General features: G+C 64.9%; 51 protein-coding genes and 1 pseudogene (1 of these 52 cut by a window edge). 24 read left to right on the top strand and 28 right to left on the bottom strand.

Annotation, left to right across the window (positions count from 1 at the left end):
- Positions 1-385 precede the first annotated feature (385 nt).
- The gene (locus I6F35_RS05105) at positions 386-1,207 is read left to right on the top strand and encodes an AraC family transcriptional regulator (protein ID WP_225116566.1); all 822 of its coding nucleotides are present in this window, start codon (positions 386-388) and stop codon (positions 1,205-1,207) included.
- Positions 1,208-1,223: 16 nt separating this feature from the next.
- Here I6F35_RS05105 and I6F35_RS05110 read toward each other — a convergent pair whose 3' ends face one another.
- Positions 1,224-1,571: a hypothetical protein gene (locus I6F35_RS05110; RefSeq protein WP_225116567.1), complete on the bottom strand. Its 348-nt coding sequence runs from the start codon at positions 1,569-1,571 to the stop codon at positions 1,224-1,226.
- 229 nt (positions 1,572-1,800) lie between these two features.
- On the opposite strand from I6F35_RS05110, the gene I6F35_RS05115 reads away from it, so the two are divergent.
- From I6F35_RS05115 to I6F35_RS05150, 8 genes and pseudogenes are all read left to right on the top strand, one after another.
- The gene (locus I6F35_RS05115; RefSeq protein WP_225116568.1) at positions 1,801-3,003 is read left to right on the top strand and encodes an MHYT domain-containing protein; all 1,203 of its coding nucleotides are present in this window, start codon (positions 1,801-1,803) and stop codon (positions 3,001-3,003) included.
- A 174-nt stretch (positions 3,004-3,177) separates the two neighbouring features.
- Positions 3,178-4,041 carry a xanthine dehydrogenase family protein subunit M gene (locus tag I6F35_RS05120; protein ID WP_225116569.1) on the top strand — a complete coding sequence of 288 codons (864 nt, stop codon included), beginning with the start codon at positions 3,178-3,180 and terminating at the stop codon, positions 4,039-4,041.
- 13 nt (positions 4,042-4,054) lie between these two features.
- Positions 4,055-4,555, top strand: coding sequence for a (2Fe-2S)-binding protein (locus I6F35_RS05125; protein WP_225116570.1), 501 nt, complete (start codon positions 4,055-4,057; stop codon positions 4,553-4,555).
- The gene (locus I6F35_RS05130; RefSeq protein ID WP_225116571.1) at positions 4,552-6,972 is read left to right on the top strand and encodes an aerobic carbon-monoxide dehydrogenase large subunit; all 2,421 of its coding nucleotides are present in this window, start codon (positions 4,552-4,554) and stop codon (positions 6,970-6,972) included. The genes I6F35_RS05125 and I6F35_RS05130 overlap by 4 nt, the downstream gene beginning before the upstream one ends.
- On the top strand, positions 6,973-7,845 hold the full coding sequence (locus I6F35_RS05135; protein ID WP_225116572.1) for a MoxR family ATPase: 873 nt from the start codon (positions 6,973-6,975) through the stop codon (positions 7,843-7,845).
- The gene (locus tag I6F35_RS05140; RefSeq protein ID WP_225116573.1) at positions 7,842-9,050 is read left to right on the top strand and encodes a VWA domain-containing protein; all 1,209 of its coding nucleotides are present in this window, start codon (positions 7,842-7,844) and stop codon (positions 9,048-9,050) included. The genes I6F35_RS05135 and I6F35_RS05140 overlap by 4 nt, the downstream gene beginning before the upstream one ends.
- A gap of 75 nt (positions 9,051-9,125) precedes the next feature.
- Positions 9,126-9,953 (top strand): XdhC/CoxI family protein, encoded by an 828-nt coding sequence (locus tag I6F35_RS05145; protein WP_225116574.1) that lies wholly within the window; start codon positions 9,126-9,128, stop codon positions 9,951-9,953.
- Positions 9,954-9,971: 18 nt separating this feature from the next.
- Positions 9,972-10,076, top strand: a pseudogene (locus tag I6F35_RS05150) (SRPBCC domain-containing protein); the annotation flags it as partial.
- A 752-nt stretch (positions 10,077-10,828) separates the two neighbouring features.
- Here I6F35_RS05150 and I6F35_RS05155 read toward each other — a convergent pair.
- The 3 genes from I6F35_RS05155 to I6F35_RS05165 all read right to left on the bottom strand — a co-directional run bounded on the left by I6F35_RS05155 (position 10,829) and on the right by I6F35_RS05165 (position 15,979).
- The gene (locus I6F35_RS05155) at positions 10,829-11,812 is read right to left on the bottom strand and encodes an alpha/beta hydrolase (protein ID WP_225116575.1); all 984 of its coding nucleotides are present in this window, start codon (positions 11,810-11,812) and stop codon (positions 10,829-10,831) included.
- Between the two features lie 151 nt (positions 11,813-11,963).
- Complete coding sequence (locus tag I6F35_RS05160; RefSeq protein WP_225116576.1) at positions 11,964-12,980, bottom strand: AraC family transcriptional regulator; 1,017 nt, start codon at positions 12,978-12,980, stop codon at positions 11,964-11,966.
- Between the two features lie 197 nt (positions 12,981-13,177).
- On the bottom strand, positions 13,178-15,979 hold the full coding sequence (locus I6F35_RS05165) for a LuxR family transcriptional regulator (protein WP_225116577.1): 2,802 nt from the start codon (positions 15,977-15,979) through the stop codon (positions 13,178-13,180).
- Positions 15,980-16,177: 198 nt separating this feature from the next.
- On the opposite strand from I6F35_RS05165, the gene I6F35_RS05170 reads away from it, so the two are divergent.
- Positions 16,178-16,426 carry a hypothetical protein gene (locus I6F35_RS05170; protein WP_225116578.1) on the top strand — a complete coding sequence of 83 codons (249 nt, stop codon included), beginning with the start codon at positions 16,178-16,180 and terminating at the stop codon, positions 16,424-16,426.
- Here I6F35_RS05170 and I6F35_RS05175 read toward each other — a convergent pair whose 3' ends face one another.
- The 23 genes from I6F35_RS05175 to I6F35_RS05285 all read right to left on the bottom strand — a co-directional run bounded on the left by I6F35_RS05175 (position 16,427) and on the right by I6F35_RS05285 (position 40,949).
- Positions 16,427-17,053 carry an NAD(P)H-dependent oxidoreductase gene (locus tag I6F35_RS05175; protein WP_225116579.1) on the bottom strand — a complete coding sequence of 209 codons (627 nt, stop codon included), beginning with the start codon at positions 17,051-17,053 and terminating at the stop codon, positions 16,427-16,429. It abuts the gene before it with no gap.
- Positions 17,054-17,066: 13 nt separating this feature from the next.
- The gene (locus I6F35_RS05180; RefSeq protein ID WP_225116580.1) at positions 17,067-18,638 is read right to left on the bottom strand and encodes an isochorismatase family protein; all 1,572 of its coding nucleotides are present in this window, start codon (positions 18,636-18,638) and stop codon (positions 17,067-17,069) included.
- 19 nt (positions 18,639-18,657) lie between these two features.
- Positions 18,658-19,506, bottom strand: coding sequence for an MBL fold metallo-hydrolase (locus I6F35_RS05185; RefSeq protein ID WP_225116581.1), 849 nt, complete (start codon positions 19,504-19,506; stop codon positions 18,658-18,660).
- Positions 19,507-19,564: 58 nt separating this feature from the next.
- Entirely contained in the window at positions 19,565-20,455 is an 891-nt protein-coding gene (locus tag I6F35_RS05190) for an amidohydrolase family protein (protein ID WP_225116582.1), read from the bottom strand.
- On the bottom strand, positions 20,452-21,570 hold the full coding sequence (locus I6F35_RS05195; protein ID WP_225116583.1) for a VWA domain-containing protein: 1,119 nt from the start codon (positions 21,568-21,570) through the stop codon (positions 20,452-20,454). The genes I6F35_RS05190 and I6F35_RS05195 overlap by 4 nt, the downstream gene beginning before the upstream one ends.
- Positions 21,567-22,448, bottom strand: a complete 882-nt coding sequence (locus I6F35_RS05200; protein WP_225116584.1) for a MoxR family ATPase — start codon at positions 22,446-22,448, stop codon at positions 21,567-21,569. The genes I6F35_RS05195 and I6F35_RS05200 overlap by 4 nt, the downstream gene beginning before the upstream one ends.
- A gap of 10 nt (positions 22,449-22,458) precedes the next feature.
- A complete protein-coding gene (locus tag I6F35_RS05205) occupies positions 22,459-23,481 on the bottom strand; it encodes a molybdopterin cofactor-binding domain-containing protein (RefSeq protein ID WP_225116585.1) in 1,023 nt (340 codons plus the stop codon).
- Positions 23,482-23,483: 2 nt separating this feature from the next.
- Positions 23,484-25,058 carry a molybdopterin cofactor-binding domain-containing protein gene (locus tag I6F35_RS05210; protein WP_225116586.1) on the bottom strand — a complete coding sequence of 525 codons (1,575 nt, stop codon included), beginning with the start codon at positions 25,056-25,058 and terminating at the stop codon, positions 23,484-23,486.
- Between the two features lie 11 nt (positions 25,059-25,069).
- Positions 25,070-25,549 (bottom strand): (2Fe-2S)-binding protein, encoded by a 480-nt coding sequence (locus tag I6F35_RS05215; protein WP_225116587.1) that lies wholly within the window; start codon positions 25,547-25,549, stop codon positions 25,070-25,072.
- 19 nt (positions 25,550-25,568) lie between these two features.
- Positions 25,569-26,387, bottom strand: coding sequence for an FAD binding domain-containing protein (locus I6F35_RS05220; protein ID WP_225116588.1), 819 nt, complete (start codon positions 26,385-26,387; stop codon positions 25,569-25,571).
- Between the two features lie 16 nt (positions 26,388-26,403).
- Entirely contained in the window at positions 26,404-26,847 is a 444-nt protein-coding gene (locus I6F35_RS05225) for an SRPBCC family protein (protein WP_225116589.1), read from the bottom strand.
- Between the two features lies 1 nt (position 26,848).
- Positions 26,849-27,286 carry an SRPBCC family protein gene (locus tag I6F35_RS05230; protein WP_225116590.1) on the bottom strand — a complete coding sequence of 146 codons (438 nt, stop codon included), beginning with the start codon at positions 27,284-27,286 and terminating at the stop codon, positions 26,849-26,851.
- Between the two features lie 9 nt (positions 27,287-27,295).
- Complete coding sequence (locus I6F35_RS05235) at positions 27,296-30,178, bottom strand: flotillin family protein (protein ID WP_225116591.1); 2,883 nt, start codon at positions 30,176-30,178, stop codon at positions 27,296-27,298.
- 61 nt (positions 30,179-30,239) lie between these two features.
- Positions 30,240-31,133: a phosphoenolpyruvate hydrolase family protein gene (locus I6F35_RS05240; RefSeq protein WP_225116592.1), complete on the bottom strand. Its 894-nt coding sequence runs from the start codon at positions 31,131-31,133 to the stop codon at positions 30,240-30,242.
- A gap of 3 nt (positions 31,134-31,136) precedes the next feature.
- Positions 31,137-33,356, bottom strand: a complete 2,220-nt coding sequence (locus I6F35_RS05245) for an ABC transporter permease (protein ID WP_225116593.1) — start codon at positions 33,354-33,356, stop codon at positions 31,137-31,139.
- Entirely contained in the window at positions 33,349-34,131 is a 783-nt protein-coding gene (locus tag I6F35_RS05250) for an ABC transporter ATP-binding protein (RefSeq protein ID WP_225116594.1), read from the bottom strand. The genes I6F35_RS05245 and I6F35_RS05250 overlap by 8 nt, the downstream gene beginning before the upstream one ends.
- Positions 34,124-35,194, bottom strand: coding sequence for a branched-chain amino acid ABC transporter permease (locus I6F35_RS05255; protein WP_225116595.1), 1,071 nt, complete (start codon positions 35,192-35,194; stop codon positions 34,124-34,126). Before I6F35_RS05255 ends, I6F35_RS05250 begins: the two co-directional genes overlap by 8 nt.
- A 1-nt stretch (position 35,195) precedes the next feature.
- Positions 35,196-36,206 carry a branched-chain amino acid ABC transporter permease gene (locus I6F35_RS05260; protein ID WP_225116596.1) on the bottom strand — a complete coding sequence of 337 codons (1,011 nt, stop codon included), beginning with the start codon at positions 36,204-36,206 and terminating at the stop codon, positions 35,196-35,198.
- Positions 36,207-36,485: 279 nt separating this feature from the next.
- Positions 36,486-37,313 carry an AraC family transcriptional regulator gene (locus I6F35_RS05265; RefSeq protein ID WP_225116597.1) on the bottom strand — a complete coding sequence of 276 codons (828 nt, stop codon included), beginning with the start codon at positions 37,311-37,313 and terminating at the stop codon, positions 36,486-36,488.
- A 125-nt stretch (positions 37,314-37,438) separates the two neighbouring features.
- Complete coding sequence (locus tag I6F35_RS05270; RefSeq protein ID WP_225116598.1) at positions 37,439-38,689, bottom strand: ABC transporter substrate-binding protein; 1,251 nt, start codon at positions 38,687-38,689, stop codon at positions 37,439-37,441.
- A 188-nt stretch (positions 38,690-38,877) separates the two neighbouring features.
- Entirely contained in the window at positions 38,878-39,885 is a 1,008-nt protein-coding gene (locus I6F35_RS05275; protein ID WP_225116599.1) for a GTP-binding protein, read from the bottom strand.
- A complete protein-coding gene (locus I6F35_RS05280) occupies positions 39,878-40,201 on the bottom strand; it encodes a hypothetical protein (RefSeq protein WP_225116600.1) in 324 nt (107 codons plus the stop codon). Before I6F35_RS05280 ends, I6F35_RS05275 begins: the two co-directional genes overlap by 8 nt.
- Complete coding sequence (locus tag I6F35_RS05285) at positions 40,194-40,949, bottom strand: GntR family transcriptional regulator (protein WP_225116601.1); 756 nt, start codon at positions 40,947-40,949, stop codon at positions 40,194-40,196. Before I6F35_RS05285 ends, I6F35_RS05280 begins: the two co-directional genes overlap by 8 nt.
- A gap of 71 nt (positions 40,950-41,020) precedes the next feature.
- On the opposite strand from I6F35_RS05285, the gene I6F35_RS05290 reads away from it, so the two are divergent.
- From I6F35_RS05290 to I6F35_RS05320, 7 genes are read left to right on the top strand one after another with little or no spacing between them, the layout of a single operon-like run.
- Positions 41,021-41,893: a branched-chain amino acid ABC transporter permease gene (locus I6F35_RS05290; protein ID WP_225116602.1), complete on the top strand. Its 873-nt coding sequence runs from the start codon at positions 41,021-41,023 to the stop codon at positions 41,891-41,893.
- Positions 41,890-42,879, top strand: coding sequence for a branched-chain amino acid ABC transporter permease (locus I6F35_RS05295; RefSeq protein WP_225116603.1), 990 nt, complete (start codon positions 41,890-41,892; stop codon positions 42,877-42,879). Before I6F35_RS05290 ends, I6F35_RS05295 begins: the two co-directional genes overlap by 4 nt.
- The gene (locus I6F35_RS05300; protein WP_225116604.1) at positions 42,866-43,618 is read left to right on the top strand and encodes an ABC transporter ATP-binding protein; all 753 of its coding nucleotides are present in this window, start codon (positions 42,866-42,868) and stop codon (positions 43,616-43,618) included. Before I6F35_RS05295 ends, I6F35_RS05300 begins: the two co-directional genes overlap by 14 nt.
- On the top strand, positions 43,615-44,331 hold the full coding sequence (locus I6F35_RS05305; RefSeq protein ID WP_225116605.1) for an ABC transporter ATP-binding protein: 717 nt from the start codon (positions 43,615-43,617) through the stop codon (positions 44,329-44,331). The genes I6F35_RS05300 and I6F35_RS05305 overlap by 4 nt, the downstream gene beginning before the upstream one ends.
- A gap of 18 nt (positions 44,332-44,349) precedes the next feature.
- Positions 44,350-45,756: a dihydroorotase family protein gene (locus I6F35_RS05310; protein WP_225116606.1), complete on the top strand. Its 1,407-nt coding sequence runs from the start codon at positions 44,350-44,352 to the stop codon at positions 45,754-45,756.
- Positions 45,757-45,775: 19 nt separating this feature from the next.
- Positions 45,776-46,978, top strand: coding sequence for an amino acid ABC transporter substrate-binding protein (locus tag I6F35_RS05315; protein WP_225116607.1), 1,203 nt, complete (start codon positions 45,776-45,778; stop codon positions 46,976-46,978).
- On the top strand, positions 46,975-47,970 hold the full coding sequence (locus I6F35_RS05320; protein ID WP_225116608.1) for an amidohydrolase family protein: 996 nt from the start codon (positions 46,975-46,977) through the stop codon (positions 47,968-47,970). The genes I6F35_RS05315 and I6F35_RS05320 overlap by 4 nt, the downstream gene beginning before the upstream one ends.
- 95 nt (positions 47,971-48,065) lie before the next feature.
- Here the strand turns inward: I6F35_RS05320 and katG are convergent, their stop codons facing one another.
- A complete protein-coding gene (katG, locus tag I6F35_RS05325; protein WP_225116609.1) occupies positions 48,066-50,237 on the bottom strand; it encodes a catalase/peroxidase HPI in 2,172 nt (723 codons plus the stop codon).
- A gap of 106 nt (positions 50,238-50,343) precedes the next feature.
- On the opposite strand from katG, the gene I6F35_RS05330 reads away from it, so the two are divergent.
- From I6F35_RS05330 to I6F35_RS05360, 7 genes are all read left to right on the top strand, one after another.
- On the top strand, positions 50,344-51,282 hold the full coding sequence (locus tag I6F35_RS05330; RefSeq protein WP_225116610.1) for a hydrogen peroxide-inducible genes activator: 939 nt from the start codon (positions 50,344-50,346) through the stop codon (positions 51,280-51,282).
- A gap of 42 nt (positions 51,283-51,324) precedes the next feature.
- Positions 51,325-52,266, top strand: coding sequence for a LysR family transcriptional regulator (locus I6F35_RS05335; protein WP_225116611.1), 942 nt, complete (start codon positions 51,325-51,327; stop codon positions 52,264-52,266).
- Positions 52,267-52,403: 137 nt separating this feature from the next.
- On the top strand, positions 52,404-53,708 hold the full coding sequence (locus I6F35_RS05340; protein ID WP_225116612.1) for an MFS transporter: 1,305 nt from the start codon (positions 52,404-52,406) through the stop codon (positions 53,706-53,708).
- Positions 53,709-53,829: 121 nt separating this feature from the next.
- The gene (locus I6F35_RS05345) at positions 53,830-54,621 is read left to right on the top strand and encodes an SDR family NAD(P)-dependent oxidoreductase (protein ID WP_225116613.1); all 792 of its coding nucleotides are present in this window, start codon (positions 53,830-53,832) and stop codon (positions 54,619-54,621) included.
- Positions 54,622-54,644: 23 nt separating this feature from the next.
- Positions 54,645-55,406, top strand: a complete 762-nt coding sequence (locus I6F35_RS05350; RefSeq protein ID WP_225116614.1) for a glucose 1-dehydrogenase — start codon at positions 54,645-54,647, stop codon at positions 55,404-55,406.
- Between the two features lie 215 nt (positions 55,407-55,621).
- Entirely contained in the window at positions 55,622-56,467 is an 846-nt protein-coding gene (locus I6F35_RS05355) for an alpha/beta hydrolase (protein ID WP_225116615.1), read from the top strand.
- Positions 56,464-57,671, top strand: partial view of an NAD(P)/FAD-dependent oxidoreductase gene (locus I6F35_RS05360; protein ID WP_225116616.1) — the 5' portion only. Its footprint extends 799 nt past the window's final position; the window shows 1,208 of its 2,007 coding nt (coding positions 1-1,208); the start codon lies at positions 56,464-56,466; its stop codon lies off the right edge, out of view. The genes I6F35_RS05355 and I6F35_RS05360 overlap by 4 nt, the downstream gene beginning before the upstream one ends.

The raw sequence follows: 57,671 nt of genomic DNA on the forward strand, positions 1-57,671 counted from the left end.
CAGGCGGCAAGTGCGGCAAGCAAGGACAGTCCTGACCTGCGTGAAAGCTGGTCTCGCCTTGATCGAAGCGGACCTGTCATGGGGCGGCTCTCCGGAGGTTAAGCTCTCCGAAAAGTTACTTCGCGGCCTCCGTGACGGTATTTCAAGAACGCACGCCTCACCGCCCGGCGCACGCAGCAGATACCAAGGTATGACGTCCCTAGCCCACAATATACGTCTGCGAAAACGCCCGTAGGATGGAGCGCGCGGTGGTGCCCGATATTCTCCAACGCACGCGTCGGAATGTGGCCACTCCGCGGAGATGCTCAAGGAAGAGTGATCCTCGATTGGTAACGTGAAGCGGCCTTCCGGCGTACGGTCACCATGGCGATAGAGAGATGGTACCATGCCGCAGATTCAGCTTCGACGAGATGACAACGCTCACTTCAACGATCATCTGCCGGTTCACGCGACTGTCCATGAAAGATCGTCATCGCCAGCCGCAATGTCGCTGCCCAGCCATCCTGCCGTCGATGACAGCATGGCGTTTGCCTTTCAACGCCTGCACCTCGTGCTCGCGATTGCAGCGCAGGGTTATGCGGAGGGGAATGCCGCCGAGCGCGATGCGCTGCTGAACGCCGCCAACAGCCTCGACGTCTTCCGGCACAAGGCTGCGATCGAACGGCTGAAGGATCCCGTCATCAAATGCCTGTCTGATGCGCTGACGGAAGCCAGGCAGGCCTACGACCGTCATGCCGGAATTCGCGCCGATGCGTTGCGGCTTGCCGTGGCCATCAGGCTGCTTGGCTTGCAGGCCGGGAACGGCTCGTCCATGGACGATGGATCTGTTTTCACTGCCCCCGCCGAGCAGCCGGTCGGGGGATTGCAGAAATGGCGCCTCAGGCGCGTTGCCGAATATGTCGAGAGCCATCTATCGAAGAAGATCACGCTGTCGGATCTGGCCGCCGTCGCGGGATTGAGCCGGATGCATTTCGCTTCGCAATTCCGGATCGCGACCGGCCTTCGGCCGCATGAATATCTACTGCGACAGCGCATCCGCCGTGCCGACGAACTGCTCCGACACACGACGATGACGATCGTCGAGGTTGCCCTGAGCGTCGGATTCCAGACCCAGGCGCATTTCACCACGGTGTTCAAGCGGATCGCCGGAAGCACTCCGGCCCAGTGGCGCAACACCCACTACGTCATCGGCCAGGGTTCCCAATAACGCTGCCTGCAACTGCTCATCGCGCCGCGAGCGCGCGTCTGGCCCTGTCCAGTTGGGCATTGCATTGGGCGACATCACCTGCGCGGTCGGCAGCGCGGGCAAGGTCGAGCGCGTTGAGGACGCGTTGGAGACGTCGCCCATATTTGCCTTCGGTGGCCGCGATCGATCGCGGCGTCGGCTGGTAATTCCGCGTCGCGTTGAGACTCTCCTTCTGCCAACCCCCGGCGCCGGCGCGTTTCTCGATGGCGGCATCGGCCTGGGCCTGAACGCGCGCGATCGAGTCCTCGCAAGGGCCCGCATGGCTCGGCGGAATCGTCAGCAGCAGGATGAGGATGGCGGCCCCGAACGGCGTGACCTTTTCCATGGGTTCGTCTCCCTTGCGTGTGGTCAACTGTCACCTGGTCCAATGACAGTGCCCGCGACCGACGTCTTTCGCAATTGAACGTGCACGCGCAACCACAAGCTTTTTCGAGATAACACCGCCTTTGCGAAGGGAACAAGGCGCTGCGCAGCGGTAGACTGTCTCTAAATGTCTGGTTATGTAAGGACGCTAGGGAGGGGCCAGCCCGTGGAGACGGGCGGCCGAGACGATGATGTTCGAAGGACACGATCCCTATCTCGTCGCGCTGTCGGTGGCGATCGCGATCCTGGGTGGATATACGGGCTTCAGCCTGGCGGCGCGGATTCGCGGCACGCCGGGTGGCAGCAACCGCATCCTGCTCGCGGGCGCCGCCGCGTTTCTGGCCTTCGGTATCTGGACCATGCATTTCGTCGGCATGCTGGCGGCGCCGCTGCCGCCCGACACCGTCTATCTGGTGCTGCCCACGATCATCTCCTTTCTGATCTGCGCGCTGGTGGTCGGCATCTCCCTGTTCTTCGTCAGCATCGGCGAGCCCTCGCTCAAGCGCGTGATCTCGTCCGCCGTGCTGCTCGGCGCGGGCATCGCCAGCATGCATTACGTCGGCATCCATGGCCTGTCCGGCCATTTCGCGATCGAGCATGACGGCGTGTTCGTCCTGCTGTCGGTCGTCGTGGCGATGGTGACGGCCTATGGCGGGCTGCGCGCCTTCCTTGCGCAGCAGGCGGGCTTTCGGCTGGTCGCCAGCTCGATTGCCTTCGGCGTCGCCGTCTCCGGCATGCATTACACGGCCATGGCCGGGATGCATTTCGTGCCGCTTGCGGCCGGGGTGCACCAGCATCTCGGCGGCGGACTTGCTGCGTCGCAACAGATTCTGTCGATCATCGTGGCCGTCCTCTCGTTCGTGATCGCGGCCGGATTCCTGTTGTCGCTGGTGCCGGACCCGCGACGACAGAGTCTGGTGCCGGCAATCGCCGGCGATCTGGCGCCGTCTGCCGACGTGCTCGTGCCTGAACCCATCGCGACCGTTGCTGCACCGCGAATGAGCATGGCACCGCTCGGCGGCGTCGGCCGGCCGCCCCGTCCGGCGCCCGCGCCGCGGCTGCCGGTGGAAGGCGCCGATGGCACACACTTTATAGATATCGCCGACGTGCGCAGCGTCAGGGCCGATGCTCATTACACGCGGGTTCACGACGGAACCCGGGAGCGGATGTGTCCGTGGTCGATCTCCGAGGCTGAAGCGCAGCTCGATCCAGCTCTGTTCATGCGCGTGCACCGCAGCCATATCGTCGCTATCCCCCACGTCGCCTTGGTGCGGAAGGAGGGAGATGGGGCGGTCATCGAGCTCGACGGCATCTCGCCGCATCGCGTCCCCGTCAGCCGCGCCAAGATCGCCGAGGTCAAGGCGCGACTCGGTCTCAGCCGTCGTCATGCCTAGGCCCTGCAGCCGGCCATAGGTCGGAGCGGTTGACGCAATTCGTGCTCCGCCATCCGCATTTCGTGCGAAAAACCCCATTCCGTGCCCGAACGATTGCGGTCGGGAAAAACCGGAGAGACCGTCCCGCCAACGTCCACGCGCCCGACCGGCGCCAAAGGACGATTGGAGGAAACGATGATCCCGGGACCTTTCAGCTATCACCGGCCGGCGAGCCTGGCCGACGCGGTCAAATTGCTGGCCGATCTGGGCGACGATGCCCGGCCGCTGGCCGGCGGGCACAGCCTGGTACCGATGATGAAGCTCCGGCTCGCCACGCCGGCTCATCTCGTCGATCTTCACGGCGTCGACGATCTCAAGGGCATCCGCCGCGACGGCAACACGATCGTGATCGGCGCGATGACGACCCAGCACGAGCTGCTGGCGTCCGGCGAAATCCGGCAAAGCTTGCCGATCCTGCAGGAGACGGCCGCGCTGATCGCCGATCCGCAGGTGCGCTACTGCGGCACGATCGGCGGCAATGTCGCCAACGGCGATCCCGGCAACGACATGCCGGCGCTGATGATGGTCCTCGGCGCGAATTTCCGGCTGAGCGGACTGGGCGGTGAGCGCGATGTTCCGGCAAGCGAATTCTACCAGGGGGCCTATTTCACCGCGCTCGAGCCCGGCGAAATCCTGACGTCGATCTCCATTCCGGTGCCGCCGGCCGGTCACGGCTATGCCTATGAGAAGCTGAAGCGCAAGGTTGGCGATTATGCCACCGCAGCCGCGGCTGTCGTGCTGAGCATGGCGGCTGGCAAGGTCGCGACCTGCGCGATTGGGCTGACCAATCTGCACGAGACGCCGCTGCTCGCGACGGACGCTGCCAATGCCGTGATCGGCACCAGTCTCGAGGCGGCCACCTTGAAGCAAGCCGCGGCCGCCGCGGAAGCGATCATGGCGCCAGCGGCGGACGCCCGAGGTCCAGTCGAATACCGCAAGCATGTCGGCGGCATCATGGTGATGCGGGCGTTGCAGCGCGCTGCTGGCCGCGCAGCGTAGAGGGAGGGGACAGATGGCAAAGACACGCGTGACCATGAAGGTCAACGGCGCCGAGGTCGAAGGCCTGGTCGAGCCGCGCACGCTGCTCGTGCACTTCATCCGCGAGAACCTGCAGCTGACCGGCACCCATGTCGGCTGCGAGACCACCCATTGCGGCGCCTGCACCGTCGATCTCGACGGCATGTCGGTGAAGAGCTGCACGGTGTTCGCCGTGCAGGCCGACGGCTCCGAGATCACCACCATCGAAGGCATGGCCAATCCCGACGGTTCGCTGTCGGCGCTGCAGGAAGGTTTCCGCATGATGCACGGGTTGCAGTGCGGCTTCTGCACGCCCGGCATGATCATGCGCGCGCACCGGCTGCTGCAGGAGAACTCCTCGCCGACCGAGCAGGAAATCCGGATCGGCATGTCGGGCAATCTCTGCCGCTGCACCGGGTACCAGAACATCGTTCGGGCGATCCAATACGCCGCCGCCAAGCTCAACAATGTCGAATTCAAGGAGGCCGCGGAATGAACGACATGACTCCCACGCGGGAACAACGCACCGCCGCCCTCGAAGGCATGGGCTGCAAGCGCAAGCGCGTCGAGGATATTCGCTTCACGCAAGGCAAGGGCAACTATGTCGACGACGTCAAGCTGCCGGGCATGCTGCATGGCGATTTCGTCCGCTCGCCGCATGCGCATGCGCGCGTCAAGTCGATCAAGACCGAAGAGGCGCTGAAGGTGCCGGGCGTGCTGGCGGTCATCACCGCCGAGACGCTGAAGACCGTCAATCTCGCCTGGATGCCGACGCTCGCCGGCGATGTGCAGATGGTGCTGGCCGACGGCAAGGTGCTGTTCCAGAACCAGGAGGTAGCGTTTGTGATCGCGACCGATCGCTACGCCGCCGACGACGGCCTCAACAAGGTCGAGGTCGAATACGAACAGCTCGCCCCGCTGGTCGATCCGTTCAAGGCGATGGACCAGGATGCGCCTGTGCTGCGCGAGGACCTCGCCGGCAAGACCACCGGCGCGCATGGACCGCGCAAGCACCATAACCACATCTTCGAGTGGACGGTCGGCGACAAGGATCTCACCGATACGGCCTTCCGCAAGGCCGAGGTCACGATCAAGGAGATGATCTCCTATCACCGCACCCATCCGTCGCCACTGGAGACGTGCCAGTGCGTCTGCTCCTTCGACAAGGTCAAGGGCGAGCTGACGATCTGGGGCACCTTCCAGGCGCCGCACGTGATCCGCACCGTGGTGTCGCTGATCGCCAAACTGCCGGAGCAGAAGATCCACGTGATCGCGCCCGACATCGGCGGTGGCTTCGGCAACAAGGTCGGCGCCTATCCCGGCTATATCTGCGCCGCAGTGGCCTCCATCGTCACCGGCAAGCCGGTGAAGTGGGTCGAGGACCGGATCGAGAATCTGACCGCGACTTCGTTTGCGCGCGACTATCACATGACGACCGAGATTGCGGCGACCAGGGAGGGCAAGGTCACCGGCCTTCGCGTCCATGTGCTCGCCGATCATGGCGCCTTCGATGCCTGCGCCGATCCGTCGAAATGGCCGGCGGGCTTCTTCAACATCGTCACCGGCTCCTACGATTTCCCGACCGCGCATCTGACGGTCGACGGTGTCTATACCAACAAGGCGCCGGGCGGCGTCGCCTATCGCTGCTCCTTCCGCGTCACTGAGGCTGCCTATTGCATCGAGCGTGCGATGGATATCCTGGCGCAAAAGCTCGGCATGGACCCGGCGGAGCTGCGGCTGAAGAATTTCATCAAGCCCGAGCAGTTCCCGTATCACTCCGCGCTTGGCTGGGAATATGATTCCGGCGATTACCACACCGCCATGCGCAAGATGATGGAGGTGACGGATTACGCCGCACTCCGCAAGGAGCAGGCTTCGAGGCGCGCGGCCTTCAAGCGCGGCGAGACCCGCGAGATCATGGGGCTCGGCGTGTCCTTCTTCACCGAGATCGTCGGCGCTGGCCCATCGAAGAATTGCGACATCCTGGGCATCGCAATGTTCGACTCCTGCGAGATCCGCATGCATCCGACCGGTGCGGGCATCGCGCGGATGGGCACCAAGAGCCAGGGCCAGGGCCACGAGACCACCTGGGCCCAGATCATCGCGACCGAGATCGGCATTCCCGCCGACAACATCATGGTCGAGGAGGGCAACACCGACACCGCGCCCTACGGGCTCGGCACCTACGGCTCGCGCTCGACGCCGGTGGCGGGCGCCGCGATTGCGATGGCCGCGCGGAAAATCAAGGCGAAGGCGCAGATGATCGCGGCCTACAAGCTCGAAGTCCACGAGGATGATCTCGAATGGGACATCGACGGCTTCCGCGTCAAGGGCCTGCCGGAGAAGTTCATGTCGATGAAGGACATCTGCTGGGCGGCGTACAATTCGGTGCCGCCTGGCATGGAGCCGGGGCTGGAGGCGGTGAGCTATTACGATCCGCCCAACATGACCTATCCGTTCGGCGCCTATCTCTGCGTGATGGACATCGATGTCGATACCGGCGTCTACAAGGTCAGGCGCTTCTATGCGCTCGATGATTGCGGCACCCGAATCAACCCGATGATCATCGAGGGCCAGGTGCATGGCGGGCTTACGGAAGCCTTTGCGATTGCGATGGGCCAGGAGATCCGCTACGACGACACCGGCAACGTCGTGACCGGCTCGTTCATGGACTTCTTCATGCCGACCATGGTGGAGACGCCGCATTGGGAGACCGACTTCACGGTGACGCCGTCGCCGCATCATCCGATCGGGGCCAAGGGCGTCGGCGAAAGCCCGAATGTCGGCGGCGTGCCGGCGTTCTCCAACGCCGTCAATGACGCCTTCTCGTTCCTCGGCTCGACCCACATCCAGATGCCGCATGATTTCTGGCGCAACTGGCAGGCAGCGAAGACTCTCGGAGCGGTCGCCTAGATGAAGGGACGTGAGGAGATCGCGCAAGCGCTGGCTGCATCCGGTTACATCGCCGATGCGGAGCTTGCGACCGCGATCTCGCTGATGCAATTGCTGCGGCGTCCGCTGCTGCTCGAAGGCGAGGCGGGCGTCGGCAAGACCGAAGTGGCGAAGGCGCTGGCGCAGGCGCATTCGACCGAACTGATCCGCCTGCAATGTTATGAGGGGCTCGACCAGTCGGCCGCGCTCTACGAGTGGAACTACCAGCGACAGCTCTTGGCGATCCAGGCGCATCATGGCGAAGATGCAGATGCAGTTGAGGACCGGATCTTTTCCGAGAAGTATCTGCTCGAACGGCCGCTGCTTGCCGCGATCCGCCGCGAGCAGGCTCCTGTGCTCTTGATCGACGAGATCGATCGCGCCGATGACGAGTTCGAGGCGTTCCTGCTCGAACTGCTGTCGGACTTCCAGGTCTCGATCCCTGAGCTCGGCACCGTCTCCGCCGTCACCATCCCGCATGTCGTGCTGACGTCCAACGGCACGCGCGAGCTTTCGGATGCATTGCGGCGACGCTGTCTCTATCATTACGTGGACTATCCCGATGTCGACCGGGAGACGCGCATTATCCTGGCGCGAATCGCAAACGCGAGCCCGTCGCTGTCGTTGCAGATTGCGCGCATGGTGCAGGAGATCCGCAAGGAGGATCTGCGCAAGGTCCCCGGCGTCGCCGAGACGCTGGACTGGGCGGCGGCGCTGGTCGGGCTCGATATCCGCGATCTCAACGATGCGCCCGAGACGGTGCATGAGACGTTGATCTGCCTGCTCAAGACTCATGAGGATCGTGCCCGCTTCACGCCGGAGGTGACGCAGCGGCTGTTGGGGAAGGTCGCATGAGCTGCTGTGGCACCAATCCGGGGTTTGAGGAGATCGACGAGGTCTCGCGCCTGGTCTCGGGCCGCCTCGCGGCCTTTCTCCGCACGCTGCGCGACAATGGCTTCCGCATCGGCCTTGCCGAGGGCCGTGATGCCGCGGCGCTGATGGCGGAAGGCTATGCGGCGCGGCCGGGATTGCTGCGGTCGGCGTTCAAGCATCTGTTCTCCGCGCGGAAATCGGATTGGGAGAAATTCGATGGGCTGTTCGACGCGTTCTGGCTGGGCAAGCGCGTGCGGTCCCGGTCGCGGACGATGGCGTCGGGACAGGCGGCGAACAGCCCTTCGCTCAAGACGCTGCAGAATGGAATGCCCGAGCCCAGCGCCAGCCGGTCCACGACCGACCAGGTGCCGTCGTCCGACGATGTGCCCGAAGGACGTAGCGGCGAGGGGCGGATGGAAGGCGCATCGCGCGCGGAAAATCTCGCCGAGATTGATTTCCGCAAGCTCGCCGATCCCGACCAGGTCGCGCAGGCCCATGAGGCTGCGGCTCAGCTCGCGAAGGTCATGCGCACGCGGCTGACGCGGCGCGATCTCGCGCGGCGGCGCGGCTATCGGCTCGATCTGCGCCGCACTATCCATCGCAACATCAATCATGGCGGCGTGCCGATCAGCCTGGTGAAGCGGCAGCGCAAGGACAAGCCGCTGCGGCTGATCGTGCTGCTCGATGCCTCCGGCTCGATGGGCATGTATCCGAGCGTGTTCCTGCGCTTCATCCATGGCGTGCTCGACGAATTCCGCGAGGCCGAGGCATTTCTGTTCCATACCCGTCTCGCTTACGTTTCCGACGCCATGAAGGAGAAGGACGCCGGCCGCGCGCTCGATCGGCTCTCGATCATGGCGCAGGGCGCCGGCGGCGGCACGCGGATCGGCGAGAGCCTGCAGACCTTCAACCGCTGGCATGCCGCGCGTGTGATCCATTCGCGCAGTTGCGTGATGATCGTGTCGGACGGCTACGAGACCGGCGATGCGGCGCTGCTCGGCCGCGAGATGGCCGGGCTCGCCAGGCGCTGCCGCCGCATCGTCTGGCTCAATCCGATGATGGCCTGGGAGGGCTATGCGCCGGAAGCTGCCGGCATCAAGGCGGCGCTGCCGCATGTCGATCTCTATGCGCCGGCGAACACGTTGCAGAGCCTGCGCGCGCTCGAGCCTTATCTGGCGAAGCTCTAGATTCTTGTTTTGACGCGTTTTCTTCACGCGAACCGGTATCCACTTCGCTCGAAAACGCTCTGAAGGAATTGTCTGATGACTGCTCATGTCGAAGTCATGGACCTGGTCGCGCAGATGAAGTCGGCCGAGCGGGCCTTTGTGCTCGCCACTGTCGTGCGGACGGTTGCGGTGACCGCGGCGAAGGCCGGCGCGAAGGCGATCATCGCGCCTGACGGCACCATCGTCGCGGGCTGGATCGGCGGCGGTTGCGCGCGCAGCGCGGTGCTGAAGGCGGCGCGCGAGGCGCTCGCCGATGGCGTGCCGCGAATGGTGTCGGTGCAGCCGCAGGACCTGCTCACCGATCTTGGCGTCAAGGCCGGCGAGAGCCGCGACGGCATCCGCTTTGCCAGCAACATGTGTCCGAGCAAGGGCACCATGGATATCTTCGTCGAGCCGGTGCTGCCGCATCCGTCGCTCATCATTCTTGGCGCGAGCCCGGTGGCGCTGTCGCTGGCCGCGCAGGCGCGCAGACTCGGCTATCACATCACGCTCGCCGCCCCCGCCGCCGATGTGTCCGCGGAGCCGGATGCCGACGAGCGGATCGACGGCTTCCAGTTGGGCGAGCTTAACGACGCGAAGCGTTTCATCGTGGTGTCGACGCAAGGAAAGGGCGACGAAGCTGCGTTGCGCGCGGCGGTCGCGATCGAAGCCTGCTATCACGCCTTCGTCGGCAGCCGCCGCAAGATGGCTTCGCTGCGCGCCAAGCTGATCCGCGAGGGCGTGGACGCTTCGCTGGTCGACCGCGTCAAGGCGCCCGCCGGCCTCGACCTCGGCGCCATCACGCCCGAGGAGATCGCGATGTCGATCCTGGCCGAGATCACGATCGAGCGGCGGCGCGGCCAGCGCTTGCCAGGTTCCGCCTGAAGTCACTGAGGTCCAATCATGCAGATGAACGACAGCCAGCGTATTCCCGCTTCGAAAGAGAAGGTGTGGGCGATGCTGAACGATCCCGCGGTGCTCAAGCAGTGCATTCCCGGTTGCGAGGCGGGAGCAAGCGGTTGCCGCGGAGCACATCACAAAGGCCCGTGGTTATGGGTCCTGGCCTTCGCCAGGACGACACGCCGTCATTGCGAGCGCAGCGAAGCAATCCATAGCGCCACAAGCGGAGACGTGGATTGCTTCGCTGCGCTCGCAATGACGGGGATGGGTTCTGATTTGAATTTCAAACAGCAGTGAGGGTGTGGGTGCGCATTCTCGCGGCGCTTTGCGTCCGAGCTTTGTGTACCTTTTCACCCTCCTCGATATCAGAGGGCGCAGGGAAAGCCGGGTGCCGGCTGCACCCGTGGGCCCCGTGCAACAAAAAGCACGGGGGTAGGACCACAGGTCAACCGGAGCAACACCGGCTTTCCCTGCGCAGTGGTTTACGGCTTACTTCGTGCTCTTCCCGGTGACCGGGCTTTCTTGCCACCGTCATCTCTCGCGCAATCTTGTTTGCACAAAAAACTTAGCGCCAGCGTCGGGGCGCCAGAACCACACGACTTCGCCGTCCGCGATACGCATGCTCGTCAGTCACACGTATCACGTCCACCGCATCTCACCGCAACGTTCGTGACGATCGCGATCCGCCCCTCATCCGCCGTGAGACGCGCGGAGTTAAATCACTGATTTGCCCGACGACGGAAGCAGGATATTTTTCGCGAGATGGGTGGACAGGGCAAATCACATTGAAATCCTTTGCTAAATCGGCGCACAGAAAAATAGCTTCGCTGGGCGCCTCATGCTTCCGAACCGCAGCGTGACTAGAACAGATGCGCGCGGAGTTGGTCACAGGCCTGGCGGATCGCGGCTTGGGTGCCGGGTTCGCGCAGGATGCCGTTGAGCGCGACGAAGTCGTGGATCGTGCCGTTATAGCGTGTAGCAACGACGGGAACGCCGGCGTTCTTCAGCTTCAGCGCATAAGCTTCGCCCTCGTCGCGAAGCGGATCGTTCTGGGCGGTGATCACCAGCGCCGGCGGCAGGCCGTGGAGCTGGTTGGCGCTGGCCCGCAGCGGTGAGACGTAGGGCTGATTGCGGGTTTTCTCATCCGGAGCATAGATGTCCCAGCCGAATTTCATGAACTCGCGGGCGAGGAAGCGGCCGGTGGCGAATTGATGATAGGACGCCGTGTCTATGCTGGCATCAGTCGCGGGCACCATCAGCAGTTGGAAGCTGATCGTCGGTCCGCCCCGGTCCTTGGCCATCATCGTCAACGCTGCAGACATGTTGCCGCCGACCGAATTGCCGGCGACCGCGATCCTGCTGCCGTCCAGGCCGATGTCGGCGCCATGGGCCGCGATCCATTTGGCGGCGGCGTAGTTCTCCTCGACCTGGGTCGGATAGATCGCATCCGGGATCGGCGTGTATTCGACGAAGACAGCGGCGGCGCCGCTGCCGACGACGAGATCACGGACCAGGCGCTTGTGGTTCTCGAAATCGCCGGCGATCCAGACGCCGCCGTGAATGAAGAGGATCACCGGCAACGTGTCGCGCGCCTTGTCCGGCTTCATCACGTAAAGCTTGAGGTGATGGCCATCGGCATCGATCGTTCGTTCGGTGATCGTTACGCCCGACAGGTCGACGACATATTTGTTCTGCAATCCTGTGAGTGTCGCCCGCACCTGCGGGCCGGGCAGCGTCCAGAACGGGCTTGGGTCCTTGTTCACCTCCTTCAAGAAGGCGCGCACCATCGGATCGATGTTTTGGTCCCTTGCGGCATCGGGAATCGCAGAGGCAGTCTGTGTCACGGGGATTACTCCTGAAATGAGGGTTGCAACCGCACCTGGAGAGTTTCGTGCCTGACTCGCCAGGTATCGAGCGAGAGTGACAGTGGGACCAACGGAGTTATTCGGCTTTCGCACGCAAATTTCGCAATCGACACAGAAATCGCGCGAGCGATCAGCGCCGATTGTGCTGGCGCCAGCGGCGCGGTGTCAGGCCGGAGAGAGTCTTGAAGACGCCGGTAAAGTGGGCCTGCGAGCTGAAGCCGACGCTCAAGGCAACGTCAACGATCGGCAGATCCGATGTCGCCAAAAGGGCTTTTGCCTTTTCGACGCGAAGCCTCAAGAGATATTGATGCGGACGAAGACCGGTCGCGACGCGGAACTGAGCGGCGAAGTACATGCGGCTCAGACCCGCGGCCTTCGCGAGATCGATGAGCGTGAGCCGACGGTCGTAATATGCATTCATGAAATCGACCGCGCGGCGGAGCCGCCAGTTCGGCAGCGCGGCGACATGATTTCGCGCTGTCGAGGCAGGCCGCTCGCCGTACAGTTTGAGCAGACGTACGGCGATGGTCAGGCCCAGCGATTCCGCGTAGAGCTCGTCATAGGACTCGCCGAGTTCGCCGGCCGACAGCAAGGCGCGGCCAAGCCGTTCGATTAGCGGATCCCGCGGGAGGCCCGGATCGCGGAACGTGATATCGCCGATCGGCAGCTTGCCGTGGCACCATTTGAAGCACTCCTTCAGCAGCGCATTCTGCATGAAGAGGTGAAGGACATCGTAGCTGCTGTGATAGACGGCGCGCGCCGGTACTGCCGGCCGGGCGAGATGAATGGTGCCTGGCGTTACCTCAAGGTTCGGAAGTGATCGCTTGCCAATCCAGAATGAGAGCTTCGCCGACTGCAGGGAAACGCTCAGCATGTGGTGGTCGCGCGAAATCTCAGCCGATTGCTCGCGCATATCGGCGCCGCGCCAGCGTGTCGCGATCAGCCTTGCGTCCGGCCGGCTGGTGCCGGAGAGGATATCGGGCGAGCACCATTTGCGCTCCTCCTGTACGATGGAACAACCCGACCGCGGCTGCTGCAGCAGCAGCGCCGGACGTTGCTTCATGTTCTCTCGAATGACAGTTGGCTTCCAGTCCGATCCGTCGCCGCAAGGCGGCGCAAGGTCGGGCCCATCCGTCAGATGCGACATGCAACCCTCTTCGTCGTGAGGGTTTAAGCTAGCCCCGCACTGGCTGGCGCCGCTTCTGTCAAATGACCGGCGGGGTGACCGAGCCTGTGTTTGGCTAGAGCATTTTCGGTTCTGATTGAATCAGAACCGAAGCTCTAGATTCTTGTTTTCACGCGTTTTCTTCACGCGAACCGGTGTCCACTTCGCTCGAAAACGCTCTAATCCGCGGGCCCGGAACGCCTGGCGAGTGCATTGTGGAGGCCGGCGCGGGAGGTGATGCCGAGCTTTGGAAAGATCCGGTGCAGGTGATAGCCGACGGTCCGATGCGACAGATAAAGCCTCGCGCCGATCTCCTTGTTGGAAAGTCCCTCGGACGCGAGCTGGGCGATCTGCAGCTCCTGCGGGGTCAATCTTTCCCAGATGGGCTCGGTGCGCCTTCCGCTGGACTCGCCGGACGCGCGCAACTCCGCGCGCGCGCGTTCGCTCCAAGGTGAGGCGCCGAGCGCGTCGAAGATATCCCGGGCCGCCCGCAACGGCGCCCTGGCGTCAGCGGCCCGCCGCTGGCGGCGCAGCCACCCGCCATAGGCAAGCAGCAGGCGGCCGCGCAGGAACGGCCACTCCTTGGCGAGGCCGAGGCCATGGTGAAAGATCGGCTCGGCATCGTCTGGCTCGGCCAGCAATGCCTTGCCGTAGGCGAGCATGATCGCGACCCATGGCACCGGTGCCGCAGCCGTGCGGCGCTCGATATCCTCGATCACCGCGTGGGCCGCTCGCCCCTTGCCGCAGGAAGCCGCTGCCTCGACGAAATCGGCCAGCCCGAAGAATTGGACGCCGGAATTGAAGGCCGGATCGACCGGATCGAATAGACGCCGCAGGTGATCATAGGCTTCCAGGTGCCGACCTGCGCCGATGGCCGATACGCCGCGCGCGACCTGCAGCAGCGCCAAGAGAAAGCTGGCGCCGACGGAGAGCACCAGGCGCTCGGCCTGGGTCGCATAGATCTCGGACTGTTCGAAGTCACCCTGCATGCCCGCGAGCTTTGCCTTTACGACGGTGGCGGCTGCGATCCACAGCGTCCCGCCGGTCTCTTCGGCGAAGCGCACGGATTCCTCGGCCTCGCGCATCGCCCCCATCCAGTCGCCGATTTCCATCTCGGCCCAGGCCTGCGCAAACAACACGCGTGCGAGATCGCTGAGCCGTCCTTGTTCACGCAGCGCAGCGCTGGAGTCGCCGAGGAAGCTCGCGCCGAGATGAAAGGCGCCGATCACATTGGCGGTGCTGCCCAGCATCCGCGCGACCGCGGGATCGCCGGTTCTTTTCTCGGAGAGTTCGCGGAGCTTCGTGTAGACGTCGTTGCCGCGTTCCAGCGGCCCGACATAAGCCGCGATTGCGATCTGGCGCGAATCCGTCGCGCACGTCTCCAGGCGGCGTGCCGCTTCGAAAATGCCGGCGCGCACGGCGCCGCTTGCGTCGCTCCACCAGCAGTGCTGGCCGGCGCGCCACAACAGGTTGAGCGCCAGATCCTTCGCACCGGCCAATCTGGCCTGCTCTGCAAACTCCACCAAGGCAGGGATCGTCGCCGGATCATTGATCGTCGGGGGCTGGCTCATCTCGCGAATCCATCCGATCCGGGCGGCGGCGACTTGACCCTGTCCATCCGCACCCACTTCGCGCAGCAGGCGCTCGACCAGTTCCGGCTGTCCGAGATCGGCGGCCAGTTCGGCAGCCTGCAGGTAGCGATGACGTCGCGCTTTCGCCGTGCTGCTCAGCCGTGCGGCGCTTTCGAGTGCCGAGATCGCGGTGATGACGCTGCCGCGCCGCTGCGCACGCGCTGCCATGCGGTCGTGCTCGGCCGCGAGTTCATCATCTGGGACAACGGTCGCCGCCGCGCGATGCCAGACGCGGCGGTCCGGTTGATCCTGGATGATCGCAGCGAGGGCGGCGTGGATCTTCTGGCGGATCACGAGATCGGTTGCCTGATGGATGGCGGAACGAATCAGCGGGTGCCGGAACTTGATCTCCGTGCCGTCGACCTCGATCAATTTGGCCGAGATCGCCGGCGTCAGCATCTCGATTCCGGTCGGCTCGCCCAGCAACACGTCGCCGGCGCGCAGGATCTCGTGCAGGGACGTTGCGTCGTTTTCCGCAGCGATGCCCAACAGCGAGCGCGTCGCGTCGGGAAGCTCGGACGCCCGGCCGAAGAAAGCGCGCTCCAGCCGTTCCGTCAGCGGAAGCCACGGCCCATCGCCGGCGTCCGCCGCACGTTCGCTGCGCGGTAGTTCGAGCAGCGCCAGCGGATTGCCGGAGGCCTCGGCGATGTAGCGGCGGCGGAGCTCGGGCGGAAGGTCGGGGGCATGGGCATCCAGCAACTGCCCGGCGGCGGTTTCGTCCAGACCGGACAATCGGAGCCGAACTGCACCGGCGTGTCCGAACGATCGATTGGAGCCATCGCGCAGGGCTGCAAGCAGAATAACCGGATCGGAGCTCAGCCGCCGCGCGACGAACGACAGCACGTCATAGGTCGGCTGGTCCAGCCATTGCACATCGTCCGCCACCAGCAGAATGGGTTTGCGCGTCGCGCTTTCGGTCAGCAGCGTCAGCGTGGCCAGCGCCACCAGGAACATGTCCGGAGGCGCAGCGTCGTCGCGCATGCCGAAGGCGGCGAGCAGCGCCGCCCGCTGTCGCGGCGGCAGGTGCTCGACCCGCGCCATCAGCGGACGCAGCGCTTGTTCGAGCCCGGCGAACGGCAAATGCGCTTCCGCTGCGACGCCCGTCATGCCGAGCACGCGCCAACCAAGATCAGTGGCCCGGCGCCGGGCGGCGTCGAGCAGCGCCGATTTGCCGATTCCGGGTTCCCCGCTGACGACGACCGTTGAGCCGCCGTCGTCGATGCGGTCCAACTGCCGGTCGATCAGGCCGAGCTCGTCGTCCCGTCCCTGCAGAAAGGGAGAGCCTGCTTGCGCGAAATCGGTAGGGCGCCTCCGCCGCGGGACATCAGCCGTCTTCAGTTGCCTAGACATTGCTGTCTGCCGTGCTGGCGAATCTCATGGGGGCAGGTAACCGCGTGAAGGAGCGGGGCCATGACAAAGGTCATTCTCGTTGAGGCATGATCCTGCGTGCGGACCATGGTCGGATTGGGTCGAATTCGATCGTCATCTTATCTCGTTGTTTGGGCGTGTCTTTTCGGAACGCCCGATCTCCATCTCCCGGATCAAGCTGTGACGATGATGGCCGAGTTGACGGCCCTCAATCGAGGTCGTGCTCTGGAAGAGTATGTTACCCTTGCCGTCTTCGGCCGCAGGCTACGATCGGGATCAAGGGGCGGCGCCGGCTGGATTCTGCCGGGCACCTCGCTGCGCCACGGGCTTGGCGGCACGGTAGGCTCCGCGATCGGCTACAGGCTGAGCGCGGTCGTGCTCGCGGTGCTGGCGGGCATGATCGGCGTGCATTCGCTCGTAATCGCCTGATCAGAAGTTCGCCGCCATCTCGGCGAGGCGGCGATGCGCATTTTCGCGGGCGATCCGGATCGGCTCGGCCGGTCCGGTGGTCGGGCCGATCGGCACGAAGCTGATATTGCTGATCCCGATGAAGCGGAGTGCTTCGCGCAAATAGGGCGTGGCCATGTCGATGCGTCCGCGATTCATGCCGGTGACGAAGTCGCTGCCGCTGGCGAGGATGACCAGCGTCGGCCGGTCCTTGAGCAGCGGCAGATAGCCTTGCGACGGATCGAAGCGGAATGTCAGGCCGGGCTGGATGATGACGTCGAGCCAATGCTTCAGTTTGTAGGGGATGCCGAAATTCCACATCGGTGTCGAGATCAGCACGCGGTCGGCAAGCGAAAGGCGCAGCGCGATGCGCTCCGCGGCGGCGAAACCGTCACGCTCCGCGTCGGTGAAGGACTGGCCGTTCAGGCGGGCATATTTGGCATCCAGAAGCGCGCCGGAAAATTCCGGCAAGTAATCGCGCCAGAGGTCCATAAGATCGATGTCCCAATCCGGCCGCACCTTGCGAAAGTGCTCGAGGAAAACGCGTGCGCCGGCGGCCGATTCCGAATCGGCGCGCGGCGAGCAGGCGAGATGAAGGAGCTTTGGCACGTGCCTGCGCCTTTCATCCCAAGGCCTTGATGACGGTGTCGGCGTTGGTCACGACGGCGACGTTCTGCAGCGCGAAGTTGATCGAGGCGTTGTGCCAGTCCGCGTTCATGGTCGAGCAGCAATCCTCCGGCACGATCATGAAATAGCCCTTGTCGGCGCCGGTGCGCGCGGTGTGCTCGACCGACATGTTGGTCCAGGCGCCGGTATTGATGATCATGTCGCGACCCGTGGCCTTCAGGATGGTCTCCAGCCGCGTGCCTTCCCAGGCGCTCATGCGCATCTTCTCGACGACGAAATCGCCCGCGCGCGGCTCGAGCCCGGACACCGGCGCCGCGCCCCAACTGCCGCGCACCATGGCCTTGCTGTCGACCAGACCCTCGAACAGCGGCGCATTCAGCGTGACGCCGGGCGCGCCCGGTTCGACGATGAACCAGACGTGGATGATCGCGACGCCGCGCGAGCGCGCGACGTCTGCAAGCCGCCGGACATTGTCGACGACGTGCTGCTGCCGCGCATGCGCCGGCGCGCCCGATTCCGCGAAGGCGCCGCCATCCATGATGACGTCGTTCTGCAGATCCTGGATGATCATCGCGCAGCGCTGCGGATCAAGCCGCATGTCGCCAGCGGTCAGGTTGGGCGCCGGCGTCGAAGAAGCCGCGGCGGCGCCGCCGCGCCGGCCGCTCATATAAGGCTCATGGCGCGGGCCGACCTTGGTCGGCATCGCGTAGACCGAATGGGTCGCAGTCAGATAGAGCGTGCGGAAATCCGCGCCGCCCCAGGCGAGATTGGCGACGAGTTCGGGAAGGCGCAGCTTGCCGAGCAAGTCGCTGCTGGGCGAATAGACCCAGACGCCGCCGGGTGCAGTGACCCAGACGTTGCCGTGCTGATCACACTTCATGCCGTCGGGCACGCCGGGCTCGAATTCGGAACGGATGCTGCCTGCAAAGACGCGCGGATTGGCGAGCCCGCCGTCAGCCTCGACATCGAACGCGCGGATCAGCGCCTGCACGGTGTCGTTGACATAGAGCACGCGTTCGTCAGGAGAGAAGCAGAGGCCGTTCGGCTGCTCGAACAAATTGCGATCGACCAGCAAGCGAGGCGCGCCGCCGCCGGGCGGCACGCGATAGACGCCCTGGAAGCCGAGCTGGCGCGGCCGCTCGACGCCATAGACCGGCATGCGGCCATACCATGGATCGGAAAAATAGATCGCGCCGCTCGAATGGACGCAGACGTCGTTCGGACTGTTGAGCTCCTGGTTCTCGAAATGCGAGGCGACGACTTCGCGCCGTCCATCCGGCCGCTCGCGGATCAGCGCGGAGGTGGCATGCTCGCAGACGATCAGGTTCAGCTCCGCGTCATAGGTCATGCCGTTGCATTTGTTCGCGGGCCGCCTGACCTCGACGACGCCGCGCCGCGCGTCCCAGCGCCGGCGCACATCGGCCGGCATGTCCGAGAACAACAGATAATGATCGGTCGGATGCCAGACCGGTCCCTCCGTGAACTCGAAGCCCGTGCCCACCTGGCCGACCGGCGCATAGGGATCGATCAGGTTCTCGAATTCCGGCCGCAGGGTGACGTGCGTCATCGGCTAAGTCCTCTCGCGCTCACGCCGGGAACCAGCGGCGCTCCGACAGGCTCTGCACGATCGGACCCGGCACCTGGTCGTGCAATCGGCCGACAACGGCGCCGCCTTCGATCTTGGCGGGCCGGTCGTGCACCGGCAGCAGATAGCGCGAGCCGCTGAGCAGCTTCTTGATCGCGGCCTTCTCCGCGCGCTTGCTGGTGCCGTGATTGCCGGTGGTGCGCGGCTCCCAGTCATGGATCTCGTTGAACGGCGTTACGATCTGGTCGTTGAAATCGTAGATCACGTCGCCGCAGATCGTGGCGATGCCGTCAGCGGTGTGGACGTGGATGTTCATCGAGCCCTCGGTGTGGGCATTGGCGGCGTCGCAATAGACGCCCGGCATCAGTTCGATCGGGCCGGTGATCTCGAGGTCGAGGAAGCGCAGCGCGCCCTTGGTGTGCAGGCGGTCGATCAGGTGCTTGATGTCGGGTGCCGGATATTGCGGATGCATCAAGCCGGATACGGAATATTCGAGCTCGCGGCGGTTGAGGACGACGGTGGTGTTCATCGGAAACAGATCGTCCTTTCCGGCATGGTCGATGTGCAGATGGGTGTGGCAGACGAAGCGTACGTCGCCCATGCGCACGCCGTGACGTGCGAGCTGGTTCTCGATCATGTTCTCGTGGAATTGCAGGCCGCGCATGCCCAGCGTTTCCATGATCTGGTTGGAGCGATAGCCGGTGTCGACCACGACCGGGTAGGGGCCGCCGAGGATCAGGAAGCCGAGCGTCAGCACGCGCCGGGTGCGGCCGCAGTCGCGCCCGAGCACGAGGAAGCTCGACTCCAGCTCGATATCGCCATAGTCCAGGATCTTGATTTCCAACGGCATCCATTCCCTCCCAAGTTCCTTTTGATCTTTATCGTCGTTGGCCGCGTCGGCAGATGCACTACGGGCCAAGACGATAAACGCGCATGGCGGTCGTCCTGAAGATCGCGTCCCGTTGCTCGGGGCCAAGTCTTGCTGCAGCAGCGCGATAGGCCTCGACCAATTCGCCATAGCTGGTCCAGAGCTTCTCGATCGGAAAATTCGAGCCGAACAGGCATCGTTCAGCGCCGAAGATCATCACCGTGTCGGTGAGAACGTCAGCGATATGGGCCGGATCGTTGCGGTGGATGAACGTGCCAAGTCCTGAAATCTTGGTTACGATGTTCGGACAGCTTGCGAGCCGTGCCATGCCGACGCGCCAGGCGGTGCGGCCTTCCGGCGACAGGTCCTCCCACATCCCTGCATGCTGCAGGATGAACGTTACATCAGGGCAGGCTTCGGCGAGATTCGCGGCATCCGCCATCTGCGGCGCGAACACCTGCAGGTCAAAACTCCAGCCGTAATCGGCGAGCCGTGCGACGTTGCGGCGGATCACGGGATCGGCGCAGAGATCGGGCCGCGCGGCGAAACGGTAGAGCGGGTTTTCGTGCCAGTGCAGTTGCATCCGCACGCCGCGCACCAGCGGATAGCGCGCGAGCCGATCGAGTTGCGGGCGCACGTCGCTGGCGGAGAAGTCGGCATAGGCGACGATGGCATGCGGCCAGCCGTGCTTGGCCGCCGTCTGCTGCACCCAGGCCGCCTCGTCCTCGAAGCGATCCGTGGGCCAGTTGGTCTGCACGTAGACCGAGCGGATCACGCCGGTGCCGGCGAGGTCGTCGAGATATTCGCGGATCGGATAGTCGCGGCGGATCGGCTCATAGGGGCCGAAGATGCGCGGCTGCATCGGGCCCGACAGCCAGGCGAGGTCCGCCTGCCGCCAGATGTGGTGGTGGGCGTCGACGATCTCGGTCATGCCGCTCTCCTTCCTCCGAGCGACAACAGATGCGATACGACGGCAGCGCTCGACCCGCCGCCGGAGAGGTTATCGACAAAGCGCTCAATCGCGATCAGCGCTTCGGTTTGCGGCCGGAAGGCGGGCCCGCTCGCCAGCGGTGTCAGCCAGCTCAGCGACCAGGCGCGTCGCGACAATTTCGCGACCGCATCGCGCAAAGCGGAGATATCGCCGCGCTCCAATCCATCTGAGACCACGACAACCGCGGCGCCGCGCGCGTAGCCGCCGAACCGCGGCACGGCAAGAAACGCCTGCAGGGCGTCGCCGATGCGGGTGCCGCCGTCCCAGTCGCTGACGAGATGCGCGGCTGCGTTCAGCGCCTGCTCGCGGCGTTTCAGGCGCAATGCGCGGGTGACGCGCGTCAGCCGAGTGCCGAAGGTGAACACCTCGACATTGCGCGCAGCCTGAATCAGCGCATGCGCGAGCTTCATGTTCTCCTCGGTGCGCGCCTTCATCGAGCCGGAGACGTCGATCAGGAGCAGGATCTTGCGCGGGCGCAGCCGCCGCTTCAGATGCCCGAGCCGCAGCACCTCGCCGTCATTGCGCACGCTGTCGCGCAAGGTGCGGCGGATGTCGGCGAAGGGGCCGCGGCGCGCGCGCATCCGCCGGTGGCCGCGTCGACGCGGCAGCCGTTTCGATGCCTGGCGCGAGAGACGGCGGAGCGCGTCGCTGGTCGTGCCCTGCGCAAAGCGGCGCTCGACCAGGGCCTCCGTGCGGGCGGCGGTGAGGCCGGATTCGTTGGCCTCGTCGGCAAGCGGCGGCTCGTCCTCGCCGCGGCCTTCCTCCTGCAGGCGGACGATTTCCTCGTCCGCGTCGTCGGTGCGCTCGATGGCCTCGCTGCCGCGGAAGTGAATATCGAACAGCCGGTCATAGGTCGCGCGGCGTTCCGGCGGCGGCGCCAGCGTCGCGAGGCCTGCGAGGCGGATATGCTCGAGGCTGCGCGGCCCGAGCAGTTCGATCGCGGCGAGAAAGGCGGTGGTTTGCTCCGGCGCGACGGCGAAGCTGTTGCTGCGCAACAGCGCGACGAAGGAGATGAAAGTCTGTGCGGCACGCGGCAGCGGCAATTCGTCGTTCACGCGGCGGCCTCCGCTATCAGCGCATCGAGCCGGGGCGAGATGAAATGAAGATCCTCCTCGTCCTTCAGGGCGACGCCGATCGATCGCTTGAACGCATCCGGCCAGCGTGCGCCGCCCTTGTGCAGGAGTGTTGCGGCCTCCGCCCAGTCGACTGCCTCGGCAATGCCGGGCGACTTGCTCAGAGGCTCACGCCTCAGCTTGCCGACGGCGGCGACCACTGCGCGTGCGGTCCCTTCGGCGACGCTGGACGCACGCATCATGACGATGCGTGCTTCGCGTTCGGCGGTCGGATAGTCGATCCAGTGATAGACGCAGCGGCGCCGCAGCGCCTCGTGCAGGTCGCGCGTCCGGTTCGAGGTCAGCACCACGACCGGATGTTCCGACGCGCGCACCGTGCCGCGCTCGGGGATGGAGATCTGGAAGTCGGACAGGAATTCAAGCAGGAAGGCCTCGAATTCCTGGTCGGCCCGGTCGATCTCGTCGATCAAGAGCACGGTCGAGTCGGGTGCGCGCAACGCGGCGAGCATCGGCCGCTCGATCAGGAAGGTCTCGCCATAGATGTCGATGGTCTCGTCGCCGGCCTGCCGGATCGCCAGCATCTGGCGCGGATAGTTCCACTCATAGAGCGCAGCCGCGGCGTCGATGCCCTCATAGCATTGCAGGCGGATCAGTTTGCGGCCGAGCACGGCGGCGATCGCCTTGGCGGCCTCGGTCTTGCCGACGCCGGGCGCGCCTTCCAAAAGCAGCGGCTTGCCGAGCGCGAGCGAAAGATAGGCTGACGTCGCGATGCCGTCGTCGGCGAGGTAATAGGCCGCGCGCAACGCCTTCTCCAGCGCTTCGGGCGAGTCGATGCCGACGATGTTGCTGCGAACCGGCATGCGTCCCGCCCTAGCGCCGCGCCTGCGGCCGCGCGCCGCCCTGCGCCTTGATCGCGCGCAGCACGCGTTCAGGCGTGATCGGCAATTCATCGACGCGGACGCCGACCGCGTTGAAGATCGCGTTGGCCACGGCGGGCAGCACTGGATTTGCGCACATCTCGCCCGGACCCTTGGCGCCGAACGGCCCGTCGGCCGCGGGACGCTCCAGCACCGCGATGTCATGCGGGCAGATGTCGCCGGGCCCCGGCATCAGATATTCGACGAAGTCGCGCGGCCCATGGCTCGGGTCGGGATAATACGGCTCGGGCGTCTCGTAGAGCGCGTGGCTGATGCCCATCCAGGCGCCACCGACCAGTTGCTGTTCGACCAGCCGCGGATTGAGCGCGCGCCCGAGTTCATAGGCACTGTCCATGCGGACCATCGCCACCTCGCCGGTCTCGTCGTCGACCTCGACCTCGGCAACCAGGCAGGCATGCGCGTAGCATGTGGCAGGCGACATCTCGCCGGTTTCAGGGTCGACGTCGGACAGCGGTACCAGGAAGATGCCGCGGCCGGAGATCGTCTTGCCCTGCTTGAACTGCGCGGCGATCGCGACGTCCTTGGTCGAAATCGAACGATGCGGTGCGCCCTTGACGTGGATATTGCCGCGGCCGTCGGTCTCGAGATCGGCGGCGTTCACCTCCAGCTCTTCGGCGGCCGCTTCCATCATCACGCCGCGCGCCTCGCGGGCGGCCATCATCACCGCATTGCCGACGCGATGCGTGCCGCGCGAGGCAAACGAGCCCATGCAGTGCGGCCCGGTGTCGGAATCGGCGGTGTCGACATAGACGTCCTCGACCGGCACGCCGAGCGTCTCTGCGCAGATCTGCCGCGTCACCGACTTCATGCCCTGGCCGAGATCGATCGAGGACAGCGCCACCGTGAACTTGCCGCTGGGGTTGGAGTGAACCAGCGCCTGGCTCGGGTCGCCGCCGAGATTCATCCCGATCGGGTAGTTGATCGACGCGATGCCGCGTCCGCGATGTCGGGTCATGGTCAGCGCCTCCTGGTGCCGAAGACAGAGGAGAAGCGGGCGGCGCCATGCGACGGCGCCTGCGGCCGCGGGGGAGGGGGCGGAGGTGGTGGTGGCGGCTCGCGCGCGGCGGCCGGTGCGCGGTCATAGGTCGTCCGTTGCTGTGATGGCGCCGTCGCCGGCGCATAGGACTCCCGCGGCGTCGGCGAGATCGCGGCGCGGCTGCCGCCGCCGTCCTTGCGCGAAGAGGCGCGCTTGAATTCCTCGCGGATCGGCCATTTGGCTTTCTCGGCAGCAACCTGAACGCATTCGATCAGCGCGCAGTTCTTGGCCTCGCGGCGATGCGCTTTCATGTCGCCGTCGCGATAGGCGTTGAGGATGCGGAACTCCATCGGGTCCATGCCGACGAGATGCGCGAGCTTGTCCATCTGGCACTCGATCGCGAAATCCATCGCGGTGACGCCGAAGCCGCGCATCGCGGTCGCAGGCGTGCGGTTGGTGAAGACGCAATAGACGTCGCCATGAACGTTCGGGATCGTGTAGGGGCCCGGCAGATGCGCGGCGCATTTGACGGCGGCGTAGCTCGACAGCCGCGTATAGGCGCCGCTGTCGAAAAGAGCGCGGATCTTGCGCGCGACGATCCGGCCATCGCGCATCACGCCGTCCTTGATGTAGATGCGCTCGGCGCCGCGCGGCGAACCGAACTGCATCTCCTCTTCACGCCCGAGCACATAGCGCACCGGGCGTCCTGTCAGCGTCGCGCCGAGAATGGCGAGCGGCTCGGTGAGCGTATCGACCTTGCCGCCGAAGCCGCCGCCGACGGTGCCGCCGATGAAATGGAAGGTGTTCGAGGGCACGTCGAGGATCTTCGCGCAGGTATCGAGCGAGAAGAACAGCGCCTGGGTCGAGGTGTAGACGATGTAGCGACCGTTGGTGTCGGGGGCAGCGATCGAGCCATTGGTTTCGGTCGGCGCATGCTCGATCGGCGACATCTGGTAGCGCTGCTCCAGCACATGGTCGGCTGCGGCAAGGCCGCGCTCGACATCGCCGAAGCGCAGCTTCTGATGATCGTAGACGTCGTGATAGATGAAGGCGTTCTTCGGATAGGTCTCGTTGACGACCGGCGCCCCGGGCTTCAGCGCGTCCTCGACGTCGAACACCGCCGGCAACGGCTCGTAGTCGATCCTGACCTTCGCCATTGCCTCATAGGCCTCGCGCGGGCTATCGGCGACGATGGCGACGATCGGCTCGCCCTTGTAGCGCACCTTGTCGACCGCGAGCGACGGCTCGTCGTCCTTGCCGAAATTGATCAGGCTGAGCAGCGTATTGAGATTGCGCGGCACGTCGCTGCCGCGGATGATCCGGCGCACGCCCGCCGAGCGTTCCGCATCGCTGGTGTCGATGCGGCGCAGCCGCGCATGAGGATGCGTGCTGCGAACCACCTTCAGATGCAGCATGCCCTGCAGCTTATGGTCATCGAAATAGGTCGAGGTGCCCGTGACATGCCCGAGCATGTCCTGCCGCTGCGTGCCCTTGCCGATTTCCTTCAGATTGTCGTCGCGCTCGTCGGCGAAGATGTCCTTGCGCAGTTCCAGCATGGCTTCTTCCTTTACGCGCGAGCGCGGCCGCCCGAGGCGGCGGCGAGCACGGCGTTGATGATGGGTTCGTAGCCGGTGCAGCGGCAGATATTGCCCGAGATCGCCTCGATCACTTCAGTGCGGCTCGGCTGCGGGTTGCGGTCGAGCAACGCCTTCGCGGCCATCAGCATGCCCGGCGTGCAGTAGCCGCATTGGGCAGCAAAATTGTCGGCGAAGGCGCGCTGCAGCGGATGCAGGTTCGGACCGTCCTTGAGGCTATCAAGTGTTTCCACCGAGCGGCCGGCGACCGTCTCGGCCAGCGTCAGACAGGAGAGATGCAACTCGCCGTCGATGAGGACGCTGCAGGCACCGCAGCCGCCCTGTCCGCAACCGAATTTCGGCGTCATGTCGCCGATCAATTCGCGCAGCGCGGCCAGAAGGTTGGTGCCGCCGTCGACGAAGATCGCGACGTCGCGGCCGTTGTGGCGGAATTGCAGGGCGGTCTTGGCCATCGTGATCCTCTTGACGATCCTATTCCTGACCGGACAGCAAACGTCGTAAGTGAACGCCGACGATCTCGCGCCGGTACCAGCCGGAAGCGAGCGCATTGTCTGCAGGCGAAGTGCCTTCGACCGCGGCCGCGGCGGCGGCGCTGATCGTCGTTGCGTCGAGCGTGCGCCCCTCCAGCGCCCGCTCGGCGGCACGGGCACGGATTGGCGTCGCCGCCATCGAGCCGAGCGCGATGCGCGCACTGAGGATGCGGCCGCTGCTGATGGGCAGATGCGCGGCGAGCGTGATCACGGATCCGCCCTTCGGCTTGATGCGGGCGATCTTGCGGTAGCGGAACGCGTCCGCGCTCGCCGGCTTCTGGAACGAGACCGCGAGCGCGAGCGTGCCGGTCTGCCGCTCGCGGGTCTGCAGGAATTCCTCGATCGGGACGTCGCGGCTGCCGAGGCCGCCCTGCACCGAGACGACGGCATCGAGCGCGAGCAGCGCGACGGCGAAGTCGCCATAGGGATTCGATGCGAAAAGATTGCCGCCGACCGTGCCCATGTTGCGCACCGCCGGTCCGCCGATCGAACGGGCGGCGGCGTGCAGGAAGGCGAGATCGCGCTCGGCGAGGATGCGGGCAAAGGTGACGCCGGCGCCGATCGTGACGCGGGAACCTGTTGCATCGACCCGCGTCAGCGCATGGTCATGAGCGCGCACGATGGTGGAGATCGAGATGTCGCCTTCGTTCAGCGCGCGCATCACCAGCGTGCCGCCGCCGAGATAGCGTGCGCCGCGATCGGATGACAGCGCTGCCGCAGCTTCGCCAGTTGAGGCAAATGTCCTTACCGTGACGGGCATAGGCTTTCCTCCGCGTTCATGCGGCCTCCTTCAGGTGCCGGCGAATGGCCTCGAAGCCGGCCTGGTAGATCTGTTCGGAAACCATCTGCGTGATGTTGACGCTGTCCTCGGGCCGCGTCGTGAAGCGCGATTCCCAATGCCAGAAGGTGCGGTCGCCGTCGGTGACCGGCAGCAGGCGGACATGCGCCACATAATTGAACATCGGGATCGGCGTATCGAGCAGGCAATAGCTGAAGGACTGTTCTAGATCTGACAGCGCCAGCAATTGCTCGCGCAATTCCGAGCCATCCTTGAGCCTGAAGCGCCTGACGCAGCCGATCTTGTCGGCGGCATGGGCGCGCTCGATTGTGCTGGTCGCCACCGCCGGATGCCAATGGTCGTGGCCGTTGAAATCGCGGAGCACGCCCCACACCGCGTCGGTCGGCGCATCGATGATCGTGCTCTTGACGATATGCGGCACGTCAGCCTCCGAAAGCACGCTTCAGGGCGTCGAAGCCGCCCTGAAACACGCCGCCGCCGATATTGCCCACGAGTTCGGCTTCGCGCTCGGGCGCGCAGTCGAACTCGGCGGTCCATTCGAGAAATGTCTGATCGCCATCAGTCACCGGCGTCAGCCGCAGCGTTGCGACGTAGTTCTCCACGCCCATCGGCGATTCCAGGATGGAGTAGGTGCAGAACATGTCGTAGTCGGACAGGCCCAACAGCTTCTCGCGGATGCGGTCGCCGTTGCGGAGGCGGAAATCCCGCACACACCCGATCTTGTCGGCGGGCTCGCCACCTTCGATGCGGCTCTCGGCGATTGCCGGATGCCAGTTCGGCAGGCCGTTGAAGTCGCGCACGCGGGCCCAGACGCGGTCGTTGCGGGCGTTGACGACGGTGGAAACATAGACCCTGGCCATGGCCCGTGCTCACTCCTTCTTGCGCGGCGGGCGCGGCTCGCCAGTGGCTGGGCCTGCCGGCGGCTTGGCTTCGCCGCTCTTGCGGGTGGAGTCCTTGATGCCCTGCATGTCGCGCGCCTCGCGGATCAGGCCCGGCATCTTGGCAAGGCTGCCGCCTTCGACGCCGATGTCTGACAGGATCGAGTCGATCAGCGGCGCCTGCACCCGGTAGCGCAGCGCGGAGTCGATCACTTCGTCGGTGGCGCTGCGCGAGGAGCCGCCATTGCCATGGCCGTTGCCGTTGAGGCCGTCGACCTGGAGGATGCGGATGCCCTCGATCTTCTCCATCGGCTTGACGCTCTCGCGCACGATGCCTTCGATGCGGTCGAGCAGCTTGCGGCGGAACAGCGAGTAGCGCGCCTGGTCGGTGAGCACGTTCTCGGCCTCGTTGAGCAGCCGCTGCGCCTCGGCCTCCACGGCGGCACGTACCCGTTCGGCCTCGGCCGCGATGCGGGTCTCTTCGGCCTGCTTCTCGGCGAGCAGCACCTCCACCGTCTTGCGGCGGCGTGCGATCTCGCTCTCGCGCGCGGTGACGACGCGCTCGGCGGCTTCGGTGGCTCGCACCCGCGCATCCTCTGCCGCCACCTTGGCCGCGGATTCCTCCAGGGATTTCTGATAGAGCACGATCGCCTTCTCCATCAGGGCGGTCTCGACGTCTCGCTCGCGGCCAACCTCGAGCCGCCGCAGGTCGCGCTCGCGGCCGACCCGGGCCTCGTCGAGGCCGCGGTCGGAGGCGATGCGGGCGCGCTCGACCTCCTCGCGGGAGGCGATCTCGGCTTCCTGCAGCGATTGGACGCGCGCGATCTCGAGCTGCTCGATGGCGCGGCGGCGTTCGATCCGTGCTGCCTCCAGCGCCTGTTCGCGCGAGACATCGGTGGTCTCGACTTCCTTGCGCGCAACGATTTCCGCCTGCCTGACCTGCCGATCGGCATCGATACGTTCGGAGCGCTTGACGGCAAGTGCGATGACACGCTCCTCGTCGGCGATCTCGATCGCCTTCTTCTGATCGATATTGAGCACCTCGCGGGTCCTGGAGGAAGTGATGCGCTCGGACTCCAGCGCGAGTTCCACGCCAATGCGCCGGCGCTCGATCGCATCGCGCCGCTTGAGGTCGGCTGCCTCGATCGCCTCTGTCCGCTCGATCTCGAGGGCGCGCGTCTCCCGCTCGGCCTGAATGCGCTCGGCGGCGATGGTCTTTTCCTGGGCAATCCTTGCGGCCTCGATCGCCTCGCGCGAGGCGATGTCGGCTTCCTCGACGGCGCGATTGCGCGCGATCTCGAGCGCACGGACATGCTCCTCCTGTGCGATCCGCGAGGCTTCGGTCGCTTCGCGGGCGGAGATGCCGGCAATTTCGATGGCCTGGTTGCGCTCGATCTCCAATTTGCGGGTGGCGTGCTCGGCGCCGATGCGTTCGGCGGCCAGCGTTCGTTCGCGGGCGATGCGGGCGGCCTCGACCGCCTTCTGCGCCTCGATCTCCGCTTCCTGGATGGCGCGGACCTGCTGGATCTCCAGCGCGCGGGTGCGTTCGTCGGAGGCGATGCGCTCGACATTGATGGTCATGGTCTGGGTGATGCGCGCCTTTTCGGTGGCCTCCCGCGCGGCGATCTCGGCTTCCTCGACGATCCGCGTGCGCTCGATCTCGCGCCGCCGGGTTTCTTCCTCGTTGGCGATCCGCGCGTCGGTGACGACGCGATCCTGCTGGATGCGCGCCTTCTCGATGGCTTCGCGGGCCGCGATCTCGGCTTCCTCCACCGTGCGCATGCGCTCGATCTCGCGCTGGCGCACCTCGCGCTCGGAGGCGATCCGTGTCGTGTCGACCGAGCGCTGGTTGGCGATCCGGGCCTTCTCGATCTCCTCGCGGGCCAGGAGCTCCCGTTCCTCGACCGCGCGGGTCCGCTCGATTTCCTTCTGCCGGGTCTCGCGTTCGGAAGCGATGCGGGCTTCCGTGATCGCCTGCTCGTTGGCGATGCGCGCCTTTTCGATCGCCTCGCGCGCGGCGATTTGCGCCTGCTCGGCCTCGGTCTCGCGCAGCGCGCGCTCGCGCGCCACTTCGGTGCGCTGCAGCGCGCGTCGCATCTCGATGTCGCGCTCCTGCTCCAGCCGTGCGGTCTCGCTTTCGCGCTCGATCTCGAGCGCTTGCCGTTCAGCCTCTAAATTGCGGGAGCGGATCTTGATCATCGAGTCCTGCTCGATGTCGTTGCGCAGCTTGCGCCTGGCCTCGATGTCCTCCATCAGGCGAGTGAGACCTTCGGCGTCGAAGCGGTTCGAGGGATTGAAATATTCGAGATCGGTCTGGTCGAGATCGGTGATCGCGACGGATTCGAGCTCGAGGCCGTTCTGGGCGAGCGCCTCGGCTGCGGCGGCCTTGACGCGGGCGACATAATCGCCGCGCTGTTCATGCATCTGCTCCATCGTCATTTCGGAGGCGACCGAGCGGATGGCGGAGACGAACTTGCCGGAGAGCAGCGTATGGAGCTGCTCCGGCTCCATGGTGCGGCGGCCGAGCGTGGCGGCTGCGATCGAGACGGCTTCACGAGTGGGTTGCACGCGGACGTAAAAATCCGCCTCGATATCGACGCGCATGCGGTCGCGGGTGATGACGGCGTCCTGTTTCGACCGCACGATCCCCATCGGCAGCACGTTCATGTTGACCGGCGTGTAGTCGTGGATGAACGGCAGCACGAAGGCGCCGCCGTTGATCACGACGCGCTCGCCGAGGAAGCCGGTGCGGACAAAGGACACTTCCTTCGACGAGCGGTGGTAGAGCCAGTTGACGATGTAGACGATGACGACGATCGCGATGACCGCGACGATGAGCCAAAGGATCAATTCGCCGATCAGAATCCCTGACATCTTCTCCTCCCTTGCATCGGCGCTAGGCCAGGATGACCTTTCTTCGAAATGTCATCCCGTCCTATCCTTTTGTTTGAGCATGATCTTCTCGGAAAACCGGTGCCCACTTTTCCGGATCATGCTCCCGGGCGCCGATCGCCTTGAACTTGCGTACCTGATCCGTGAGCGCCCGCTCGACCGGCAGGCGCTCCATCGAGGATGCGCCATAGAAGCCGTGGCATTTGCGGGTCTTCTTCATGATGAAATCGGCGTCGGCGGGGTCGGCAATCGGACCGCCATGCGCGAGCACCAGGATGTGTGAATTGACGCTGAGCGCGGCCTCGGCCCAGGCATCGATGCGGGCCGGGCAGTCCTCGAGCTTGAGCGAGGTCTGCGCGCCGATCGAGCCGCCCGTGGTGAGGCCAAGATGGCAGACGATGATGTCGGCGCCGGCAATCGCCATCGCTGCGGCTTCGGTCTCGCTGAACACGTAAGGCGTCGTCAGCATGTCCTTGTCATGCGCCTTCGCAATCATCTCGATCTCGAGCGCATAGGACATGCCGGTTTCCTCGAGATTGGCGCGGAATATCCCGTCGATCAGGCCGACGGTCGGAAAGTTCTGCACGCCGGAGAAGCCGAGCGCCTTGAGCTGATCGAGGAACAGGTCCATGTCGCGGAACGGATCGGTGCCGTTGACGCCGGCGAGCACCGGCGTGTTCGCGACCACCGGCAGCACTTCGCCCGCCATCTCCAGCACGATCGCATTGGCGTCGCCATAGGGCATGAGCCCGGCGAGCGAGCCGCGGCCGGCCATGCGGTAGCGGCCGGAATTGTAGATCACGATCAGGTCGACGCCGCCGGCCTCCTCGCATTTGGCCGAAAGCCCGGTGCCGGCGCCGCCGCCGACGATCGGCTCGCCCCTGGCCGCCATGTCGCGAAACTTCTTCAACAGCGCCGCGCGTTCAAACCTGGCCATGGGTCACCTCGCCACTCTCCGCCGTCCACCGGCGCGTCCGAGCAGAGGACGGAACGCGGCTACGATCGCAGCCGCAAATTCGCCATCGTTGATGTTGCGCCTGATGCGAATGAGCTGGCGGTTGCCGGTCTGGCGCACCGTCCGCTCCAATGCGCGGAACAGCGCCGCATCGGCATCCGGATCCCAGAACGGCTGGCCGGATGCATCGAGCGCCGAGACGCCGCCCTCGGGCAGGAAGAAGCGCACGGGACCATCCATCTGGTTCAGCCGTTCGCCGATCCAGCGGCCCATGCGCTCGTTCTCTTCCGCCGTGGTCCGCATCAGCGTGACCTGCGGATTGTGGACGTGGAATTTGCGCTGCCGATAGCGCTCGGGAATGGTGTCGGGCGCGCCGAAATTGACCATGTCGAGCGCGCCGACGGAGCCGACATAGGGCACGCGGCTGCGGATGATCGCCCCGAAGCGATCGTCGGTGGCCGGGAAGACGCCGCCCATCAGGAAGTCGCAGACTTCAGTGGTCGTGAGGTCGATGACGGCGGCGAGCTGGCCGGAGTCGACGAGTTTCTCCATCGAGCGGCCGCCGACGCCGGTGGCGTGGAACACGAGGCACTCGAAATCGTCCTTCAGCTCGGCCGCGATCTTCTGCACCGCGGGCGTGGTGACGCCGAACATGGTGATGCCGACAGCGGGAAGGCCGCCGCCGGTCTCGCGCTGCCTGTTGCCGCGCTCGTCGAGACGCGCCTTGACCATGCCGACCAGCGCGTTGGCGCCGTTGGAGAGCACCGCGCGCGAGATCGAGTTGAGGCCTTGGACGTCGGTGACCGAATACATCATCATGATGTCGGCCGGGCCGACATAGGGACCGACGTCGCCTGAGGCGACCGAGGAGATGATGATCTTGGGCACGCCGACGGGCAGGTCGCGCATCGCGGGCGCGACCAGCGAGGCGCCGCCGGAGCCGCCGGCCGAGATGATGCCGGCGACGTTGCCCTGACGGCGCAGCCATTTCGCGAAAGCATCCGCCATTGCGCTGACCGAGGCGCCGCGATCGGCGCCGAACACGCTCGATCCGCCGCGGCCATGGTTCAGCGCAATCTCCTGGGCCGAGACGTCGCAGGCCGTCTCCTTGCCGCTGGTGGAGACGTCGATGAGGCGGGAGCGCAGCCCGCTCGCCGCGATGATATCGCGGATGAAGCGCAGCTCCGGTCCCTTGGTGTCAAGCGTGCCGACGACCAGCACGACCGGAGGGCCTGCGGTCAACGCTGCGGCCGGCTCGCGCCGCGCCCGTGTGCTCTCATCAAGCCGCGTGACGCCGGCCGAATGCGTGCGCGCGGCGGCCTCGATGCGGGCGATCGGCACCGGCTGCGACCAGCGCGTCGGCGGCGTGGGATTGGAGATATAGATGCGGACCGGGCCCTTGCCGCGCGCCGGCTGGGGGGCAGCAGCATCGGGCTCCGCCTTTGCAGGGGCCGCGTCGACATCCGCTGCAATATCGCCGTGGACGCCGACGCCGAGCAGGCGCTGCTGCAACTCGCGGTCGGCGGCCAGCCGTACGGAATCGATGATGCGGTTGATGCGGCCGTTGACCATGATGGCGACATTTTTTGAGATCGCCGTGGCCACGCCGATGTTCTGCTCGATCACCAGCACCGACATGTCGCCGTCTTCGCCGAGGCGGACCAGCATCTCCTCGACCTGCGCCACGATCACCGGCGCCAGGCCCTCGGTCGGCTCGTCCATGATCAAAAGATGCGGATTGGTCAGCAGCGCACGCGAGATCGCAAGCATCTGCTGCTCGCCGCCGGAGAGCTGGCTGCCGCCATGCTCCCTGCGTTCGGCAAGCCGGGGAAAGGTGCTGTAGATCCGCTCGATCGTCCACGGTCCCTGGCGCATCCCGGCGGCGAGCTGCAGGTGCTCGTCGACGCTGAGTGAGCGCCACAGGCGCCTGCCTTGCGGCACATAGCCGGCGCCGAGCCGCGCGATCCGCGCCGGGCTCAGGCGCGTGGCCTCCTCGCCGCGAATGCGCACCGAACCGCCGCTGGCCCGGACCAGGCCCATGATGGTCTTGCACAGCGTGGTCTTGCCCATGCCATTGCGGCCGACCACCGAGAACACGCCGGATTCGAGGGTGAGGTCGACGCCCTGCAGCGCATGCGAATGGCCGTAATAGACATCGAGGCCTCTGACTTCCAACGCGGGCGCGGCGCGGCGGGCCTCATTCATGGCCGCCTCCGAGATAGAGCTCCTGCGCTTCGGGATCGGATTCGATCTCGCGCGGCAGGCCTTCCTTGAAGACGCGGCCGTTGTGCATCATGGTGACGCTTTCGACGACGCGCAGCGCGACGTCCATGTCGTGCTCGATGATGATGTAGCCGATATGCGCGGGCAGCGAGGTCAGGATCTCGATCAGCTCGAGCCGCTCCGCCGGCGACAGGCCCGCCGCCGGCTCGTCGAACAGGATGAAGCGCGGCGCGCCGGCGAGCGCGAGCGCGATCTCGAGCTGGCGCTGCTGGCCGTGGGCGAGCTCGGCGACGCGCTGGTCCTTCACCGGCGTCAGGTGAACCGCCTGCACCAGCGTCTCCGTCGCATGCATCAGCGCGTCGTTTACGCCCGGACGCAGGAAGGAGAAGCGTCCGCGCGAGACGCCGCGGCAGGCGAGATAGACGTTGTCCTGCACGGTGAGGCCGGGGAACAGCGCCGATATCTGGTAGGTGCGGCGCAGGCCGCGGCGAATCCGTTCATAGGGCGGGAAGCGCGTGACGTCCTCGCCGAAGAATCGGATGGTGCCGGAGGAGGGCGGGAAATCGCCGGTGATGCAGTTGAACAGCGTGGTCTTGCCGGCGCCGTTGGAGCCGAGCACCGCGCGCCGCTCGCCCGGCCGCACCGTCATCGTCACGTCGGTCAGCGCGGCGAGCGCACCAAACAGCCGAGTCACGCCGCGCAGCTCCAGCGCGGCGCCGGCACCGACTGCAGAGAGGCGGTGGGCGACGCTATCCATGGCGGCTTCCCGCGGTGCTGCTTGGGCTGCGTGCCTGGCGACGGCGCCAGCGTTCCCAAAGCCCGATCACGCCATCGGACGACCAGAACACGATCGCGAGGAAGCCGAGCCCGATCAGAAGCCGGAAGCGGTTGCCGTCGAGTCCGAACTTGATCAGGACGTCGAGCGCGAAGGTGCGCAGGATGACGAAGATCAACGCGCCGATGAAGGGGCCGATCGGCCGGGTGATGCCGCCGACCACCGCGATGATCAGGATGTCGATGCAGCGCTCGACGCCGACCGAGCCGGGCGAGATCTGCCGATAGTTCCAGACTTGTAGGACGCCGCCGAGCCCGGCAATGAAGGAGGCGAACGCGTAAGCCGCGACGCGGTGAGCATTGACGTTGAAGCCGAGCGCCGCCATGCGGCGGGCATTGTCGCGCACGCCCTGCAGCGCCAGGCCGAACGGGGCGCGCGAGACGTATTGGACCGCGAAATAGCACAGCGCGGCGACGGCGAGGATCAGGTAGTAGAAGGGAATGTCGGAGCGCCAGTCGATGCCCAAGACATGCGGCGTGGCGACCGTGTTGATGCCGGTATGGCCGTTGAAGATGGCCCAGTTCTGGTTGGTGAAATAGTAGAACGCCGCGCCGATCGCGAGCGTGATCATGATGGTGTAGATGCCCTCGGTGCGGACCGCGAGCGCGCCGCCGAGCGTGCCGAAGATCGTCGCGAGCACGAGCGCCATCGGCGTCGCCAGCCACCACGGCCAGCCGAGGCTGATATTGGCGTTGCCGCTGACGCCGAACACCGCGACCATGTAGCCAGCGAAGCCCGCGATGGTGAGCTGCATCAGGCTGACCATGCCGCCATAGCCGGCGAGGAACATCAGGCTGAGCGCGATGATGCCGAGGATCAGCGTGGTGCCGAAGATCTCGATCAGGAAAAAGCCGCTCGCGATCAGCGGCATGATCAAAAGGATCAGCGCAACCAGCCACGCGGCCGGGTTGTTGAGCTCCGGCCACGCGCGAAACCTCGGACGCTCTACCGCGGTCGCCGGTGCATGAAGCTGCGTCAACGACATGTCATCGCCTCGCGAGCAGGCCCTGCGGCCGCAGCGCCAGGACCAAGACCATGATCAGGAAGGTCACGACGATGGCGTAGGTCGGGATGTAGACCGAGCCGAGCTGCTCGGCGAGGCCGATGATGACGGCGCCGAGCGCCGCGCCCGGGATCGATCCCATGCCGCCGACGATCACGACCACGAGGGAAGCGAGCAGGAAACGTGTGTCCTCGCCGGGCGAGATCGACTGGAAGGTGCCGCCGACCACGCCGGCGATGCCGGCAAGTCCGGCGCCGAGCGCGAACACCAGGACGAACACGACCTGGATCTGCACGCCGGTCGCGGCCAGGATGTCGCGATCGTCGACGCCTGCGCGCACGATCATGCCGATCCGCGTGCGGTTCAGCGCCAGCCACATCGCGATGCCGATGATGACGGAGGCAACGAAAATCGCGAGCCGCACCATCGGATATTGCAGATAGACCGGCTCGCCCGACGATTTGACCGCTGTGATGAACGGAAGCTGTACCGGACCGACCAGCCAGCTCGGCGTCTGGATCTGGTAGAAATCGCCGCCGAACACCCACAGCATCAGATCGGCGAACACGATCGCTAGCCCGATCGTCACCATGGTTTGGCGCAGGTCCTGGCCCTCCATGCGGCGGAACACCAGGATCTGCAGCAGCACGCCGACCAGCGCGACCGCGAGGAAGGCGATCACGAAGCTCAAGATCCAGGAACCGGTCCAGGCGCTGATGGCGTAGCCGACATAGCCGCCGAACAGATACAGCGAGCCATGCGCCAGGTTGACGTTGCGCATCAAGCCGAAGATCAGCGTGAAGCCGCTCGCCACCAGGAAATACAGCCCGCCGAGCGTGATGCCGTTGAAGATGGCGTTGAGGAAGACCCGCTTGCGGCCGATCGCCTGCTCCAGGCCCGGCGGCCACACCGCGAAGACCAGCCACAGCAGGAGCGCGACCGCGATGATCGCGATCAGCGCCCATGCCGGATGGCGTTCGATGAACCGTGCCATCGACGTGCGTTCCCTCAAGGCCTCGCGATCGTCTTTTCGGATCGCGTTGTGTGCATCCTAGTGCGGGCCGAGGCGGGGGATTTGACCGGGAGTATCTTTTATCGGCGAAAGATCAGCTCGAATTGCATCCGCAAACGACGTGCGCTCCCTCTCCCGCTTGCGGGAGAGGGTTGGGGTGAGGGTGTCTCCGCGATCGATACTCTTTGAGTGGAGAGAGCCCTCACCCGCTGCGCCTATGGCGCAGCGACCTCTCCCGCAAGCGGGAGAGGTGAGGGAACATTACGGGCGCAGCACCTTGGCGGCGCGGCGGTAGTCGGTCGGGGCCATGCCGACATTGGCGGCGAAGAAGCGGGTGAAGCCGCTTTGCGAGGAGAAGCCGAGATCGAAGCCGATATCGGCAATCGGCGCCTCGGTGGCGACCAGCGCGTCCAGCGCCTGTTCCATGATCAGCGTGTTGCGATAGAGATGCGGCGTGACACCGGTCTGGGTGCGGAACAATCGATAGAAATGCGGTCGCGACAGGCCGGAGGCGCGGGCGATCGAATCCAGCTCGATCTCGGCGCCGGGGCTTTCCGACAACAGCTTGACGGATTTGCGGATGCGAAAATCGGTGATCGCCGCAGCGCTGCGGAGTTCCTGACGGGCTTCGGATTGCCGCCAGCTTTCCTCGTAACTGAGATCAATCAGGCGGCGCAATTCGCCATCGAGGCTCTTGAGCGAAGGTGCGCCGCACACAAGCGCTGCGGTGTGGCGGATGAGCCTGTCGAGTGTTTCGGTGCGCTTGAACTGGGTGCGGCCGAAACGAAGACTTTGGGTGCAGGACACGTCGGGCGCAAACCACTCGGCGTTGACATAAAGCACGAAGAAGATCGCGCCCCTGTCCATGTCCGTCGGCAGGAAATTGTGCGGCTCCCACGGGTTGACCGCGACGACGGAATCCTCGGTCAGGAGCCGGCGCTGATCGCAGACGTCGATCTGCGCCGGCGTGCCGCCGACATGGAAGATCAGATGTCCTTCGCGGTGCGCATGCACGTTGAAGGGACGGTTCAACTGATAGACCGTCGCGCGACCGAACCGGCCGTGGAAGACGGCAAGCGCCTTGCTCATGCCCTCCCTCCCGCGGGATGTTCTTGTCTTTTTCAACTAGCGTTCAACATCCGGGAAAAGAACGCAAGCGCAAGGACGCCTCGCTCCCGGTCGCCAACGGTCGGTTCGCATCTGCAAAAATTAGGTCAGTACTTCTTGCATTCCGGGACGGTGCGGCTCGGCAGGCCGATCTTGGCGAACACCGCCGGATCGTAGCCGAGCGTCTGGTTCACGTTCGGGATCACCTTCACGACCTTGCTGAAGAGCGCGCCCTTGCCGTCGTCCACCACCTCGGTCACGAAATTGGTGCCGATCGCCTGCCGGTTGGAATCGAGCTTGATCTTGCCGTTGGGCGCGTCGAGCTCGATCTTGGCCAGCGCTTCCTTGAGCTTCGCCTGATTGTTGCTGAGGTCACCATTGACCTGACGCAGCGCCAGGATCAGCGCCATGGTCGAGCCGTAATAGTTGGTGGCGAGCAGCGAGGGGCTCGGGAAGCGCTTGTTCGGCGGGAAGGAATCCTGATAGGCCTTCACGAACTTCTGCCAGCCGGGATCCTCCCAGGTGTCGGCCTGGCCGCTCGCCGCGATGGTGCCGATCAGCGCGTTCTTGGCGCTTCCCTTGGAGGACAGGATGGTCTGGTCGATCATGATCGAGCCGCCCATCAGATGCGCCTTGCCGCCGGCCTGCTGATACTGGTTGAGGAAGTTGACGGCGTCAGCGCCGCCGAGGCCGAGATAGATCGCATCGACATCGTCGGGCAGGGCGGCGATCACGGAGGCGAAGTCCTTGGTGCCGAGCGGCACCCATTGCCGGTTCGTGACCTGTCCGCCGGCGCCGCAGAATTCGAGCACGAGGCCGAACACCTGGGTGTAGATGAAGGAGTAGTCCTCACCGACGGTCGCGATCTTGCGATAGCCCTTGGTGTCATAGGCATATTTGCCGAGACCGGTCTGCCATTGCGCGCCGTCCATGTTGTAGCGGAAGAAGTTCGGGGCCGGGTCGACATAGGTCGTCTCCTGCGCACCGGACGCAGCGTTGATGAAGGTCAGCTCGGGACGCGTCTTCGCGAAGTTCTTCACCGCGATGCCTTCGTCGCCGGAGAGCGGGGAGAGCAGGATCTGCACCTTGTCCTGCTCGATCAGCTTGCGCACCGCGCGCACCGCGGAATCGGGCGTCGCATCGGTCGAAGCGATGACGAATTCGAGCTCCTTGTCGCCGACCTTCTTGCCGAGCGTATTAAGCGCGGTCTGGAAGCCGCGGATGCCGTCCTCGCCGAGCACGGTATAGGTGCCCTCGAGGGTTGCGGTGACACCAACCTTGATCTTCTCCTGCGCGACTGCGGCGCCTGAAAGCAGCAGGCTGCCCAGTGCGATCAGTCCCACACTGCCTTTCAACATGGCTCTCCTCCTCCCATCTTGCAGCGTCTTGCATGCGGGCCGCATCGTTGCGGCTTTCGCGACGTCTGGTTGTTGGGCGAAGGCTAACCGATGGCGGATGCAGCGCGGACGTCTCCGCGTCGCGCAGCTTGACGGGCAGTCTCATTTTGCATGCTGCGCCGCAGCGAGTGCACGGCTTATCGGGGGCGCTATGCCGGCGCGGGCTCGCGCGCGCGGCTATGCGCTTCCGCGAGATGCAGGAAGCGCATCAGGCTTTGCGCGATCGGATCGCGCGTGAGTCCGCGGGTGATGAACACCAGGAACGACGGCTGCCCGGCGTCCTCGCCGGTAAGGTGAATCGGCGGGTGCATCGAGTGCTGCACGCCATGGATCACCACTGGATTGGCGCCGGCGGAGGTCCGGACCAGGCCTTTGACGCGCAGGATGCGGTCGCCGTGCCGGTGCAGCAGTGCTGAAAGCCACAGCGTAAAGGCAGGCCAGTCGACCCGTTCGGGCAGCGCCAGCGTGAACGAGCCGACGTCCTGATCGTGCAGCGGGACCTCGGTGGCGGTGAATGACGTCGCAGCACGGGAGGCACTCTCGCCCCCCGTCCGGTCAAACAGCCGCGCGAGACTGAAGTCGGGATCCTGTGCATCGTGCAGGAGGAGATCGGGCGCGATCGCGGTCGCTGCCGCGGTGATGTCGCGGGCAGGATGTGCGGCGCGAAGATCGGTCTTGGTCACCACCAGCGCGTCGGCGATCGCGACCTGTCGCCGGGCTTCGTCAAAGTCCTTAAGATTGCGCAGGCCTGCGACGGCGTCGATCACCGCGATCACGCTGACGAGCTCGACATGCTGCCGCAGCCATGGGTCGCGCGCGATGGTGCCGACGATCGGGGAGGGGTCCGCAAGTCCGGAGGTCTCGATGATCGCGCGCGTGAAGCGGGACTGTCCGTCCTGCCGCGACATCCGCACCAGATCGTAGAGCGCGCGGCCGACATCGGCGCGTCGCGCGCAGCACATGCAGCCATTGCCGATCAGTTCGACGTTCTCCGCGGCATGCACCATCAGCCGATGGTCAAGGCCGGCCTCGCCGAACTCGTTGACCACGACGCCCGTGCCCTGGCCTTCCGGCTCCCGCAGAAAGCGCTGGACCAGCGTCGTCTTGCCGCTGCCGAGAAAACCCGTGACGATAAAGAGCGGGAGGCGATCAGGCATGTCCGCCTCCGCCGGCGAACGACGGATCAAGCGGGTCGATGCGGCGTCCGGACAACGCCTCCGCCGCCGGCCAGACGTCGTTGAGGGTCGGCGCGATCCTGGAGCGGCCGACACGGTCGAACACCATCAGCGCCTCGCCGTCCCAGTCCTCGCAGCTCGCTTCAAGCGGCGCCAGGATGATGTTCAAGAGTTCGATGCGGCGCTTGCGCTCGTCCCGATAGTGCTGGATGTCATCGAACGGAAAGCGCTCGTCGCGCAGGCGGCCGAAGTCGCTCCAATGCTCGCCGGCGCCGAAGATGGCACATACTTCACACATCGGCGACCTGCTCGCCGAGCCGGATTTCCATCGCCGGCGTCATCGTCTGCGTCAGGCTCTCCGACACCCGCTTGCGGGCGAGATCGGCATGGGATCGCGCCAGCTCTTCGGCGCGGTCGCCGTCGCGTTCCCGGATCGCCTCCACCAGTTCGCGATGCTCGCGGACGATCTGGCTCACATGGCTGCGATAGGAGCGCTCGGTCGGAAAGCACTCGCTGGTCATGGCGAGCCGGGCGATGCGCAGGTCGGCCGTGAGCTGCTGAATATAGAAGCGCTGCAGCAGGGAATTGCGGCAGGCGGCGCCGATCACGGCGTGAAAGCGGAAATTGGCGTCCAGCATTTCCACGGAGTTGTCCTGCCTGAACGCGATCTCGAACGCCTTGCGCTCGAGATCCATCTTCGCGACCTGCTCGTCGGTGCGACGGATTGCCGCCCATCGCGTGACGAGGCGCTGCGAGACGTCGAACGCTTCGAGATGTTCGCGGATGTCGTTCCAGCCCATCGGCGCGACGCGTGCGCCGCGATTGGGGACGAGCTGCACCAGGCCTTCGGCGGCAAGCCGCACAAGGGCCTCGCGCACCGGCGTGCGCGAAACGCCGAAGCGCCCGACCAGCGTCGCTTCGTCCAGATCCTCGCCGGGCACCAAGGTGAAAGAGACGATCTCCTGCATCAGGGCGCGGTAGGCATGCTCGCTGCTGGCACCCTTCAGTGCCTTAACATTGGAGCGCGATGCCTTGTTTTTGCTCATTGCGGCCTCCGTCGCTTTATGTATATTTTGTGTATGCACCGTTTGCAACTCATCGTCGACAAGGTTTTTTGATGCTCGCACAAGCCACCGTGAACGGCATCTTGCTGGGAGGCCTCTACGGCCTGGCGACGGTCGGCTTTTCCATGGTGTGGGGGGTGATGGGGGTGATCAACCTCGCGCACACCGCCTTCATCACGCTCGGCGCCTACGTCACCTACGTGCTGTTCGAGCGCTACGGCATCGATCCCTTGCTCTCGATGCCGCTCGCCATGGCCACGATGTTCGTGCTCGGCTACGGCATCCAGAGATTGATCCTCAACCACGTCATCCGCACCAGCCTGTTGCTTTCGCTGGTCGTGACGTTCGGCATCGAACTCATCCTGACCGATGCCACCGTGCTGATCTTCACGTCCGATGTGCGCTCGGTGAACGCCTCCTACGCCTCGACGTCGGTCGCCGTGTTCGGCACGCTGGTGCCGCTGGTACGGCTGCTTGCCGCCGGTCTGTCGCTGGCGCTCGGCATAGGCTTCTTCGTTTTCCTGCGCCGCGCCAGCCTCGGGCAAGCAATTCTCGCGACTGCGCTGGACCGCGAGATGTCGAATCTGATGGGCATCAATCCGCAGAAAGTGTTTGCGCTCACCGCGGGCGCCGGCGCGGCCCTGGCGGGCGCCGCGGGCTCGCTGTCGAGCATGCTGTTTCCGGTGTCGCCGACCATGGGCGTCAGCTTCCTCGCCGCCGTGTTCGTGATCACCGTTCTCGGCGGCATCGGCAGCGTCGAAGGCTGCATCGTGGCCGGCTTCCTCTATGGGCTCGTGCAGGCCTGGGCGGCCTATTGGCTCGGGACCAGTTTGCAGGAGATCGTCGCGTTCGCGATGTTTCTCGGCGTGCTCGTGGTGCGGCCGCAGGGCCTGTTCGGCCGCGCTTTCTTCGGAGAACACGCATGAGCGAGGCCGCAGTCCTGGAGCAGGGCGCCAAGGCGGCCACCGTGCGCCCCCTGGTTTGGGCCGCGGTCGCGATCGGTCTTCTCGTGCTGTGCGCGGCACCGCTCGGCATCAGCTCCTACTGGTTGCGGGTGCTGACCACGGTGCTGATGTATGTGATCGTCACCCAGGGGCTCAATGTGATCGTCGGCATCACCGGCTATCATGCGTTCGGCAATGGCGTGTTCTTCGGGATCGGCGCCTATGCATGCGGCACGGCGATGGTGGCGGGGCTGCCATTCGTAGTCGGCATCGCGCTCGCCATCGTGGTGTCGGCGGTTTGCGCGTTCATTCTTGGCTGGCCGATCCTGCGGCTGAAGGGCCACTACTTCGCGATCGCGACGGTGGCGCTGAACCTGGCGGCGGTGCAGATCATCATCCAGATCGGCGGCATCACCGGCGGCGCGCAAGGCCTTGCGCTGCCGCTCAGCGATTGGGATCCGAAGCCGCTCTACATCGCGCTCTATTATCTGATGCTGGGCGGCGCGGTGGCGTCGACCGCCATCGTTGCCATTCTGCTGAAGCGTCCGCTCGGCTTCGCGCTGCGCGCGATCCGCGACAGCGAGCGTGCCGCCGCGGTGATGGGCATCAATACCACGAAGGCGAAGGTCTGCGCCTGGGCGATCAGCGCGGGCCTGACCGGTTTCGCCGGCGGTGTCTGGGCTTACTGGATCACCTTCATCGAGCCGTCCAGCGCCTTCGATCCGGCCGTCGGCGTGAAGGCCTACATCATGCTGATCATCGGCGGTATGGGCAGCATTCTGGGGCCGGTGATCGGCGCGTTTGTGCTCGAGATCGTCTCCACCCTGGTCTGGAGCGGATTCCTGAAAGCGCACCAGTTGATCCTCGGGCTCCTGATCGTCGTCGTCTGCATCGTCGCCCCCAATGGCATCATCAACGCCTTTGCACGGCTCGTTCGATCGGTGAGGAGCAACGATGGCGCTGCTTGAAGGCCGCAACCTCACCATCAAGTTCGGTGGCGTGCTCGCGCTCGACCGCGTCAGCTTCGGCGTGGAAGAGGGACAGATTTTCGGCGTCATCGGCCCCAATGGCGCCGGCAAGACCACACTTCTGAACGCGATCTCCTCGATCTACAAGCTCGACGGCGGTTCAATCTCGTTCGCCGGGGAGGACGTCACCAACGTCCCCTCGCACCAGCTATCGCAGCTCGGCGTCGCGCGCACGTTCCAGATCGTGCAGCCGTTCAACCACATGACCGTGCGGGAGAACGTCACCGTCGGCGCCATGTATGGCCACGCCCGATTGCGCCAGCGCAGCGAATATCTCGATGCTGCCGACGATGCGCTGGAGCGTGTCGGCTTGATCGCGAAGGCGCAGTTCATGCCGCCGCATCTGACGTTGTCCGACCGCAAGCGGCTCGAAGTCGCCCGCGCGCTCGCCATGAAGCCGCGGCTCCTGCTGCTCGACGAGGTCATGGCCGGGCTGAACCACACCGAGATCGAGCGCATGATCGATCTCGTTCGGGAAATCAACGCCGCGGGCATGACGGTGATCGTGATCGAGCATGTCATGAAGGCGGTGCTGGCGCTGTGCCACCGCGCCATGGTGCTCAATTTCGGCCGCAAGCTGACCGAAGGCCTGCCGCATGGCGTGGTCAACGAGCCTGCCGTGATCGAGGCCTATCTCGGCACCCGTTTCGCAAAGACGCGTGCAGGGAGTGCCGCATGAGCCTGCTGTCGGTCGAGCAACTCGCGGTCAGCTATGGCGACAGCCGGGTCCTGGTCGATGTCGGCTTCGAGCTGCGGCAGGGAGAGATCGTCGCGCTGGTCGGCGCCAACGGCGCCGGAAAGACGACACTGCTGCGAACTTTGACCGGGCTGGTGTCGCCGCGATCGGGTTCGATCACCTTCGATGGCCGGCCGATCCTCACGGTCCCGCCCTATGAGCGCGCGCGGCTCGGGCTCGCGATGGTGCCGGAGGGACGTCGCCTGTTTCAGGGACTGACCGTGCGGCAGAACCTGGAGCTGGGTTCGCGTGCCGCGCCTGATAGCTCGCACAAGATAGAAGACATCGAGTTCGTCTTCGAGCTGTTTCCGGAACTGGTGCGGCTGCAGAACCGGCTGTCAGGCCTCCTTTCCGGCGGCGAGCAGCAGATGTGCGCGATCGGCCGCGCGCTGATGGCACGGCCGAGGATGCTGCTGATCGACGAGATGTCGCTCGGCCTCGCGCCCGTTGTCGTCGAGCGCATCGCCGGCGTGATCCGCACCATCAACCGCGACCGCGGCATCAGCATCCTGCTGGTCGAGCAGGATGTCGGGCTGGCGCTGGAGATCGCCGCCCGCGGCTACGTGCTCGACACCGGCCGTATCATCATCGACGGCCCGTCGTCGGAGCTGCTGCGCCGCGACGACATCCGAGCGGCCTATCTGGGGCTGCAATAGATCAAGCTGGAGGAGTTAGTGAGCGTAGCCTACGATCTCGTTATCGAAAACGGCACCATCTGGTCGCCGACGTCGTCCTACCGCGCCGACATTGCGGTGAAGGACGGCAGGATCGCCGCGATCGGCGGTCCGTTCCCCGATGCCGCCAAGCGCATCGACGCGCGCGGGCAGGAAGTGCTGCCGGGCATCTGGCATGTGCACTGCCATTTCCGCGAGCCGGGCCACACCTACAAGGAAGACTTCCAGACCGGATCGGCGGCAGCGGCTGCCGGGGGCGTGACGTTCTGCATCGACATGACCAACAACACGCCGCATCCGACCAGCCTCGAGCATTTCGAGGAGAAGAAGGCGATGGTCGCGCCGAAAGCGCATGTCGACTACGCGCTCTATGGCGGCGGTCTCTATCCGCGCACGGTCGAGGCCCTGGCGAAGGCCGGCGCGATCGGCATCAAGATCTTCAACACCCGCCACATCAAGGAAGTCTATCCCTACATCTCCGAGCTCGGCGTGCTCGACCACGGCATCCTCTACGAGCTCTACGAGGCGACGCGCGATGTCGGCCTGGTCGCCTCCGTGCATCACGACGATCCGGAATGGTGCAAGCGGCTGACCTTCCGCGACTACATCGACAAGGGCCGCACCGACGCGATGGCCTATCAGGAAAGCTTCTCCAACGGCTACATGTACGGCCATGGCATGGTCGCGGGTCTCGCCGCGTCGCTCTATTACGCGCGCATCGCCGGCGTGAGGCTGCATGTGCTGCATCTCGGCGTGATGCCATCAGGCGCCAATGAGATGATCCGCCACGCCAAGTTCGAGCTCGGCCAGGACGTCACCGCGGAGCTCGAGCTCGGCACGCTGTTCATGACCCGCGAGCAGATGGAGAAGGTCGGGCCCTACACCTACAACTGGGGCTACGCGCCCGAGCATGGCTGGAAAGCGATCGAGAACGGTGTTGCCGATTTCATCGTGCTGGAACACGCGCCGCATACCCGCGACGACGTCGAGCCGGGCTGGAAGGACATGTTCTCGGTGCCGCTCGGCATGACCGGCGCGCAGGAATTCGTGCCATTGATGATCAACGCGGTCAACGAGGGCAGACTGACGCTCAACCAGGTTGCGCGCATGGCGGCCGAAAAGCCGGCCCGCACCTTCGGAATCTATCCCAAGAAGGGCGTGATCCAGGTCGGCTCGGACGCCGACTTCACCATCATCGACATGAGCCGCGAGGGCGAATTCCGGCATGAGGACATGCTGTCGAAGTCGGCGCATACGAGCTGGGTCGGCATGCGCACCAGGGGCGCGGCGACCTACGGCATCGTTCGCGGCGCCGTGGTGATGCGCGATGGCAAGGTCGTCAGCTCACCCGGCTACGGCCAGTTCACGCCCGGCACCGCCGGCCGTTCGACTTTAACCGAAAACTGAAGGGGGACAGGCGATGAGAATGAGTAGATCTGCGTTTCTGGCTGGCGCGCTTGCCAGCGGTTTGTTGCTGATCGGCGCCGCGCAGGCGCAGGAAGTCGTCAAGATCGGCGCGGCCGTGAGCCTGACCGGCAACTTCTCGCGCGAAGGCAATCTTCTCAAGAACGGCTATGCCTATTGGGAGAAACTCGTCAACGAGGCCGGCGGCATCAATGTCGCCGGCAAGAAGATCAAGGTCCAGGTCATCTATTACGATGACGAGAGCAAGCCGCAGAGCTCGGCGCGCCTCACCGAGAAGCTGATCACGGAAGACAATGTCAGCTTCATCCTCGGGCCGTATTCGTCCGGCATCGCCACCGCGACGGCGGCGATCAGCGAGAAGTACAAGGTCATCACGATGACGCCGATGGCCACCGCCGACAGTCTCTATCAGCGCGGCTACAAGTTCATCTTCTGCCCGGCGCCGCTCGCCTCGACTACGCTCGATCCGATGCTGGACATGATCAAGAAGCTGCCGACGCCGCCGGCGACGGTCGCGATCGCCGGCCCCGACGATCTGTTCCCCAACGTGTTCGCGGGCGCCGCGCAGAAGAAGGCCGAGGCGCTAGGCTTCAAGATCGCCTACAACAGCAAGTATCCGAAGGGCGCCGTCGATCTGTCGTCGGTCGCCACCGCGCTGAAGGACGCCAATCCCGAGGTGCTGATCCTGACCGGCTATGTGCAGGATTCGATCCAGCTCGTGAAGGCGCTGCAGTCCTTGAAGGTGAACCCGAAGATCATCGGCTTTGCTTTCGCCGTCGGCATTCCCGACGTTCTGAGCGCACTTGGACCGGCTTCGGAAGACCTCGTCGGCGTGCAGATCTGGGATCCCGCCGTCAAGTACAAGGGCCCGCTGGTGGCGGATGCGAGCGCCTACGTCACCGGATACGAGAAGGAGTTCGGCGGCTCCAAGCCGAACTACATTACGGCATCGGGCACGGCGGGAGCGCTGGCGCTGCAGCTCGCGATCGAGAAGGCCGGTTCGCTCGATCCGGTGAAGGTGCGCGACGCCATGCTGCAGCTCGACGTGGAGACCTTCTTCGGCCATGTCCAGTTCGATCAGACCGGCGTCGACAAGAAAGCGTCGGCGGTGATCTCGCAGGTTCAGGGCGGCACTGCGGTTCCGGTCTATCCCGCGGAAATCGCCGCCAAGCCGGTACGCTATCCGCGCAAGCCGTTCGAATGACGATCGATGTCCACGCCCATGCGCTCACGCGCGCGTTCCTGTCGGAACTTGCGCGTGAGAAGGCATTCGGGATCGAGGCGAGGGAAGGGGGTTTTGGGTTCGGCGGCTATGGCCCGCTCGATCCGCTTCTGTTCGACGTCGAAGACGCCGCACAGAGTGTCGCGGCGCGCGGTATCACCCTGCAACTGGTGTCACCACCGCCGCGCATCGTCAGTCATGCGAGCCGGGGAGCGGATCGCGCATTCGCGCGCAGGCTGAACCGGCAGACCGCGGATTTTGTAAGAGAGGCCGGCCGACGCCATGGCGGTCTCGCGGTGCCGGCATTGACCGAGCCGGAGCATGCCGTCGCCGAGATCAGCCGCGCGCTCGACGAGGATGGACTGACCGGCGTGGCGCTGCCGACCTCGGCGGCGGGCCGGCCGCTCGATGATCCGGCCTTCGAACCATTGTTTGCGGAATGCGCCCGGCGCGGCGTGATCGTGTTCATGCACCCGACCACCGGCGTCGAGCGGGCGGCGTTCGGCCAGTACACGATGCTGCAATTGGTCGGTTGGCCGTCGGAGACGGCATTGTGCGTGGCGCGCCTCATCTTCGCCGGCGTGTTCGAGCGCCATCCGGGCTTGCAGCTCGTGCTGGCGCATGGCGGCGGCACGCTGCCGATGCTCGCGGGCCGGCTCGATCTTGCCTATGAGGCGCCGCGTTACGAGGCCAATCCCGATTGCCGCAAGAACATCTCGCGGCCGCCGAGTTCATATCTGAAGCAGATTTTCTATGACACGGTGGTCGCCCATGCCGCGCCGCTGCGCTACCTGATCGATCTCGTCGGTCCCGGGCAGATCGTGTTCGGGTCCGACTTCCCGTTCGAGATCGGCGATCCCGTCGGCGCCAAATCACTGCCGGTGATCGCGCAGCTCCCGGAAGCCACGGCGGCCGCGATCCTTCACGGCAATGCATCGCGGATTCTGGGCGAGAGGGCACCGACTAGGCTCTGACGGAGACCGGTACGATGTTAAAAAGTTCAGGGCGGCGTCCAACTGCTTGGACGCCGCCCTGATTTTTCGTTCTTTTAGCGCCAGCCGTCAGCGCCTCAAGCGGCTGCCAGGTCAAAGCGATCGAGGTTCATCACCTTGGTCCAGGCCGCCACGAAGTCCTTGACGAACTTCTCCTTTGAGTCGGCGCAGGCATAGACTTCGCCGAACGCGCGGAGCTGCGAGTGCGAACCGAAGATCAGATCCACGCGGGTGGCGGTCCACTTCAGCTCATTGGTCTTGCGGTCGCGGCCCTCGTAGACGCCATCGCCCTTGTCGCTCCACTGCGTACGCATGTCGAGCAGGTTCAGGAAGAAGTCGTTCGTCAGCTTCTCGGGCTTGTCGGTAAGGGCGCCGTGCTTCGACTGGCCGACATTCCCGCCGAGGACGCGCAGTCCGCCGATAAGAGCCGTCATCTCCGGCCCGGTGAGCCGCAGCAGTTGCGCCCGGTCCACCAATGCTTCCTCCGGCTGCATGAACTGATGCCTTTTGCCGATGTAGTTGCGGAAGCCATCGGCCCGCGGCTCAAGCGGTGCGAAGGAGGCAGCGTCGGTCTGCTCCTGCGAGGCATCCGCGCGGCCTGGCGTGAAGGGGACCTTCACGTCGGTGCCGCCGTCCTTCGCGGCCTTCTCCACCGCGGCGCTGCCGGCGAGAACGATCAGATCGGCGAGCGAGACCTTCTTGCCTCCCTTCTGCGATCCGTTGAACTCGTTCTGGATGGCTTCGAGCTTCTGCAGCACGGTCTTGAGCTGCGCCGGCTCGTTCACCTCCCAGTCCTTCTGCGGGCTCAGGCGAATGCGTGCGCCGTTCGCGCCGCCGCGCTTGTCCGAGCCGCGGAAGGTGGATGCCGACGCCCAGGCCGTCGACACCAGCTGGGACACCGACAGACCCGAGGCGAGGATCTTCGCCTTCAGCGCTTCGATGTCCTTGTCGTCGATCAGCGGATGATCGACCGCCGGGATCGGGTCCTGCCAGATCAGCGTTTCCTTCGGCACCAGCGGGCCGAGATAGCGCACGATCGGACCCATGTCGCGGTGCGTGAGCTTGAACCAGGCGCGGGCAAACGCGTCCGCGAACTGATCGGGATTCTCGTAGAAGCGCCGCGAGATCTTCTCGTAGGCCGGGTCGAAGCGCAGCGACAGATCGGTGGTCAGCATGGTCGGCAGGCGCTTCTTCGAGCTGTCGAAGGGATCCGGGATGATCGCCTCGGCACCCTTTGCCTGCCACTGCCACGCACCCGCCGGGCTCTTCACCAGCTCCCATTCATATTTGAACAGGTTCTCGAAGAAGTAGTTGCTCCACTTGATCGGGGTCTGCGACCAGATCACTTCGGGACCGCCGGTGATCGCGTCAGCCCCGAGGCCCGTACCATATTTGCTCTTCCAGCCGAGGCCCTGATCCTCCAGCGCACCACCTTCCGGCTCCGGACCGATGAGGGAGGGATCGCCGGCACCGTGGGTCTTTCCAAAGGTGTGGCCGCCGGCAATCAGAGCGACGGTCTCCTCGTCGTTCATCGCCATGCGGAAGAACGTCTCGCGGATGTCGCGCGCCGCAGCGACGGGGTCCGGCTTGCCGTTCGGTCCTTCCGGGTTGACGTAGATGAGGCCCATCTGCACCGCGCCGAGCGGCTCGGCAAGCTGGCGTTCGCCGCTGTAGCGCTCGTCGCCGAGCCAGGTGCCCTCGGGACCCCAGTACAGTTCTTCGGGCTCCCACACATCGACGCGGCCGCCCGCAAAGCCGAAGGTCTTGAAGCCCATCGACTCGAGGGCGACGTTGCCGGCGAGGATCATCAGGTCGGCCCAGGAGATCTTGCGGCCGTACTTCTGCTTGATCGGCCAGAGCAGCCGGCGCGCCTTGTCGAGGTTCGCGTTGTCAGGCCAGCTATTGAGCGGCGCGAAACGCTGCTGGCCGGCACCGGCGCCACCGCGGCCGTCGGTGATGCGGTAGGTGCCCGCGCTGTGCCATGCCATGCGGATCATCAGGCCGCCGTAATGGCCGAAGTCGGCGGGCCACCACTCCTGGGAGTCCGTCATCAGGGCATGCAGGTCTTTGATGACCGCGTTCAGGTCGAGCGTCTTGAATTCCTTGGCATAGTTGAAATCCTTGTCCATCGGATCGGACTTGCTCGAATTCCGATGCAGGACTTCGATGTCCAAATGGTTTGGCCACCAGTCACGGTTGGTGTAGCCGTGTCTTCCGCCCGCGACCGGGCATTTTGTTTTGTCGTCCATGATTGCCTCCTGCGGCAGTTTCTGGTGGGGGGGTCTGGAACCAATCTAAACAACGGATATCATCAGGTGAAATTGACTTTCGTGATTGTTGCGATAAGATATTCTGATGATCCAGTTTACCCTCCGACAGCTTCGTTATTTTGACGCGCTGGCGCGCCACGGCCATTTCGGACGTGCGGCGGAGGCCTGCGCGATCACGCAGCCGGCTTTGTCGATGCAGATCAAGGAGCTGGAGGAAGCGCTCGGCGGCGTGCTGCTCGAACGCAGCGCGCGGCAGGTGGTGCTGACGAAGTTCGGCGAAGAGCTCGCCCAGCGCGTCCGCGAAATCCTACGCTCGGTCGATGAACTCGGGGATTTCGCGCGCGCCTCGCGGGACCAGCTCGTCGGCCGGCTCCGCATCGGCATGATCCCGACGATTGCTCCCTACCTGCTGCCCAAGGTGATCGGCGATCTCACGCAGATCCATCCCGAACTCGACATCCACGTGCGCGAGACGGTGACGCCGAAGCTGATCAAGGAGCTTGCGGAAGGCCGGCTCGACACCGCCATCGTCGCCCTGCCGGTGTCCGAGCCTTCGCTCAGCGAGGTCGCGCTGTTCACGGAAAATTTCCTGCTGGTGCGGCCGGGCGCAGACGAGGGAACGCCGGTCCCGAGCAGCGAAGCGCTGCGCGAAATGAAGCTTCTGCTGTTGGAGGAGGGACATTGTTTCCGCGATCAGGCGCTGTCGTTCTGCAACATGCAGTCGTCGCCGCCACGGGAGGTGCTGGAAGCAAGCTCGCTGTCCACGCTGGTCCAGATGGTCGGCGCCGGCATCGGCGTCACCTTGATCCCGGAAATGGCTGTCGCGGTGGAGACACGTTCGGCATCGGTGTCGGTTGCCCGCTTCAAGGAGCCGCAACCCGCGCGAACCATCGGTATGGTGTGGCGCAAGACCAGTCCTCTGGCCCGGCAGCTCATGCAGATTTCCGAAGTGGTTTGTCTGTCGGCCGATGCGTTGCGCCAGCAGCGCACCCAGAAATCTTCATCGCGCCAACGCCGGGCCTGACCGGCGTCGCTCGCCTGGCAGCCCGCGCAAAGCCGGACCGATATGGATCTCAAGCAAATCAGCTATTTCATGTGGGTGTACGAGGAGGGAAGCTTCAGCAAGGCTGCGGCCAAGGCCAACGTCGTTCAAAGCGCACTCAGCATGCAGATCCGTCGCATCGAGGACGAGTTCGGCGTGCTGCTCTTCAATCGCCTGGCGCGGGGCGTCGAGCCAACCCCTGCCGGCCGGAAGTTTTACGAGCGATGCGTTCCGATCGCGCGCAATTTCGCGTTGGCAAAGGAAGAGCTCGCCGGCGCCAGCGACCTTGCAAACCTGTCGGGTGAAATTCGCGTCGGCTTGCCGGGCTCGTTCAACCGCGGCGTGCTGCAGAACGTGCTGCTGCCTTTCATGGACCGCTATCCGGACGTCCATTTGACGATCTCGGAAGCCTATACCGGCACGCTGATCGACTGGGTGCGAGAGGGGAATGTGGATTTCGCGCTCGGCGTGCGGCCGAGCGAAGAAGGCGGCTTGATCCAGAAACTGATCTATCGCGATCGGGTCGTGCTGATGTCGGGGACGCCGCTCAACGGGCCTGCCTTCCACTCCTGCGATCTGTGCAAGGTCGAGGGTCTCAAGCTGATTCTGCCGGCCCACAACCAGAGTTTCGGATCGCTGGTGCAGGACTACATCGACAAGGGACACATCAAGGCGGCAAAGCTGATCGAGATCAACGGGACGGTGGGCGCCTTCGAGCTGGCGCGCCACTCGGACTGGGGCGTGCTCACGCCCTTCATCGCCTTGTGCCGCGAAACGGACCGCTCCGACATCCACATCTATCCGGTCAGCAACCCCGAGATCCCGTTTGATCTGTACCTGGTCTACGACAAGCGTCGGCCTCCGAATGTCGCAGCGCGTCAATTCATCGCAGCGATCCAGGCCGAGCTCCGGGCCGTCGACCAGATCTGGCAGAGTCTGGTCGATGTGCACAATTTCGAGCCCTGAGCGCTGCTGCCATCACGCTTTGTGATAGCTGCTATCAGGCGCCCGTCTTTGCTGTGATCCCGCAGTTCCGCTAGTCCCGAAAAGCGATCCGCCGAACCGGCGGAACGCACAATAAAGATGTGAGGAGGGGACGCATCATGCAGCCTGCGGCGCTGACCTATACGACCAAGGAACGAAACAGCGTTCTGATTTCGACGCTGTTTGGCTACGGCCTGGACTTCTACAACATTCTCATCATTTCGTTCCTGATGGGAGCGATCCAGAAGTCGCTGAACATTACGCTGACGGAAGCCGGTATCATCACCACGGTGACCCTGGTGGGCTCGGTCGTCGGCGGTGTGCTTTTCGGCTGGCTCGGCGATCGCATCGGACGGAAGAATTCGCTTCTGTATACGCTCGGCCTGTTTTCCGTTGGCGCCATTCTTTCCGCCTTTGCCTGGGATTTCAATTCGCTGCTGTTCTTCCGCGCCATCGCCGGCATCGGACTTGGCGGCGAATGGGGCGCCGGGATCGTGCTCTTCAACGAGGTCTGGGACAAGAACCGCCGCGGCTTCGGCAGCTCGGTGATTCAGGCCGCTTCGACCGCGGGCATCGCTGCGGCGTCGGTGGTCGCGGTCTGGTCACTCAGCACGTTCAGCCCGGAATGGGGTTGGCGGATCGCGCTTCTCACCGGCGGCTCTCCCATTCTCCTGATGGTCTATGTCCGCTTCTGGATGCCGGAATCCAAGCTCTGGGCCGAATATGAGCGGATGCGAAAGGCCGGCGAACTGCCGCCGGAGAAATCGAAGGCAGGCAATCCGCTGATCGAGATCTTCAAAGGGGCGTCGCTGCGCTACACCATCCTCGGGTTCGTGATCGTCTCGGGCTACATGTTTGCGTTCTATTCGATTACCGTGTTCATGCCGGGCTTCATGCGCAATCTCGGCGCGCCGCCGGAAACCATTCGCGCCGTCACCTTGCTGTTTGCGCTGGCGCTCGCGGTGGCGTTCCTGGTGTTCGGCTGGTTCACCGACAGCCTGGGCCGCAAAATAGGTGTCGTCCTGCCGACCATCGTCAGCATTGTCGGCTTCATCGGAATCTACATGTCGGCCGACTCCACCTTCAACGGCTCGCTGCTCGCCTGGCCGCTGTTCGCCTGGTACGTCTTCTGGGGCGTCGGGCAAACCGCAGCGGGCATGTTCGGACCGTGGTTCTCCGAGCTCTATCCGGTTGAGCTGCGCTCCTCGGCGGTCTCCACGATCTACATGATCGGAAGGGGCGTCGGCAGCATCGCGCCGTTCGTCGTTCCCTTTGTGGCGGCGAATACCACGAGCGGCATCATCGGCGGCATGATGGCCGGACTTCTCGCGGCCGTGCTCTGTGCGCTCGCGGCGCTGCTGTTGCCCGAAACGGCCGGACGCTCGTTCTCCGTGATCGAATCCAAGGTGCGCTCGGCGGCCTAGCTTCAGGCGGAACGCGGACCTGAAAACAACACATCGCCGCCGCCCGCGGCGATGTGACGATTTCATCACGACTTCGACGACATCCTCAAGTGAAGATGGACGCGATGAGGGGAAACTCCAAATGCAAGACAAGTCCATGTTCGATCTGGATGGGCAGGTCGCCTTCGTTACGGGGGCTGCAAAGGGCCTCGGATTTGCGATGGCGGAAGTTGTCGCCGAACACGGCGCAACCGTCGTCATGACGGATATCGACGGTACGGCACTGGCCGCGTCGGTCGGCCGTCTCGAGGCGCGCGGCCTCAAGGTCCATGGCGAGGTCGTCGATGTTTCCGACACCGGCGTACTGGCACGTTCGATCGATGCGACTGCGGCCCGGTTCGGGCGTCTCGATATCGCCTTCGCCAATGCCGGCCTTTCCGCGGGATCCGGGCCGATGACAGACGCCGGCGCCATGGCCAATGTGGACATGGACCGCTGGAATCGGCTGCTTCAGATCAATCTCACCAGCGTGTTCGTCACGATCAGGACCGCGGCGGCGCATATGCAGGCTCGGCGTTCCGGCCGCTTGATCGTCACGGCGTCGATCGCCGGCATACGCGGTGAGCGGATGTGCGGTTACGCCTATGCCTCGACCAAGGCCGCGGTGGCCAATCTGGTCCGACAGTGTTCGATCGAACTGTCCGCGCACAACGTCACGATCAATGCGATCGCGCCGGGTCCATTTCTTACGGATATCGGCCAGGGCCGTCTGCACCAGCCGGATGTCGCGGCTGAATTCGTGCGCGATGTTCCGCTTGGCCGACTTGGGGAGCCGCACGAGATCAAGGGACTCGCGCTGCTCCTGGCGTCGCCGGCGTCCAGCTACATCACCGGCGCGGTCATACCAATCGATGGCGGAGCCACGGCTTCGTAGGCATCCTGTGACGGAGGTTCGAAATGAGCAAGCTGCTGGCTGGCAAGGTTGCGGTGATCACCGGCGCGGCCCAGGGACTCGGCGCCGCATTCGCGCTCGCATTGGCGGAGGAGGGCGCCGCCGTGGTCGTCGGCGATCTTGCGTCCACGGCTGATACCTGTGCGGCGGTAGCTGCCGTCGGAGGCCAGGCACGCGGGGTTCAGCTTGATGTTCTGGAGGCCCGTTCGGTTCAGAACATGATGGCGGCTGCCATCGAAAGCTTCGGACGGCTCGACATCCTCGTGAACAATGCCGCGATTTCAGGAACATTGCAGCTCAAGCCGCTCCTTGAGGTGAGCAGCGAGGAGTGGGACCGCGTGATGGCGGTCAATGTCCGCGGTGCGTTCGAATGCATCAAGGCCGCGGTGCCGCTGATGAAGGCGGCAGGCTATGGCAAGATCATCAACCTGTCTTCGGGAACGGCGATCAAGGGATCTGTCGGCCTTCCACACTATGTCGCCTCGAAGGGCGCAATCATCTCGCTCACGCGCGCTGCCGCGCGCGAGTTCGGCGCCGATGGAATTCGGGTCAATGCGCTTGCGCCGGGGCTGACCATGAGCGAGGCGATGAAAGAGAACCCGAGCTGGTCCGGCGATGTCGTCGCCAACAACATCGCCAGCCGCGCCCTGAAGCGGCAGGCGGTCCCTGACGATCTGCTGGGCACTCTCATTTTTCTTGCTTCGCCGATGAGCGATTTCATGACCGGCCAGACGCTGTCCGTTGATGGCGGGTCGGTGATGAATTGATTGAGCGCTCGTCGAAAGCGCCTGCGGGTGTGATGGGAGATATCACGACCAACGATACCAACTATCGCGAGAGCAGGCTGCGGGTGCTGCGTGGGACTGCAGTAGAGTCGCGACGAGAACAGACGATCGCAGGAATGATCACGGGTCGCATGCATCGCGCGTCGATAACCGGCATGCGCGTGCACAATGCGTCGAAAGGCTAGGGAGTTCTGATAGTGGCCGCAAACTTTGAAACGAAGAATGTCGTAGCGGGCGGATTCAACACTCGTTATCTCGAGGCCGGAAAGAAGGGCCAGCCGATCCTGGTTCTGATCCACGACGGCGCATTCGGCACCACCGCGGAGCTGTGCTGGAGCCGCGTCATCGATCGCCTCGCGGCGGAGTATCATATCTTCGCACCGGAATTGCTCGGCTGGGGAGGGACTGACAAGGTCGTATTCTTCGATCGCTCTCCCTATGCAGCGCGCATCCCTCATGTCGCGGCTTTCGTCGAGACGGTCGGCATCCCATCGGCCGATTTCCTGGGAGCATCGTTCGGCGGTTCGCTGACGATGCGGGCCACCGTCGCTCCAGGCAACCCGTGGCACATCCGCCGCGCGATCTCGATCACCGGCTCCGGCGGGCCGTACCGTCTTCAGTCCGGTATCGAGGCGTTGGCCGAATATACCCCAAGCCTCGAGGCTGCCCGAAAGCTGACAGCGTTGATCGCAGGATCAGCGGATGGTTTGGACGAGCACATCCGGCAGCGTCATGAGAACAGCCTTATCCCGGGGCACTGGGAAACGTTGATGGCGCCGCGCCTGCGCAATCCTTCGGTGGATCGCTCGCCGCCGCCTGATCCATATCTGGATCAACTGGCCGCCACCACCATTCCCACCTTGCTGGTGGAGGGCTTGCGCGACCCGCTGCTTGAGCCGGGCTGGTCCAGGAAGCTAGCCGATCTTTCGCCGCGCATTTCCGCTGTTGCGATCGAGGCCGGGCATGAGCCCAACATAGAGGCGCCCGCGGAAGTGTGCCGGCTGGTCACCGCTTTTCTGAACCAAGGCGGAGAAGTGACATGAACAAGGTCGCATTCGGCACCCGGCCCGGCCGGCAAACGGATGGCCTGGAGAAGCTGGATCATGTTCTTCCGATCGCTGCGAGCGATGCCGAGATCGAGGCCGCCGTTGCGGAGGCAGATCTGCCGGCCTTGCTGGCGGCGCTGGCCGTTCTCACGGGCAACGATCGCCTCATCGCCGACGATCTGCAGCCGCCGCCGTTTCAGATGGGCGCTTCCATCAAGCCGCAGGGCGGGATGAGCGCCGAGGCGCAAGCGAAGGCGAGGCGGTTGGCGACACAGAGCCTGATCGTCTACCGCGACAACGGATGTCCGCCGCCCGATCCTTCTGCGGCTGTTCTCGAGCGAGCGATGCGCTTCCTCGCGCGGGATGCGGGAGATGAGTACCTGCCATTGCTGAGGCACGAACTCGGTCTGCCACGGGATATGGGAGCGCCCGATTGGCATAAGAGCCAGACTGCACCGAACAGGGAGTTTCGTGTCGCTGTCATCGGTGCGGGATTGTCGGGCGTTGCCGCGGCGCATCGCCTCGCCCAGGCAGGTGTCGATTACACCGTGTTCGAGAAGAACCCCGATGTCGGCGGGGTCTGGTGGAGCAACAGCTATCCGGGCTGTCGCCTCGATACGCCCAACTTCGCCTACAGCTTCTCGTTTGCGCAGAAGCAGGACTGGCCCGAGCAATTCTCGCGGCAAATAGAGATCCAGAAATACATCGCCGATGTCGCGCGCGACACGTCGGTTCGCGACAACATCGAGTTCAATACCGAAGTCGTTTCGCTCGTTTACGATGAGGCGACCGCAACTTGGAGCTTGCGCACCCGCCGCGCCGACGGCGCGATCAGGGATCAGACCTTCAACGCGATCATCACCGCGGTTGGCCAGCTAAGCCGCCCGGCAATTCCCGACATTCCCGGGCTAGATCGCTTCAGGGGTGCCTGGTTTCACTCCGCCGAATGGCCGGCCGGATTTGATGTTGCCGGCAAGCGCGTCGCCGTCATTGGAACGGGAGCGAGCGCCTATCAGATCGTACCCTCGATAGTGAGCGAGGTTGCCGAGCTCAAGGTGTTCCAGCGCAATCCGCCGTGGATGCTACCGACCCCGAACTATCACGAGCTGATCAAGCCCGGCATGGCCTGGTTGCTTCATCACGTTCCTTATTACGGTCGCTGGTTCCGGTTCTGGCAGTTCTGGATCGCAGCCGAGGGGCG

The organism is Bradyrhizobium sp. BRP22 (genome assembly GCF_020194175.1).
Taxonomy (GTDB): Bacteria; Pseudomonadota; Alphaproteobacteria; order Rhizobiales; family Xanthobacteraceae; genus Bradyrhizobium.

Bases quoted from the DNA above. Each gene is read 5' to 3' on its own strand.
- I6F35_RS05105 (WP_225116566.1), top strand. From the start codon at position 386: ATGCCGCAGATTCAGCTTCGACGAGATGACAACGCTCACTTCAACGAT.
- I6F35_RS05110 (WP_225116567.1), bottom strand. From the start codon at position 1,571: ATGGAAAAGGTCACGCCGTTCGGGGCCGCCATCCTCATCCTGCTGCTG.
- I6F35_RS05115 (WP_225116568.1), top strand. From the start codon at position 1,801: ATGTTCGAAGGACACGATCCCTATCTCGTCGCGCTGTCGGTGGCGATC.
- I6F35_RS05120 (WP_225116569.1), top strand. From the start codon at position 3,178: ATGATCCCGGGACCTTTCAGCTATCACCGGCCGGCGAGCCTGGCCGAC.
- I6F35_RS05125 (WP_225116570.1), top strand. From the start codon at position 4,055: ATGGCAAAGACACGCGTGACCATGAAGGTCAACGGCGCCGAGGTCGAA.
- I6F35_RS05130 (WP_225116571.1), top strand. From the start codon at position 4,552: ATGAACGACATGACTCCCACGCGGGAACAACGCACCGCCGCCCTCGAA.
- I6F35_RS05135 (WP_225116572.1), top strand. From the start codon at position 6,973: ATGAAGGGACGTGAGGAGATCGCGCAAGCGCTGGCTGCATCCGGTTAC.
- I6F35_RS05140 (WP_225116573.1), top strand. From the start codon at position 7,842: ATGAGCTGCTGTGGCACCAATCCGGGGTTTGAGGAGATCGACGAGGTC.
- I6F35_RS05145 (WP_225116574.1), top strand. From the start codon at position 9,126: ATGACTGCTCATGTCGAAGTCATGGACCTGGTCGCGCAGATGAAGTCG.
- I6F35_RS05160 (WP_225116576.1), bottom strand. From the start codon at position 12,980: ATGTCGCATCTGACGGATGGGCCCGACCTTGCGCCGCCTTGCGGCGAC.
- I6F35_RS05165 (WP_225116577.1), bottom strand. From the start codon at position 15,979: ATGTCTAGGCAACTGAAGACGGCTGATGTCCCGCGGCGGAGGCGCCCT.
- I6F35_RS05180 (WP_225116580.1), bottom strand. From the start codon at position 18,638: ATGACGCACGTCACCCTGCGGCCGGAATTCGAGAACCTGATCGATCCC.
- I6F35_RS05185 (WP_225116581.1), bottom strand. From the start codon at position 19,506: ATGCCGTTGGAAATCAAGATCCTGGACTATGGCGATATCGAGCTGGAG.
- I6F35_RS05190 (WP_225116582.1), bottom strand. From the start codon at position 20,455: ATGACCGAGATCGTCGACGCCCACCACCACATCTGGCGGCAGGCGGAC.
- I6F35_RS05200 (WP_225116584.1), bottom strand. From the start codon at position 22,448: ATGCCGGTTCGCAGCAACATCGTCGGCATCGACTCGCCCGAAGCGCTG.
- I6F35_RS05205 (WP_225116585.1), bottom strand. From the start codon at position 23,481: ATGACCCGACATCGCGGACGCGGCATCGCGTCGATCAACTACCCGATC.
- I6F35_RS05210 (WP_225116586.1), bottom strand. From the start codon at position 25,058: ATGCTGGAACTGCGCAAGGACATCTTCGCCGACGAGCGCGACGACAAT.
- I6F35_RS05215 (WP_225116587.1), bottom strand. From the start codon at position 25,549: ATGGCCAAGACCGCCCTGCAATTCCGCCACAACGGCCGCGACGTCGCG.
- I6F35_RS05220 (WP_225116588.1), bottom strand. From the start codon at position 26,387: ATGCCCGTCACGGTAAGGACATTTGCCTCAACTGGCGAAGCTGCGGCA.
- I6F35_RS05230 (WP_225116590.1), bottom strand. From the start codon at position 27,286: ATGGCCAGGGTCTATGTTTCCACCGTCGTCAACGCCCGCAACGACCGC.
- I6F35_RS05235 (WP_225116591.1), bottom strand. From the start codon at position 30,178: ATGTCAGGGATTCTGATCGGCGAATTGATCCTTTGGCTCATCGTCGCG.
- I6F35_RS05240 (WP_225116592.1), bottom strand. From the start codon at position 31,133: ATGGCCAGGTTTGAACGCGCGGCGCTGTTGAAGAAGTTTCGCGACATG.
- I6F35_RS05245 (WP_225116593.1), bottom strand. From the start codon at position 33,356: ATGAATGAGGCCCGCCGCGCCGCGCCCGCGTTGGAAGTCAGAGGCCTC.
- I6F35_RS05250 (WP_225116594.1), bottom strand. From the start codon at position 34,131: ATGGATAGCGTCGCCCACCGCCTCTCTGCAGTCGGTGCCGGCGCCGCG.
- I6F35_RS05255 (WP_225116595.1), bottom strand. From the start codon at position 35,194: ATGTCGTTGACGCAGCTTCATGCACCGGCGACCGCGGTAGAGCGTCCG.
- I6F35_RS05260 (WP_225116596.1), bottom strand. From the start codon at position 36,206: ATGGCACGGTTCATCGAACGCCATCCGGCATGGGCGCTGATCGCGATC.
- I6F35_RS05265 (WP_225116597.1), bottom strand. From the start codon at position 37,313: ATGAGCAAGGCGCTTGCCGTCTTCCACGGCCGGTTCGGTCGCGCGACG.
- I6F35_RS05270 (WP_225116598.1), bottom strand. From the start codon at position 38,689: ATGTTGAAAGGCAGTGTGGGACTGATCGCACTGGGCAGCCTGCTGCTT.
- I6F35_RS05275 (WP_225116599.1), bottom strand. From the start codon at position 39,885: ATGCCTGATCGCCTCCCGCTCTTTATCGTCACGGGTTTTCTCGGCAGC.
- I6F35_RS05280 (WP_225116600.1), bottom strand. From the start codon at position 40,201: ATGTGTGAAGTATGTGCCATCTTCGGCGCCGGCGAGCATTGGAGCGAC.
- I6F35_RS05285 (WP_225116601.1), bottom strand. From the start codon at position 40,949: ATGAGCAAAAACAAGGCATCGCGCTCCAATGTTAAGGCACTGAAGGGT.
- I6F35_RS05290 (WP_225116602.1), top strand. From the start codon at position 41,021: ATGCTCGCACAAGCCACCGTGAACGGCATCTTGCTGGGAGGCCTCTAC.
- I6F35_RS05295 (WP_225116603.1), top strand. From the start codon at position 41,890: ATGAGCGAGGCCGCAGTCCTGGAGCAGGGCGCCAAGGCGGCCACCGTG.
- I6F35_RS05300 (WP_225116604.1), top strand. From the start codon at position 42,866: ATGGCGCTGCTTGAAGGCCGCAACCTCACCATCAAGTTCGGTGGCGTG.
- I6F35_RS05305 (WP_225116605.1), top strand. From the start codon at position 43,615: ATGAGCCTGCTGTCGGTCGAGCAACTCGCGGTCAGCTATGGCGACAGC.
- I6F35_RS05315 (WP_225116607.1), top strand. From the start codon at position 45,776: ATGAGTAGATCTGCGTTTCTGGCTGGCGCGCTTGCCAGCGGTTTGTTG.
- I6F35_RS05320 (WP_225116608.1), top strand. From the start codon at position 46,975: ATGACGATCGATGTCCACGCCCATGCGCTCACGCGCGCGTTCCTGTCG.
- katG (WP_225116609.1), bottom strand. From the start codon at position 50,237: ATGGACGACAAAACAAAATGCCCGGTCGCGGGCGGAAGACACGGCTAC.
- I6F35_RS05330 (WP_225116610.1), top strand. From the start codon at position 50,344: ATGATCCAGTTTACCCTCCGACAGCTTCGTTATTTTGACGCGCTGGCG.
- I6F35_RS05335 (WP_225116611.1), top strand. From the start codon at position 51,325: ATGGATCTCAAGCAAATCAGCTATTTCATGTGGGTGTACGAGGAGGGA.
- I6F35_RS05340 (WP_225116612.1), top strand. From the start codon at position 52,404: ATGCAGCCTGCGGCGCTGACCTATACGACCAAGGAACGAAACAGCGTT.
- I6F35_RS05345 (WP_225116613.1), top strand. From the start codon at position 53,830: ATGCAAGACAAGTCCATGTTCGATCTGGATGGGCAGGTCGCCTTCGTT.
- I6F35_RS05350 (WP_225116614.1), top strand. From the start codon at position 54,645: ATGAGCAAGCTGCTGGCTGGCAAGGTTGCGGTGATCACCGGCGCGGCC.